Annotated in this window: 52 protein-coding genes, 1 other RNA gene and 1 pseudogene (1 of these 54 running past the window's edge); 38 read left to right on the forward strand and 16 right to left on the reverse strand. The window is 42.6% G+C overall.

Annotated features, from left to right (window positions below; genetic code table 11):
* Window positions 1-369 precede the first annotated feature (369 nt).
* Window positions 370-2,460 (reverse strand): winged helix-turn-helix domain-containing protein, encoded by a 2,091-nt coding sequence (locus NO992_RS13335; RefSeq protein WP_371377856.1) that lies wholly within the window; start codon window positions 2,458-2,460, stop codon window positions 370-372.
* A 115-nt stretch (window positions 2,461-2,575) separates the two neighbouring features.
* On the opposite strand from NO992_RS13335, the gene NO992_RS13340 reads away from it, so the two are divergent.
* Window positions 2,576-3,787 (forward strand): alpha/beta hydrolase-fold protein, encoded by a 1,212-nt coding sequence (locus NO992_RS13340; RefSeq protein ID WP_371377859.1) that lies wholly within the window; start codon window positions 2,576-2,578, stop codon window positions 3,785-3,787.
* A gap of 252 nt (window positions 3,788-4,039) precedes the next feature.
* Here the strand turns inward: NO992_RS13340 and NO992_RS13345 are convergent, their stop codons facing one another.
* The 3 genes from NO992_RS13345 to NO992_RS13355 are packed head-to-tail and all read right to left on the reverse strand — an operon-like array spanning window position 4,040 to window position 6,976.
* Window positions 4,040-4,621, reverse strand: coding sequence for a GNAT family N-acetyltransferase (locus NO992_RS13345; RefSeq protein WP_253103269.1), 582 nt, complete (start codon window positions 4,619-4,621; stop codon window positions 4,040-4,042).
* Window positions 4,622-4,627: 6 nt separating this feature from the next.
* The gene (locus NO992_RS13350; protein WP_371377862.1) at window positions 4,628-5,806 is read right to left on the reverse strand and encodes a beta-propeller fold lactonase family protein; all 1,179 of its coding nucleotides are present in this window, start codon (window positions 5,804-5,806) and stop codon (window positions 4,628-4,630) included.
* Between the two features lie 30 nt (window positions 5,807-5,836).
* Window positions 5,837-6,976, reverse strand: coding sequence for a patatin-like phospholipase family protein (locus tag NO992_RS13355; protein WP_371377865.1), 1,140 nt, complete (start codon window positions 6,974-6,976; stop codon window positions 5,837-5,839).
* Between the two features lie 554 nt (window positions 6,977-7,530).
* Here NO992_RS13355 and NO992_RS13360 point away from each other — a divergent pair.
* From NO992_RS13360 to NO992_RS13390, 7 genes are all read left to right on the forward strand, one after another.
* Entirely contained in the window at window positions 7,531-8,409 is an 879-nt protein-coding gene (locus NO992_RS13360; protein WP_010371393.1) for a DUF3014 domain-containing protein, read from the forward strand.
* A gap of 146 nt (window positions 8,410-8,555) precedes the next feature.
* An RNA gene (gene ffs / locus NO992_RS13365) (signal recognition particle sRNA small type) lies at window positions 8,556-8,652 on the forward strand.
* Between the two features lie 183 nt (window positions 8,653-8,835).
* Complete coding sequence (gene gmtY, locus NO992_RS13370) at window positions 8,836-10,305, forward strand: gamma-mobile-trio recombinase GmtY (protein ID WP_371377869.1); 1,470 nt, start codon at window positions 8,836-8,838, stop codon at window positions 10,303-10,305.
* Window positions 10,302-12,890 (forward strand): VPA1269 family protein, encoded by a 2,589-nt coding sequence (locus tag NO992_RS13375; protein ID WP_371377872.1) that lies wholly within the window; start codon window positions 10,302-10,304, stop codon window positions 12,888-12,890. The genes gmtY and NO992_RS13375 overlap by 4 nt, the downstream gene beginning before the upstream one ends.
* Window positions 12,883-13,521 carry a gamma-mobile-trio protein GmtX gene (gmtX, locus tag NO992_RS13380; protein ID WP_371377875.1) on the forward strand — a complete coding sequence of 213 codons (639 nt, stop codon included), beginning with the start codon at window positions 12,883-12,885 and terminating at the stop codon, window positions 13,519-13,521. The genes NO992_RS13375 and gmtX overlap by 8 nt, the downstream gene beginning before the upstream one ends.
* A 142-nt stretch (window positions 13,522-13,663) precedes the next feature.
* Window positions 13,664-14,563: a nucleotidyltransferase gene (locus NO992_RS13385; protein ID WP_371377878.1), complete on the forward strand. Its 900-nt coding sequence runs from the start codon at window positions 13,664-13,666 to the stop codon at window positions 14,561-14,563.
* Entirely contained in the window at window positions 14,563-15,195 is a 633-nt protein-coding gene (locus NO992_RS13390; protein WP_371377881.1) for a hypothetical protein, read from the forward strand. Before NO992_RS13385 ends, NO992_RS13390 begins: the two co-directional genes overlap by 1 nt.
* Window positions 15,196-15,428: 233 nt before the next feature.
* Here NO992_RS13390 and NO992_RS13395 read toward each other — a convergent pair whose 3' ends face one another.
* From NO992_RS13395 to NO992_RS13405, 3 genes are all read right to left on the reverse strand, one after another.
* Window positions 15,429-16,382, reverse strand: coding sequence for a hypothetical protein (locus tag NO992_RS13395; protein ID WP_371377883.1), 954 nt, complete (start codon window positions 16,380-16,382; stop codon window positions 15,429-15,431).
* A gap of 110 nt (window positions 16,383-16,492) precedes the next feature.
* A complete protein-coding gene (locus NO992_RS13400) occupies window positions 16,493-17,368 on the reverse strand; it encodes an FRG domain-containing protein (RefSeq protein WP_371377886.1) in 876 nt (291 codons plus the stop codon).
* Window positions 17,369-17,401: 33 nt separating this feature from the next.
* Window positions 17,402-17,953, reverse strand: a complete 552-nt coding sequence (locus NO992_RS13405; RefSeq protein ID WP_371377889.1) for a recombinase family protein — start codon at window positions 17,951-17,953, stop codon at window positions 17,402-17,404.
* Between the two features lie 159 nt (window positions 17,954-18,112).
* Between NO992_RS13405 and NO992_RS13410 the strand changes: the two genes are divergently transcribed.
* The 5 genes from NO992_RS13410 to NO992_RS13430 all read left to right on the forward strand — a co-directional run bounded on the left by NO992_RS13410 (window position 18,113) and on the right by NO992_RS13430 (window position 24,860).
* Window positions 18,113-18,826 carry a hypothetical protein gene (locus NO992_RS13410; RefSeq protein WP_371377892.1) on the forward strand — a complete coding sequence of 238 codons (714 nt, stop codon included), beginning with the start codon at window positions 18,113-18,115 and terminating at the stop codon, window positions 18,824-18,826.
* A gap of 79 nt (window positions 18,827-18,905) precedes the next feature.
* Complete coding sequence (locus tag NO992_RS13415; protein WP_371377895.1) at window positions 18,906-22,730, forward strand: hypothetical protein; 3,825 nt, start codon at window positions 18,906-18,908, stop codon at window positions 22,728-22,730.
* A 420-nt stretch (window positions 22,731-23,150) separates the two neighbouring features.
* Window positions 23,151-23,336, forward strand: coding sequence for a hypothetical protein (locus tag NO992_RS13420; RefSeq protein ID WP_371377897.1), 186 nt, complete (start codon window positions 23,151-23,153; stop codon window positions 23,334-23,336).
* 206 nt (window positions 23,337-23,542) lie between these two features.
* Window positions 23,543-23,914, forward strand: a complete 372-nt coding sequence (locus NO992_RS13425; RefSeq protein ID WP_371377900.1) for a hypothetical protein — start codon at window positions 23,543-23,545, stop codon at window positions 23,912-23,914.
* Window positions 23,915-24,173: 259 nt separating this feature from the next.
* Window positions 24,174-24,860, forward strand: coding sequence for a hypothetical protein (locus NO992_RS13430; RefSeq protein WP_371377902.1), 687 nt, complete (start codon window positions 24,174-24,176; stop codon window positions 24,858-24,860).
* A gap of 70 nt (window positions 24,861-24,930) precedes the next feature.
* On the opposite strand, the gene NO992_RS13435 is transcribed toward NO992_RS13430, so the two are convergent.
* Window positions 24,931-25,137 (reverse strand): helix-turn-helix domain-containing protein, encoded by a 207-nt coding sequence (locus NO992_RS13435; RefSeq protein WP_371378081.1) that lies wholly within the window; start codon window positions 25,135-25,137, stop codon window positions 24,931-24,933.
* Window positions 25,138-25,249: 112 nt separating this feature from the next.
* Between NO992_RS13435 and NO992_RS13440 the strand changes: the two genes are divergently transcribed.
* Window positions 25,250-26,725: a serine hydrolase domain-containing protein gene (locus NO992_RS13440; protein ID WP_371377905.1), complete on the forward strand. Its 1,476-nt coding sequence runs from the start codon at window positions 25,250-25,252 to the stop codon at window positions 26,723-26,725.
* 142 nt (window positions 26,726-26,867) lie between these two features.
* On the opposite strand, the gene NO992_RS13445 is transcribed toward NO992_RS13440, so the two are convergent.
* Window positions 26,868-27,491: a DsbA family protein gene (locus tag NO992_RS13445; protein ID WP_371377908.1), complete on the reverse strand. Its 624-nt coding sequence runs from the start codon at window positions 27,489-27,491 to the stop codon at window positions 26,868-26,870.
* The gene (locus NO992_RS13450; protein WP_371377911.1) at window positions 27,485-28,351 is read right to left on the reverse strand and encodes an MBL fold metallo-hydrolase; all 867 of its coding nucleotides are present in this window, start codon (window positions 28,349-28,351) and stop codon (window positions 27,485-27,487) included. Before NO992_RS13450 ends, NO992_RS13445 begins: the two co-directional genes overlap by 7 nt.
* A 105-nt stretch (window positions 28,352-28,456) precedes the next feature.
* On the opposite strand from NO992_RS13450, the gene NO992_RS13455 reads away from it, so the two are divergent.
* The gene (locus NO992_RS13455; RefSeq protein ID WP_371377915.1) at window positions 28,457-29,344 is read left to right on the forward strand and encodes a LysR family transcriptional regulator; all 888 of its coding nucleotides are present in this window, start codon (window positions 28,457-28,459) and stop codon (window positions 29,342-29,344) included.
* A 357-nt stretch (window positions 29,345-29,701) separates the two neighbouring features.
* On the opposite strand, the gene NO992_RS13460 is transcribed toward NO992_RS13455, so the two are convergent.
* A complete protein-coding gene (locus NO992_RS13460) occupies window positions 29,702-29,860 on the reverse strand; it encodes a hypothetical protein (RefSeq protein WP_157782784.1) in 159 nt (52 codons plus the stop codon).
* A gap of 359 nt (window positions 29,861-30,219) precedes the next feature.
* On the opposite strand from NO992_RS13460, the gene NO992_RS13465 reads away from it, so the two are divergent.
* The gene (locus NO992_RS13465) at window positions 30,220-30,732 is read left to right on the forward strand and encodes a GNAT family N-acetyltransferase (RefSeq protein WP_371377919.1); all 513 of its coding nucleotides are present in this window, start codon (window positions 30,220-30,222) and stop codon (window positions 30,730-30,732) included.
* Between the two features lie 349 nt (window positions 30,733-31,081).
* Window positions 31,082-35,524 carry a di-heme oxidoredictase family protein gene (locus NO992_RS13470; protein ID WP_371377922.1) on the forward strand — a complete coding sequence of 1,481 codons (4,443 nt, stop codon included), beginning with the start codon at window positions 31,082-31,084 and terminating at the stop codon, window positions 35,522-35,524.
* 70 nt (window positions 35,525-35,594) lie between these two features.
* Here NO992_RS13470 and NO992_RS13475 read toward each other — a convergent pair whose 3' ends face one another.
* Window positions 35,595-36,803, reverse strand: coding sequence for a porin (locus NO992_RS13475; RefSeq protein WP_253103173.1), 1,209 nt, complete (start codon window positions 36,801-36,803; stop codon window positions 35,595-35,597).
* A gap of 364 nt (window positions 36,804-37,167) precedes the next feature.
* Here NO992_RS13475 and NO992_RS13480 point away from each other — a divergent pair, with 364 nt between their 5' ends.
* The 8 genes from NO992_RS13480 to NO992_RS13515 all read left to right on the forward strand — a co-directional run bounded on the left by NO992_RS13480 (window position 37,168) and on the right by NO992_RS13515 (window position 42,866).
* Window positions 37,168-38,118 (forward strand): DUF5050 domain-containing protein, encoded by a 951-nt coding sequence (locus tag NO992_RS13480; RefSeq protein WP_010377457.1) that lies wholly within the window; start codon window positions 37,168-37,170, stop codon window positions 38,116-38,118.
* Window positions 38,119-38,202: 84 nt separating this feature from the next.
* Entirely contained in the window at window positions 38,203-38,430 is a 228-nt protein-coding gene (locus tag NO992_RS13485; protein ID WP_371377927.1) for a hypothetical protein, read from the forward strand.
* Between the two features lie 140 nt (window positions 38,431-38,570).
* Window positions 38,571-39,689, forward strand: coding sequence for a serine hydrolase domain-containing protein (locus NO992_RS13490; RefSeq protein WP_371377930.1), 1,119 nt, complete (start codon window positions 38,571-38,573; stop codon window positions 39,687-39,689).
* Between the two features lie 86 nt (window positions 39,690-39,775).
* Window positions 39,776-40,081, forward strand: coding sequence for a hypothetical protein (locus NO992_RS13495; protein WP_253103167.1), 306 nt, complete (start codon window positions 39,776-39,778; stop codon window positions 40,079-40,081).
* An 83-nt stretch (window positions 40,082-40,164) separates the two neighbouring features.
* Window positions 40,165-40,404: a hypothetical protein gene (locus tag NO992_RS13500; RefSeq protein WP_017216044.1), complete on the forward strand. Its 240-nt coding sequence runs from the start codon at window positions 40,165-40,167 to the stop codon at window positions 40,402-40,404.
* A 261-nt stretch (window positions 40,405-40,665) separates the two neighbouring features.
* Entirely contained in the window at window positions 40,666-41,493 is an 828-nt protein-coding gene (locus NO992_RS13505; RefSeq protein WP_371377933.1) for a hypothetical protein, read from the forward strand.
* A 177-nt stretch (window positions 41,494-41,670) separates the two neighbouring features.
* Window positions 41,671-42,225 carry a GNAT family N-acetyltransferase gene (locus NO992_RS13510; RefSeq protein WP_069018646.1) on the forward strand — a complete coding sequence of 185 codons (555 nt, stop codon included), beginning with the start codon at window positions 41,671-41,673 and terminating at the stop codon, window positions 42,223-42,225.
* Between the two features lie 26 nt (window positions 42,226-42,251).
* A complete protein-coding gene (locus tag NO992_RS13515) occupies window positions 42,252-42,866 on the forward strand; it encodes a LysE family translocator (protein ID WP_371377937.1) in 615 nt (204 codons plus the stop codon).
* On the opposite strand, the pseudogene NO992_RS13520 reads toward NO992_RS13515, so the two are convergent.
* Window positions 42,846-43,063 (reverse strand): annotated as a pseudogene (locus tag NO992_RS13520) (hypothetical protein). The gene NO992_RS13515 and the pseudogene NO992_RS13520 sit on opposite strands and share 21 nt — an antisense overlap.
* Window positions 43,064-43,383: 320 nt before the next feature.
* On the opposite strand from NO992_RS13520, the gene NO992_RS13525 reads away from it, so the two are divergent.
* The 10 genes from NO992_RS13525 (at window position 43,384) to NO992_RS13570 (ending at window position 52,251) form a co-directional block, all read left to right on the forward strand.
* A complete protein-coding gene (locus NO992_RS13525; protein WP_371377940.1) occupies window positions 43,384-43,899 on the forward strand; it encodes an adenylate kinase in 516 nt (171 codons plus the stop codon).
* A gap of 218 nt (window positions 43,900-44,117) precedes the next feature.
* On the forward strand, window positions 44,118-44,249 hold the full coding sequence (locus tag NO992_RS13530) for a hypothetical protein (protein ID WP_371377943.1): 132 nt from the start codon (window positions 44,118-44,120) through the stop codon (window positions 44,247-44,249).
* 73 nt (window positions 44,250-44,322) lie between these two features.
* Complete coding sequence (locus NO992_RS13535; protein WP_017216036.1) at window positions 44,323-44,643, forward strand: multidrug efflux SMR transporter; 321 nt, start codon at window positions 44,323-44,325, stop codon at window positions 44,641-44,643.
* Window positions 44,644-44,707: 64 nt separating this feature from the next.
* On the forward strand, window positions 44,708-46,966 hold the full coding sequence (locus tag NO992_RS13540; RefSeq protein WP_371377946.1) for a hypothetical protein: 2,259 nt from the start codon (window positions 44,708-44,710) through the stop codon (window positions 46,964-46,966).
* 216 nt (window positions 46,967-47,182) lie between these two features.
* The gene (locus tag NO992_RS13545; RefSeq protein ID WP_371377949.1) at window positions 47,183-47,650 is read left to right on the forward strand and encodes a DUF4265 domain-containing protein; all 468 of its coding nucleotides are present in this window, start codon (window positions 47,183-47,185) and stop codon (window positions 47,648-47,650) included.
* Window positions 47,651-47,789: 139 nt separating this feature from the next.
* Window positions 47,790-48,170 carry a GFA family protein gene (locus tag NO992_RS13550; protein ID WP_371377952.1) on the forward strand — a complete coding sequence of 127 codons (381 nt, stop codon included), beginning with the start codon at window positions 47,790-47,792 and terminating at the stop codon, window positions 48,168-48,170.
* A gap of 25 nt (window positions 48,171-48,195) precedes the next feature.
* Complete coding sequence (locus NO992_RS13555) at window positions 48,196-48,672, forward strand: GNAT family N-acetyltransferase (RefSeq protein ID WP_371377955.1); 477 nt, start codon at window positions 48,196-48,198, stop codon at window positions 48,670-48,672.
* A 52-nt stretch (window positions 48,673-48,724) separates the two neighbouring features.
* Window positions 48,725-49,144 (forward strand): hypothetical protein, encoded by a 420-nt coding sequence (locus NO992_RS13560; protein WP_010605173.1) that lies wholly within the window; start codon window positions 48,725-48,727, stop codon window positions 49,142-49,144.
* 230 nt (window positions 49,145-49,374) lie between these two features.
* Window positions 49,375-50,757 carry a Na+/H+ antiporter NhaC family protein gene (locus tag NO992_RS13565; RefSeq protein ID WP_045964166.1) on the forward strand — a complete coding sequence of 461 codons (1,383 nt, stop codon included), beginning with the start codon at window positions 49,375-49,377 and terminating at the stop codon, window positions 50,755-50,757.
* A 147-nt stretch (window positions 50,758-50,904) separates the two neighbouring features.
* A complete protein-coding gene (locus NO992_RS13570; RefSeq protein ID WP_371377959.1) occupies window positions 50,905-52,251 on the forward strand; it encodes a DUF2254 domain-containing protein in 1,347 nt (448 codons plus the stop codon).
* 12 nt (window positions 52,252-52,263) lie between these two features.
* Here NO992_RS13570 and NO992_RS13575 read toward each other — a convergent pair whose 3' ends face one another.
* The gene (locus tag NO992_RS13575; protein WP_010377496.1) at window positions 52,264-52,965 is read right to left on the reverse strand and encodes a hypothetical protein; all 702 of its coding nucleotides are present in this window, start codon (window positions 52,963-52,965) and stop codon (window positions 52,264-52,266) included.
* Between the two features lie 169 nt (window positions 52,966-53,134).
* Here NO992_RS13575 and NO992_RS13580 point away from each other — a divergent pair, with 169 nt between their 5' ends.
* From NO992_RS13580 to NO992_RS13590, 3 genes are all read left to right on the forward strand, one after another.
* Entirely contained in the window at window positions 53,135-53,605 is a 471-nt protein-coding gene (locus NO992_RS13580; RefSeq protein WP_010377500.1) for an N-acetyltransferase, read from the forward strand.
* 129 nt (window positions 53,606-53,734) lie between these two features.
* Entirely contained in the window at window positions 53,735-54,322 is a 588-nt protein-coding gene (locus NO992_RS13585) for a helix-turn-helix transcriptional regulator (RefSeq protein ID WP_371377963.1), read from the forward strand.
* Window positions 54,323-54,486: 164 nt separating this feature from the next.
* Window positions 54,487-55,377, forward strand: coding sequence for a DUF1015 family protein (locus NO992_RS13590; protein WP_253050095.1), 891 nt, complete (start codon window positions 54,487-54,489; stop codon window positions 55,375-55,377).
* Between the two features lie 22 nt (window positions 55,378-55,399).
* Here NO992_RS13590 and hisC read toward each other — a convergent pair whose 3' ends face one another.
* Together hisC and NO992_RS13600 are read right to left on the reverse strand one after the other, a co-directional pair.
* Window positions 55,400-56,512, reverse strand: coding sequence for a histidinol-phosphate transaminase (hisC, locus tag NO992_RS13595; RefSeq protein WP_371377966.1), 1,113 nt, complete (start codon window positions 56,510-56,512; stop codon window positions 55,400-55,402).
* Window positions 56,509-57,671, reverse strand: the 3' portion of a protein-coding gene (locus NO992_RS13600; RefSeq protein WP_222240847.1) for an MATE family efflux transporter. The gene runs 214 nt beyond the window's last position; 1,163 of the gene's 1,377 nt are visible here — the last part of the coding sequence; its start codon lies beyond the right edge, outside the window; it ends in the stop codon at window positions 56,509-56,511. Before NO992_RS13600 ends, hisC begins: the two co-directional genes overlap by 4 nt.

Raw genomic sequence — 57,671 nt, forward strand, 5'->3', positions numbered from 1 at the left:
TCCTTATTTGGTAAAAGTGTTTTGCAATATCTTTATACCGTACTCTCCCGTTAAGGGGGAGGAGTCCATACATCTCCTACAACACGGAGCAGGAGCAGGTTTACCCTGCGATCTTGAGTGCAGTTTTTGTTGTCAGAGCTCGCCGCGTAAAGCGTTTCCTACAACACAAAGTAGGAGCAGGTTCACCCTGCGATCTTGCGTATTGTTTTTTGTTGTCACAGCTCGCCGCGTAAAGCGTCTTCTACGGCACGGAGTAGGAGCAGGTTCACCCTGCGATCTTGTGTATTGTTTTTGTTGTCACAGCTCGCCGCGTAAAGCGTCTCCAACAACACTGAGTAGGAGCAGGTTCATCCTGCGATCTTGCTCTATCTATGTTCCTCGATCATCAGGTGTATTAAATGACACGATATGCTTTTGCATCAAATGCATTTGAGTAAACAAAAAGGTTTCACCGTTAAAATCTGCCAAGTAACGGCTGTTACTGGGTACCTCTGCAAGGTGTTGATATATCCCTGCACTGAGATGATAAGACCATAGTTGGTTGTCGTTGTTTACGCCGTACAATATACCGTCTTTATAAACGGCAAATGGCTGCGCTAACTGAGCGCGTAACGCATGTATCTCAGTCGGTACAGGAGCTGTGTTTGTGTTAACAAGCCAAAAACGCTGACTCATATCTTGATAAAGAAAATGCTCACTATCTACTTGCACGGCCCAAACTACATTTTCAGAAACAATGAGCGAGGCTTCTTTGGTATCTTTATTAATAATGTAAAGTCCAGCATTTCCATTCTCCCTTGCTGTGACCAATAACGTCGTTGGCGTTAGCCACTGCAGGACAGAATCAATGGCAAGCGAATTAGCAATGAGGGTTTTATCACCATTTAAAGACCACAACGTGAGTCCTTTTTGCGTTGTGCCTGCTATCGCATTACCCGTAGGAGACCACACAATTCGTTTGCTGATATTGTCATGCTGTGAATCGGTGAGCTGTGAAACACCTTGATCATTGTAAAGCCATATTTGCCTTGAACCAGTACGTGTAGATGTAAAAGCAATATGATCACCATGAGGTTGAAACTGTGGGTTGTCCTCCTTCATTGTTGTTCTGGCTATCTTTGCTGCCGAAGCGGTTTGGTGATTTCGTATTTGAGCAAGACTTAAGGTAAAAATATCGGTATCGGCATTTATCTGTGTCGCTAAAATCTGTTTTCCATCAGCTGAAAAAGAAGCCTCTCTTAGATTCTTTCTGCCCCCAGTATCAAGAGCAATCATTCTCCCGTTGGTTTGCAGTTTATAAAGTCCGTTGGTCGTCGATGCGAGCAAATACTCGCCGCTAGGGTGGTAACTGACTTCAATTGGCTGCAATGGTGACAATTCGTGCGGTAGTACTATCTTTGCCGTGATCGTTGGCGTCTTATCGGGATTGTAAATATTCAGGTGATGAGAGTTGTGCTCATCAATGCTTACCATGGCGAAAACATTTTGATTTGCAAGGTAGTCAAGAGTGTAGTTTTCAAAGTTTGGCAAATACTCGGTAGTGCGGCTTTTTCTTGTTTTTAAATCAAAAAGGTAGGGCACTGCTTGTTTAGGACGCAAATGAGATAAGTAACTTATCTCGCCATTTTTCATCCAATTTGCACGCCACATGGGCTTTTCTTGGCAAGCGATAACGGCATGTGGATTTTGTGGTGAGTTGATTGCGGTATCGACATCTAGTGTGTTTAAAGACCAGCAAAAGGGAGACGTCTCTTGAGCCTTGCAATGACTCCGTTCGGTAAAAGTTAGTTGCTTTGCGTCGTGTGACCAACTTGGCTTTCCGTACACGCCTTGGCGAGCGGTTAAGCGAGAGGTGTTGTGCGAGGCTAGATTTTTTACCCAAAGCTGACTATGGCAATTATCGCTAAAGCGCTGAAAAACAATCCATTGGCCATCAGGTGAGTAGCTGGCATTTGCATCCCATGCGTCACTTGTGGTCATTAGAGTAAAAGTAGGTTGAATAGGTACTCTGGGGTTGGTCTCTGGTTGAATTATAACCGTAAAGAGATAAGCCGTGATAACTATGGCTAGGGCCGCTACACCAAGTTTTGCAGCGCGTGGGCGAGATTTTTGAGTCGCTTTATGCGCGCTCGGCTTATCGTTTATCGACGTAACGGGTGCCTCTAAACTATAGCCTTTTTTACTGTGCGTTTTTATAAACTCTAACTCACTATCAGCATATTTGAATACTTGGCGAATTTGGAAAATGCAGCGCTGCAATGTATTGGGAGAAACAACTCTGTCGTGCCAAACGGTGTTAAGTAGTTGCTCAAAGCTCACCACTTCTCCTGGTTGTTTTGCCAATTCACAAAGCACCGCTATTGCTTTAGGGGGGAGCGCATAAGTCTGTTGGTCGATAACAATATGATTGCGATTTACATCTACAAGGTGATCTGCAATCAAAAACTGCTTTAATTCCATTTTAAAATTCTTTTTTCAGCGAATTATCAGCGAAAAATCAGCAAACTTTGCTGTTTTATCGCCCTGTTTTTTCCTAATGTAACACACTGATAAAAATAAACTAAAAAGGAAAGTCATGCGTTTTATTATTTTGCTAGTGTTAATGCTACTTGCTGCATTGAGCAAGGTGTATGGGCAAACATTAGAACAACAAGCCATCACGATTGGGTCTAAAATAACCTTTGCATCTAAGATATTAAGTGAGAATAGGGAGGTCATGGTTTATACGCCAAATGATTATGACCCTAAGAAACAATATCAAGTGTTGTACTTACTCGATGCTGAATTCTTTTTTACCCAAACCGTGGGTATTGTGGAGTCTTTGGTTAGCACTGGAAAAATACCTGCTACCATCGTTGTTGGGTTGAAAACCACGGTGAGAACTAGAGACTACTTACCGCCAATTAACGGTGAGCCCCAAAGTGATAGACAGCGTTGGATTAAAGAGAAGTTTCCTCAATTTGGCAAGACAGCCGAATTTACAGCCTTCTTAACTCGGGAGTTATTTCCTTTCATTGAGTCGCAATATTCACTCAAACCTAATCGTACGTTAGTAGGGTATTCCAATGGTGGGATCTACGGACTACACACCTTTTTAAATAAGCCAGAGATATTTACCAATTATCTGCTCGTTAGTCCGCCAGGTTGGTGGGGTGAGGAAGAGCTGGATCAGCAGTTTAAAGTACTTAGCAACTCAACGCATGATTTACGTCGCAATCTGTATATTAGTATCGCAGGGGAAGGTGGCGACTTTTACACCAACGGTATGCGAGTTGCGTCAAACCTGAAAGCACTCAGATCAAAAGAGGTAAATTGGCAATTTAGCCTTAAAGAATTGGAAACGCATCAAACTACGTTTTATCCAAGTCTCTATGAAGGATTAACGAAACTTTTTGACGATTTCTACTTTGAGCTCAATGAAGAAGCCGGAAAATATGCGCATATCTCTGATATTGAAGATTATTATCTAAAGCTTTCTAAGCGCTATGAGTTTGATGTGTTAGTGCCAGAGTCTATATACAGAGCACTTGCTGACGCGCAAACCAGCCATAAACGCCTAGACGCTGCGCTCGCGACTTTAAATGCATTTGTCACGCGTTATCCCGACTCGTCTTATGCCCATGCCAGCCTAGGCCATGGATATTTAGAGAACAAAGCGTATAACAAGGCGCTGAAAAGCTTTAATCACGCCTTGCAACTTGCGAAAGCACAGCAAGTCGACGATCCGTCAGTATATGATTATTTCGAAAGCATGATAGCTCAAGCAAAAAGCAAAATCGTGCAGTAAGCTATACAGATCGCCGCGTAAAGCGGCTCCTACAACACGGAGTAGGAGCAGGTTCACCCTGCGATCTTGTGTGCTGTTTTTGTTGTTACTGCTCGCTGCGTAAAGCATCTCCTACAACACAAAGTAGGAGCAGGTTTACCCTGCGAGGTTGTGCTATGTTCTGTTTTTGTTGTTACAGATCGCCGCGTAAAGTGTCTCCTACAACACGGAGTAGGAGCAGATTTACCCTGCGATCTTTTATGCTTTTACTACCTATCTGTCGAGCTTGCTCAATAAATGCTGCTTAACGGTGGGCCATTCTGAGGCGATAATCGAATACACAACGGTGTCTCTTAGCTCGCCGTTTCTACCGAACTGGTGGCTGCGCAAGATACCATCGAGCTTGGCGCCAAGTCGCTCAATGGCATTGCGAGAGGCATGATTAAAAAAGTGGGTTCTAAACTCTACGGCAATGGCGTCAAAATCTTCAAAAAGTTGCTGTAACAGCAAAAACTTACACTCCGTGTTAACCGCTGTTCGACGCACTTTATCGCTGTACCAAGTATAGCCTAGCATGGCACGGCGATTGGCTATATCTGCATTGTAATAGCGGGTGGTTCCCACGATTTCGTTACTGCTATTTAGCCTTACCGCATACGCAAGGTTGCCTTCAGATGCTTGGCTTATCGCAGTGTTAACATAGCGCTCCATATCGTCTGGGGTGGGGACATTGGCATACCAAAGCTTCCATGCTTCACCATCTTTTACTGCCTGTTGCAGGGCATTAATATGGGTTGTTGATAATGGTTCAAGGGTAACATGGTGTCCTATCAGTGGTTTATCAGTTGGCCACATGCGTTACTACTTCCTTATTTTGAGTATTTTGATGGTATCTTGTTTTGCAAGAGATACGGCTAAATGATTTGCGTCAGTCACAAAAGCCAAGGCCGATATATTGGCTAAGGGATTGGTCAAATCATCAAAAGTTGCGATATGTGTGAGCTTGCCCGTTGCGGTAACGCTAAACTCTGCAATACCAGAGCTACTCTCAGAGGCTGCGAACAACCTTTTGCCATCAGCAGCAAGTAACAAGGTGGAGACACCGTTAAGTGGCTTGCCAACTTGGTTTGCATCAATGGTCTGAAGCAAATGATATTGGCCGTTTTGTTGACGCTCAAAGGCTAAAATGCTGTTACTGCCCGCCGCTGCAACATAAAAAACAGTGAAATCTGAGCTTGCAACCAAGGCTTGTGGTTTACTGAGTGCGAGCAGGTTAGTGTCGTTTTTAACGATGCGCTGCTTAACAGTATAAGTACCTTGTTCCTGTTGCCACAGCGTAATGACATCGCCTTCATAACCTGCGACGATAAGCGCGTTAGCCTCTTTATTTACTAGCACATCCACAGGCCCACCCATATCAGTTTGCTCAGCGCTATCAATTGGGCCGAGCCACGTCACGCTGTTTGTAGGAGTGATCCTAAAAGCAGTGACGGTATTGCTTTTATAACTTGGGATAAATACATAGCGCTTGTCGCCACTTAAACTAATTTTCCAAGGTGCAAACAAGCTAAGGGTGTCATGAGTAGAGGCATTTTTGGTTGGATCAAACACCAATTTGTAAGACACTTCGTCAGAAAAGGTTTGCACAAGGTTAAACTTACCCGTTTTATCTTTTGCAAACACATTTAATGCACCATCGTAAAAGCTAGTGTTAAGAATGAGATTGCTATTGACGAATACCGCATCGGATGCGCCAGTAAGTAAAAGCGGATGCGCATCGCTCGATTGAAAGAGTTGATCTTGGACTAGCTGCTTATTTGCATCAAGCGCAAATGTAACCACTGCGTTATCGTCGCCACTTACTGCAACGGCCTGCGTACCTTGGTGATTAAAACGCAGCTGCCTTGGATTATCTAAGCCGCTAAAACCAGCTGTGTTATTTTGGATGATTTGAACAACGTCGAACGTTTGGCTTTGTGCGCAAAATGAAATTGACCCAAGTGCGATAAGCATAAGTGCGCTTATAGTAGGTTTATACATCTTTACTACCTATTTTTATTATTGTAAATCTTACTTGAGCTCCAAAAACTCTCTCATTTCGTCCAAGCGGTTCATGCCGTCTTCAAATCCAAGCTCAATGAGTTTTTGTGTATAAGTACGCTCAAACAGCAGGTAACTCGTTAAACTCGACGGCGAATGCTTTTTAACCCCCATGGTTCTGAGCAACAGCTTTATTGCCAACGGCATATCTTCGTAATAATGATCTGCGACTTCATTAAAGTTAACTGTGGGGTTGATGAGCATATGGTCTACTCGTCTGAGCTCTTTGTGCTTTTCTCTGGCCGGTAGCAAACTTACCGTACGGTTGACGCGGTCGAGCCGTTCGATGTCTGAATTTAAGGTATCGCTAAACACACTGTCTAGCAGGTGACCGGCGACCACAGACATTCCTGGAAAATGCGGTTCATAACCGAGCGGCTGTGGTAGTTTAGGCTGCTCAACACCGATCACAAAGATTTTATCCGCACCTAAGTGAATGGCAGGGCTAAGCGGGGAGAGCTGGTGGATAGAGCCATCACCATAGTAATGATGCTTAACGCGCACGCTTGGAAACACCATTGGTATAGCCGAACTTGCCATGAGTAAGTCGAGCGAAATCGTGCCCGGAACGCCTTCGCGCTTTGAGCGCTGCCAAGGTTCAGCATTGTTCGCCTGATAAAACGCCACAGATTTACCAGTAGAATAGCTTGAAACCGTAATAGCTATGGCATCAAGATAATGGCGGTGTAGATTGTGATCGATGCGATTTAAATCAAGCACATTGGCCAGCAGCTTTCGAAGCGGCGAGTTATTTAACAAGCTGGCTGGTGGCTGATTAAGGTATTGCGCTTGAAAGCTGCGCATCATATTGGCAAATAAATGGCCGTATGCACCCGTAAACGAGCTTTTGTACACCATGTCGGTGCTAAAGTTCTTCCAAATATATTCAACTTTTTTCACCGCAAGGTGAAAGCAAGATGCGTAACAGGCAATCCCCGCCGAGTTAATTGCGCCGGCAGAGGTGCCAGTAATGATTTCAAAAGGGAGGGGAGAAGTACGAGGCATACTCTGCGCAAGCGCCTTTAATACCCCGACTTGATAAGCGGCCCTTGCACCACCTCCAGTCAGTAGTAAGGCAATTTTTTTATCACTCGTTCTGTGCTTTCTCAAAAGAGGCCATCCTGCTGTTAAATTTTATTAATTTAAATTTGGTCTTTTTATGCGTTATTTATCTTTATTGATGTTGCAATGCTTTAGGTGCAAAGAGTTGATAACTCCAGTAAATGCGTTATTTTTAGTAGTAAAGTGCCACTTTGTCCTTAAGCCGCTTTTAGGTTGTATTATTTATTCTAGTTGAACCTAGCTAAAACCCAAGTTGTCTGAGTGCACATACCCGCGCAACATATTAGGCTATTATTTTGAAATTTAAGCACTAAAGCGCTATGGTGGCACAAACAAATTTTAACAAACTAGCGGTTTAATTTAGTCGCTAATTGACACGATTTTGTATTTAATAAAGTGGTAATTTAGCTTAACTTCAATGTACTGAACTTAAGTTCTGTGCTCAAGTATTTTTATTAAGATCAAATGTTTGAACAAGGTGTAGCCAGAGTTTGCACCACAACGCATTTTTTTAGGGTTTCAGCGCGCATTAAGTTATTAGTCAAGTATTTGGTGATAGTTTTACATTAACGCGTATCAACAATGACGAAGAGGGAGTCCCCATGTCAGAGAATCATCAAGAAGGTAATAAAAGACCTTCTAACAGCCAGTTGTTATTTGCCGCGGTAGTTGTACTAGCGTTGATTATTGTGGCTGTGTTTGTGCTAGCACAAAAAGACACCCCATCGACGGAAAACCAAAAGGTAAAACAAGATATTGTTGTGCCTGAACAAACCGAAACGCCACTGGTCAATACCGCAAGAGAAACACCACCTGAGCAAGTGGTTGAACCTGAAGTAACCTTGCCACCGCAACGAGAGCAAATCGAGCCAGAGCAAGTAGAACCGGTTGAACCTGAAGTAACACTACCGCCGCTTTCACAAAGTGATACAGAAATTAAAGAAGCGGTATCGAATTATCTCTCTAATCAAGCGGTAAAATTACTGGCAGATGACGACGTGATCCGCCGCACGGTAGTTTATGTAGATAACCTAGCAAAGGGTAAAGTGGCAGAAAACCATGCACCAGTGGTGAAGCCGCAAGATGGCTTTAGCGTAATTGATGACGACATTATTATTACCGACCCTAACAGTTACGAGCGTTACACACCTTATGTCGCCATGTTCGACACCATGAGCACCGCACAAGTGGTTAGACTATATGACCAATACAAACCATTATTTGAAGAAGCTTACGAAGAAATAGGCTATGAAGGAGATGCATTCAACGGCACGTTAACGGATGCAATAGACGAGTTGTTGGCAACACCCATTCCAGACACCGCACTGCCTCTGGTAAAAGACTCAGTTACCTATAAATATGCTTATGCAGAATGGGAGCAACTTTCTCCGGCGCAAAAACAGTTTTTAAGAATGGGCCCTGAAAACATGAAGAAAGTGAAAAAGCGCCTAGAAGAAATCAAAATTGCGTTGAACAAATAAGCACATAGCCTCATAAAATCCACAAAAGCTTGGCAAACTGTTTAAACATCACTCAGTTAGCCAAGCTTTTTGACTTTTCCCTTGCATCCCCCTGCAATCTTCGAGATAATTCTTCCCGCGCCAAACAAGGCCCTCAATGGTAGTCTTATTGGTCCTCTCGCAACAATAGTACGTGAATCTGGTCAGGTCGGGAACGAAGCAGCCACAGCGTATGACTTGTGTGCCGGGATGTGGCTGGTAAGACTGCCACCCAAACCTCCATATTTGTTGTTTGAAGTGTAAGTCTTATTAATAGCACTTAAAACTATACTAAAACATACTAATTCCCTTATAGATCCAATTAAAAACTAGATCTCAGTTCATTAGATCAATAGTACTTCTTATACTAATCTACTAAAACTCCTCAGCACTAATTGGTTTAGTTACGTGTTAGTCAAAGTTCTTGCGCAAGTTAAAACAGATAATTCAGGCTTATTGATTGAAGTACCTGTGTTGCTTAGCGAATTTGGTGTATTCGATCCCTTACTTGATTACGTTATAAGCCAGTCGCACATTAAAAGTTTGCCATGGATGAATCGCATTACGTTTGCTTGCCAACTGTTACTCGAGTACATGGAAGCCAACACAGGGTTATTTTCAGACTCTAGTAAATTATTTCAATCATTTGTAATGCGTTTATCGTTGGGTACCATTAGCCCAGAAGGGAATGATCCATCGGGTTTATATTGGCTACCTCGCTCTACTGCAAACGTAAATCAACTTTTATCTGCGCTAAATGGCCTAACTGATTGGCTAGCCAATAACAGAAATACAACCAGCTTAAACCCATTTGAACAAGCCAACTCTCATCAAGAACGCCTTAACTATGCTGCATGGTACAAACGCAATCAGTACAACTTTTTAGGCCATATCAAAAGTAACCCTTTACCCAATGTACTTAAAACCGTGCGTAAGGTACGCGGTAAAAAGGATGTGCTAAAGGTTGATGGTGATGCCATTTCATTTCCAGAAAAGCTCTTTAAACCCTTTTTTATTCAAGGCTTGGGCAAAGCCAGAGATAAGCGCGTGGCACTGCGTGATCAGCTTATTGTGCTGCTGATGCATGGCACCGGTGTACGGGAAAGTGATGCTTTGCACCTTTGGGTAGATGATGTGTTTTACGACCCAGAAAACCCAAGCGGTGTAATAGTACGCTTATATCATCCTGAAGATGGCAGAGCACCAAATAATTGGACTGGCCGCAAACGACAAAAAACACGCGCAGCGTATTTGTCTGAGAACTTTAACTTAATTCCTCGTAACCGCATGACGGGTACCGCCCGAATTGGATGGAAAACCAAAGTGGTTGATGATGACGAAAACTACATTCAACTGCACTGGTTTCCTGCCTTTTACGGTGAGCTATTTGCCAAGTTGTGGCAGCAATACTTACTTTACCTATTACCGTTGCCAAGAATGCACCCTTACGCATTTGTGTCTTTTTCACAAGCGCATGAAGGTCAATCACTCACCCTAAACGCGTTTAACCAAAGTTATAAAGCGGCCATGGCCCGTATCAACCTTGTCGTGTCAAAACCCGAAGGGCGAACTCCACATGCTCATCGTCATGCTTATGGTAGACGTATGTCGAGCGCTGGCATTGATCCTCGACTGATCAAAAAGGCACTCCACCATGCTTCGTTGTTATCACAAGCCGTTTATACCCAACCCAGTATTAGAGATGTGACGTTGGCATGTGAAAGAGCATCAAAAAACCTTGATGGCCAACACTATGCCGAGTTTAAAGAAGACGTCAGCGTGAGCTGGCAAAACGTGATGGAATCGGGTTTTGAAGATATTGACCCAGATGGGCTATTTAGCGGTAAGTACCCTAAATTAAGGAGATATAAACCATGAAAACACAGGATTATGAGTTCAATTGGTTTATCAAGAAAAACGGCTCAGGCTGGGAAACATGGCGGGAGTTAGCCTCTGCTTGGCTTGAACAAAAGCAATACGGGATTGACCATTCACGCGCAGCTATTTCACGCTTTTTAGATGAATACTTGGTACCACGATTTATTACCGACCCCATTGAGCTATTTACACTGGCAGATCAAGATTACAACAAATTCCTTATGCCGTTTGAGCTGAATGAAGGCTACCGTGTTAGGCAAAACAACGATGTATGCCGCTTTATTGATTGGATAATTGATACCTACTACTCAGAACCAGATGACAATGGCGATCCTGTGCCGCTATTTCAAAACCCCTTTGATAAAGAGCAAAACCCTGTAAGACGACAGGAGACAGTCTACAACGCTTTACCCTACGCCTATATTAAGCAACTGCGCAGCATATTATGCCCCGCGCCTCGGGGTCACTTTAAGCAATGGCAGTGGGCCATCGACTACAGTGAGATCTTCTTCACCAATGCTCGTTTTTTAAAAGACTGGATTTTGGTTGATGAGTCGGTGATAGACAAAGCAGACCCCGATTGTGTTTGGCAAAAACACACGCTAGATAAACAGCGGCAAATAAGAATAGATGGTGCACTTAGAACCTTAGAAAAGGGTGACAGCATTTACTTAATTTGGTCACCTGTTCGTGCCATGGCTTTATACCTTAAATTGCAGCTACCTTTGCGAACTTTTCAAGTGCGAATGTTGGACTCGGGCGAGGCTGATACATGGCGTTACAGCAATGGCGAGTGGCAAATGAATGAGCAACATCATTTTGCTGAAGGCAGCGATAAGCGCCCATGGCAAAAAGGGGTATTCCACCGCATTATTACGCCAGATATTGGTGATGTGATGACGGGTATGTACATAAACACCAATAAAACCGCAGATAGAAACAAAGATGAAATAACTCGGGGATACGTGATCCCATGGCAACACGAAGAGGTGTTGTATTGGTTAGAAAAGCTCAGAAACTGGCAAGAAAAGTACAATCCAATCAACAAGCCAACTTCTATTTATGACTTAGATTACAAACACTTTGGCAGCACGAAGACCAAAATTCAGCGCAGTGAAATTGGTGATATTTGCTTTTTGTTTCGCAATGCCGCTGCGTATCGTAAGCGCGAACGGCGCATGCCAATTACAGATGGTTATGTTAACGCGCTATGGGTGGCTTTGCTTGCCCAACTCGAGCAAGATGTGGCGAAAAAAGAGCATACTTTAAGAGATGGTGCCAAAGTGCATTTTGTTGACCCTAAAAATGCCAGAAGGCCGCTATTCCCGTTGCATGCATTACGCGTTTCTTTGATCACTTGCTACGCCATTGAGGGGGAAATACCCACACCGATATTATCAAAGCTGTTGGTTGGCCACAGTCGTTTGATCATGACTTTGCACTATACCAAGCTCACGCCTGTGATGATGGCCAAGAAAATGCGCGAGGCTGAAGGCAAAATAATCGACAAAGAAGATGATAGTTTACAGTCATTCCTAGCCAATAAATCCATTGAAGAAATCGGCTTGCAAGCCGCGTTTAAAGACATTGAATCGCTACAAACCGCATTGAGAGTGCGCAATCCTGCTGGGTGGCAAGAAAAGTCGATAGGCATTTGTTTAGCAGGAGGCAACACCTCGCCCTTGGTTGAACATGCCTCTATTGCTGGGTGCTGGAATGGCGGCGATAAACTAAAAAAAGCGAATCGAAACCAAGCCGATCTACACGCGCCAGTACCCCATGGCATTGAAAACTGTATTCGCTGCCGCTGGTTTATTACCAGCATTCGCTATATTCAATCGCTTACGGCTCACTTTAACAACCTAAGTTATCACGCCACAGAAGCGGCTAAAATTGCTGCGGAACTTGAGGGCGAGCAAGCTAGTTTGTTGGATGAAGAATATTTTTGCGAGGTAAACAGCACTCTATTTAGCAAGCGCGACCAACTAAGCAGCATAGACAGGCGTATTGAGCGACACAAAACCGAAGCCGATGAATACTGCAAAGACTTAGTAGCATGTTTTCAGGTGATCCGTAAGGTACTAAGCATTGAGCAAAACCGTGAAGAGCACGACCACAAAGACAAAGTAATTGCGCTTGGCTCGGCACAAGACATATCACCATTCTTTAGCTTTTTAGACACGAAATCTGAGTTTAGGCAGCTGATCCAAATCTGCGATGACGCAGAGGTATTTGCAGACTTAAAAGATGACTTAAAGAAAACCACGGCCATTAATCACAGATCAAACATGCTAAACACCATGCTGATACGCATGGGCTACCAACCAATCCTGATGCAGCTCGACGACGAAGCGCAGCTTAAGCTTGGTAATGTGATGGTCAATGCCATGCTAAATGCCACTAAAGAACCAGACAAAAGCAAAGCCATGACAATGCTTTCAACTTACCTTGATACTGAAGCTTACTTGAAAGACGCAGGCGTACTCGAGCAAGGTGTACAAGCGATTGAAAGTAACACAGGCATTAGCATCAGAACATTAGCAAGCATGGCAACAGCCACTTTAGGAGTGAAGAAAAATGGCTAATCCAGTTGACCCAACCCTAGTGCTGCAAGAGCTATGCGCAAGCGCCACCACAAGAACCGCCAATGCTTTAACGGTCTTGAATGCGGTACTTGAGCAACAAAGTAAAATAACGCCTCTCGACTTTTCCATGGCAACGATTGGGCGGTTGTCAAAAGAGCAAGGGGGTCCATCAACACAAACCATCCGTAATCGCACAGGAAAGCATTTTCAGCAATTAATTGAGGCTTGGGCAGCCTATGCAGGCGCGACGTGTAAAAAGCCACTCTCAGTGCGCCAAAAGCAGTTATTGAACAGCAACGACCAACATATTCTGGATGCCATCGACGACCCTGTGATTAGAGCCGTTGTAGGCTCACTGATTGCCGAACGGAACAAATACCGTGACCAACTCAATACGCTCAAAGCCAACTCAGACTTGTTTATTGACCGAACCAAAGGCGATAAAACCAACACCACACTTGAAAACAAACAACTGGTACCGCTGGAAGTTGAAGCCATTAAATACGCAATTTCTGATGCGTTTTTCAATAAACATGGCTGGGAAGTTATGCCAACTGGACAAGTCAAAGATGCTGAGGGAAACGAGATCTATAAGCGCGGGTATGTGAATGGGTTAAGGAAGTTGCTTTGAGGTGAGCGAATTCTAACTTGGCATTAGTTAACTAGTTTGTTAAAAATAAACCAATAAGAAAAACGAGCTATGCTGTAGTAGAAAAACGCGCGATTAGCTCGCTATAAAATGTTAGTTGCCTTAATAAAGTATGGAGTAATTCGTGAGTAGGGATTGGGAATCAGTATTTACAACTTGGTCGCAAGGGCCAAGTAAAACGGAGCAAGAGAGAGCTGAAAATGCTGAGAGGCAAATAAGGCAAGCAATTCAAGCGAGCGATAAGTTAAAAAATAGAAATATCAGAGTGTTTACTCAAGGCTCATACAGAAACAGGGTCAATGTAAGGCAGGATAGCGATGTAGATGTTGGAGTTCTCTGTTTTGATACCTATTTCCCCGAATACCCTGATGACAACGTTAAAATGGAGCTTGCAAAAAGTTTCGTTCCAGCCACTTATGAATATGCGACATTTAAAAGTGAGCTAGAAGAAGCCCTTGTAGCAAGATTTGGAAGAACTGCCGTTACACGCGGTAGTAAAGCATTTGATATAAAGGCAAACACTTATCGCGTAGAGTCAGACGTGGCTGCATTTTTCGAGCATCGTAGATACGTTACCGCAAATTATCATCATTCTGGGGTCGAAATGATACCGGATGATCTCGACCCGCCAAGAGTGAAAAATTGGCCAGAGCAACACTATCAAAATGGCGTTTCAAAAAATGACGCTACATCAAGAAGATACAAAAGGGTCGTTCGAATATTAAAGAAGTTATCTAACGAAATGTCGTCAAATGGAATCCAGTCGGCAAAAGATGCACCGAGCTTTCTCATAGAATGCTTAGTATTTAATGCGCCAAATTCATGTTTTGAGTATCAGTCTTTCAAGCCAATGGTAAGGCATGTGCTTGCAGAGCTTTTCAATAATACTTTGTCATATGAAAAATGCTCTGAGTGGGGTGAAGTAAATGAACTTAAATATCTTTTCAGAGGATCACAGCCATGGACGCGCGAGAGTGCTCACCAATTCATAAGTGACGCCTGGGACTACATAGGTTACGAATAATGCTAACTAGACTTCATATTTCATCATTTATTGGTCTCACGATTACGGTTTGGTTACTTGCTCTCTGGTTTCAAGGCATGCCTGTGCTCAGTGCGGACTTTGTAAAGCCATTTGGTACAGTTGTCGGCGTCATAACTCTATTTGTCACCTTGTTTAATAAATACATGTGGTCATGGAAAATATTTAAAGGCTGGTATGTGAAAAGGCCGGACTTAAGAGGTACGTGGAAAGTTGAGTTGAAGAGTAGCTGGGTAAATCCTGAAACGGGTGAAGAAATCGCGCCAATCTATGGGTATGCAGTAATTAGGCAATCTTTAACATTTCTTAGCCTGAGATTGATGACAAAGGAATCCAGATCTGTGTTAGTGGCTCATAGTATAGAGCAGCAAGAAGATGAAGATCTGTTTAAGCTCGTTGGTGTTTACCGAAATGAACCAAAAATAGAATTACAAGGTGTTAGAAGCGAAATTCATCATGGTTCTTTCGCTCTAGAAATACACGGTTCTCCAGTCGAAGAACTTGAAGGACATTATTGGACTGACAGGGCAACCAAAGGTGGTATGAAATTGGTTGAGCGTGTTGAAAAATTGTATAGTACATATGAGCAGGCAGAGCGTGAGATCGGCAATTAACAAGCGCATGTTGCGGGACTGGTTTTCCGCTTCGCTCCAAACCAGCACAAATGCGGGCGTTACTGAGTAAATACTATAACTCATTTTTGTCCAAAAACGAGTTTACTGGCTGTCTACTTCTCGCTCTTAACTGCCTGTCAGGTGGAGCCTTAACCAATCTACCAGAAATGTATTTTTAGATATGCTATTAGTTACTAGATTTGAGGTTATCTTCATTAAAGTCATAAACACCATCACTTTGCACAGGCACTAAAGATAATAGTTCCTAAAGCATAGCCAAAGCTGTTTGCTGCATCTATGTTAGGGAGCCTATATCGCCTCATATGCCCTCCTTTATCATGCGGACGAGGAGGAGCAATAGAATTTAAAATTTCAGATGATGCAGCCAATTGCGTTAAGACTAGTATATCGGGTTCTCTCTTACCTAGCTCAATCCGACCAACTCGTTTCGATGATCCAGCCCCTGACTGATCAAAGAATGATACCCTTGATGAGCGAAATTCAAATCTACAATGAGAGGGTATTTCACCATGAGCCCTAGCTATCGAGTCTATTAATGCAACTAGAAACTCAATTTCAGCCTCCTTAGGGCCATCTAATTCTTTTAATGCTGCTCGAAACTCTTTTATACTTTTGGCTTTTGTAACCTCGTTCGATATTCGTTTAGCTTTACTTGTTTTTGGTTGCTTATTTATCTTAACGCCAGGTACAACATATGCCTGACTGAATTTTGACCAGCTTGCTGAGTCATCAATTTTTCCCCTAAGAAAATCGATGACGCTTCTAAGTGAACATAAACTAACCTCTTTTACTTTAGCGTCCCAAATTGTTACAACAATATGGCGACCATCAATGCACAAAATCCAATCTGAGCCATTGGTGACCGCCCCTCGAACTCCTTTATGTAGATACTTATCTATCTGCTCTGGCGCAATTCTCCTGTTAGCACGCTTCGCTTCGACCATTACCTGCGGCTTTCTATTGTCTTCTAATAAAGCTATATCGACGGATTGATTGGTACCGTGAGAACTGGTCTGGTTGAACTCAAAGTATGGATCTAGGTTCATTGAAGTGTTCGCGAAATCTACTATGGGAATGATGAGACGATACATCGACCAGCGCTCTGATTTTTGTGGCTCGGAAAAATGTTGCTGGAGTGAGGAGGCTAGTGTATCCAAGTTTTCCAATTGGTAATCCTTTTGAATGAACGAAATGCAATATGCATTGTGAACATAATATCTCTAGTCGAACAGGCTGAACCTTACCGCTATTAGTCGTCATGTGAAGCTTAATTTCATTAGAATTTGTTAGTTTGTAGCATTTCGTCTTTAATTTTCTTACACAATGAATCCAGATCGCGGTATATGCTTTCATGGTGAACTCCCGCTCGATGAAGCTGCTTAAGTAATTTTTGAGTTTGACTAGGTTCAATTTCGATAAATCTAAGAATATCGTTGCTACCTTTAAATAACGTATCAAGTGGTAGTGAAGACTCGTCGTGAATGGTAAAAGCACTATGTTGAGAGTCCATTCTACCAACCGATGAGGTGGCCTCTATGGCCAGTGGACAAGTCCAACTAACCTCTTTAATAGTATTTTTGGGATCAAGAACGTATAAGGGATAAGGCAAATATTCATCTAATGGTTTGAACGGTACGCTATTTTCTGTAATTTTAGCAGATTGCAGATTTTCCCATACCTTTCCATTTCCCTTTGCAGTGTAAGGGGAATTCTCCATTTTGCTGAGGTTGTATACTCGTCGCTGCCCCATTTGAGATGGGCAATAAACTAAATCAGTACCGATAAAATACTCATTCATTAAATGGGGATCTAAGGCCCAAACACCTTTTTTTGAATTATTGGTTGAGCAAGTGTCTTGTGTAAGTGCGAAATACAGGGCGACTAGAGGAGAGCGAGACCAGTCTAATAACCGTGTAGGAAGTCCGTGATGTTGCATCAAAGCGTATACTTTCCATGGGTTTGATTCTGGTTCGACATACTTACCATAATCCCTTAAAAATCGGTAAGCTATAGTACCTTCGGTCTCTGCATCTAATTGCATCCACCGCGCTTGCGGAGTTAATTTAAAATCTGTACTTCCTACACCTCTAAACCAAAGGTCATGGTTGAGCTCAGAAACAGCCTCTACATATTGTCCTAGACTTAAAATCACTAAATTTTCCTTATGATAAACCTGTGAGTACAACTAATTATTAGTCTTGATGGTTTTATAAACCGTATTTCTAGAGATATTTAGCTCTCTAGCGATTGCTGCAATCGGTTGATTTTGCTTGTGTAAGCGGTGGATATCAAGTTTTACGTCGTCTGATATTGGCTTGCGGCCTTTGTATTTACCCGCTTTTTTAGCGGCTGCAATGCCCTCGAGCTGGCGCTCTTTTCTTATATTGAGTTCAAACTCTGCAAATACTGCGAGCATATCTAAAAAGGCTTTGCCTGAGGCTGAGTCGGTTGAGATGGGTTGTTCTAGCGCTTGTAGCTGAATATCGTTGGATTTTAGGTGGTTTACCAAGTTTTGTAAGTCGAGTACGGAACGAGCGATGCGGTCGACTCGAGTCACGATTAACGTGTCACCAGCACGAAGGTAGCTAAGTAGAGCTTGAAACCCATCGCGTTTGGTATTCGACGCTGAAGCCATGTCGGTAAACACCTTGTCACAACCAGTTTCCTCAAGTTTGGCTACTTGTAAATCTAAAGACTGATCCGTGGTCGAAACTCGCGCATATCCAATCTTACTCATGGCAATTGTTCATTTAGCATCTAGACTAAATAAACATAGTGCGTACTAACGCCTTAAACCACCCTAAATGAACACTTTTAGTCTGTTTTGGTGATGTTCAATTAGGGTATACGCTATTTGAACTTGTGCTTTGCCGTCGTTTTAGGAAACGCCACCACAATGGACTTGCAAAATCCCGACCTAATTTTAGTAAAACGCCTATCAGAACACTCATGCTCTTACTTCGTGGTTGAAAGCATTGCGGGTACTGATGTGGTGTTGACGGATATTGAAAGCGGTGGGCGGTTTAACTTTGAAAAGCCAAGGCTTGAGCAACTTGTTTCAAACGGCCAGCTCAGAACCATTGCGCGGCGTGAGCTACCAACCAAGTTAACCTTTAAACCACTCAGTAACGTTAAAAAGCCTAAAGCGGAGACAGTTGAAGACCTTGCAGCCAAACAAGAAATGGCGCGACGCTATAAGTATGTGCAAGGCGCAATTGAGCAGAGCGTACCTGCCTATACAGAGAAATGGTTAGCCCCATTTATTGCCCAGAAGGCGGCGGAGATAAACGACAGCAGCCCACCGTCATGGCGCACGCTAGCCCATTGGAACAAAGCTTTTGTGGAAAGCAGCTGGGATAAACACGCACTGACGCCAAGGCATAAAGCCAAAGGTAATCGCACAAAGCAACTGCCTCAAGAAGTGCATGACCTAATCGATGAAGTGATCAACGAATACCTTCGTACACATACGGTGGTGAGGTATCAAAAGGTTTATGACCTGCTTCTTGAGCAGCTTGATACGCTGAATGCTGAAAGGCGTAAGGCTGATTTAGTTGAGCTAAGACCGTGCAGTTATAGGTGGATAGTGAATAGGCTTCAAAATGGATAAATATAACGTGGAAGCGAAAAGTAGATGTTTTTGCATAGTTGTTTCTCCAGTGCGTTAAACAGTATAAGGAATTGTAAAATTGATATTTTTTGAGCTTGAACCATCTGATATTTCTAATCTTAGTGATGCGGATCTAAGAGAAATGGTTGCTAGATTGTGTGAAGCGGAATTAATTAGCCAGGAGCTCCAGCCTTCTTGTGTTTTGTGGGGGGGGGCGCAAGAAGCGGCTGATGGTGGTCTTGATGTTCGGGTTGTTGATGCAATCCCGTTATCAAATTCAGGCTTTGTAAGCCGTGATAATACTGGTTATCAAGTAAAGAAAAACAGTATGAGTAAAGCTGCCTGTAAAAAGGAAATGCTTGATAAAGGGAAAGTAAAAGCTGTTATAGGTGATTTGTTAGCTAAAAAAGGCGCTTATATAATTGTTAGTGGAAGGGACGATTGCTCGGATAAAATGCTGTCTGAACGCATTCTTGGTATGAAGTCAGCACTCGAAGACTTACCAAATAGTGATGCGCTTCTTCTCGATTTTTATGGAAGAGATCGACTATGCGCATGGCTGAGACAGTTTCCTGGCGTAGCCTTATGGGTGCGCTCTAGACTAGGGAAGCCTCTAGCAGGATGGCTTCCTTTTGGGACGTGGACCACTACCCCGCCAAATCAAGATGATGAATTTTTGTTGGACGAGCATCCTTGCATTATCGATGTAAATACTCCCCAAAAGACACCTGTAGCTATTTCTGATGGAATCAGGCTTGTACGTGAAAGATTACTGAAAGCAGGTTCAGTAGTTCGAATAACCGGTCTTTCTGGAGTTGGAAAAACACGCTTTGCTCAAGCACTTTTTGAAGATGGTGTATGCGAAAAACCTTTGCCGGAAGCAAATGTAATTTATGCAGATCTTGGTGATGATTTATCCCCAACTGCATCTGAGCTTGTTTCATATTTAATAGCTAATGATTTTTCATGCTATGTAGTTCTTGATAATTGCCCACCAGATGTTCATAGGAGACTGCAAAAACAAGTATCGTCAAATCAAGCGAAATTAAGCCTTCTTACTATTGAATATGACATTTCGGATGATCGCCCAGAAGAAACGGAAGTAATACATATTGAGCCCTCAAGTGAGCGGACTGTTTCCAAACTTGTTCAAAAAAGGTTTTCGTCTCTAGGGCGTGTGAATGCTGATAAAATTGCAGAGTTTTCTGGGGGGAATGCACGTGTTGCTATTGCATTGGCAAGTCGAGTTGATTCAGATGAGACGTTAGCAAAGTTTTCTGATGAAGAGTTGTTTCAAAGGCTATTTAATCAAAGAAAAGGCGCTGCCGATAATTTACTTGAAAGTGCAGAGGTATTATCGCTAGTTTATTCCTTTAACGTAAGCATGAAAGAGTTCAATAATGAATTATGCACTCTTTCTAAAATTGGAGGGTTAGAACGCAACAAGTTAAATCGTGACCATGCAGAGTTACTGCGGAGACAGCTTTCACAGCAGCGAGGAAATTGGAGAGCAGTTTTACCGCATGCGTTAGCTAATCGTCTTGCAAGAAGAGCACTGCAAAACATAGATCCTGACCAAATTAATGCCGAGTTGTTAAAGGGTGATAATTTACGTCTATTCAAATCATGCGCTCACCGATTAGGGTATCTACATGATTTTGAACCAGCTCGAAAACTCGCTTACACGTGGACGAAGGTTGATGGGCCATTTCACAACATTGCAGTGTGTGATGCTGAGTTACTTACGGCTCTAAGCCACATCGCGCCTGTTTTTCCAGATACAATTTTAGAAGCTATCGACAATGCATCGGAAATTCAAGAATTTTGCTCGCGAAACAATCAAAATTTCTCTGTTATTGTTCGACTACTTAGAAAGATTGCATATGATGATCAGCACTTTGATCGCGCAGCTGAGCTAATTCTTCGCTTTGCTGAAACAGAAAAAGCTGGAGAGAATAACAATAGTATCGTCAGCCAATTGTCGAGCCTTTTTTCATTGTATCTCTCAGGTACACAGGCTACGCCTACACGAAGACATTCTTTTGTCAAAAGAATGTTGGATTCAGGTGATACGAAACAACTAGAGATTGCACAGAATATTCTTCGATCTGCTTTTGAGGCTTCTCACTGGACCTCATTTGGAGGGTTTGATTTTGGTGCCCGAAGCAGGGACTATGGATGGGAGCCGAAAACAAATAAAGAAAAATTGGATTGGTACGTAGGTTTTGCTGAATTATTAGTACCCCTATTAGATTCGAAAAAAGAGTCCAGAGTTAACTGGGCAAAGGAACTACTGGCAAACTATTTTAATGGTTTATGGACATACGCAGGTTGTTTTGACTTTCTTGAAGGTATTGTACGCAAATATGCTATTGATGGTCAGTGGCCAGATATGTGGCTATCTATTAAAAAAACAATTCATTACAACGGGAAGAAGCACACCCCCGAATTATTGAAAAAAATTGAGGAGCTAGAAAGTTTAGCTGCACCGAGTGATCCCTATTCTGAAATCGAAGCGTATGCATTGACTAACACATGGGATCACATAGAGGTGATAAATGGGGATTTCACAAAAAATTCAGAAGAAATTAACCGTAAAATAGAAAAGTTAGGGGAGTTAGCGGTATCCGAACCTGAGTATCTTGAAAAATTGGCACCAAGGCTTTGGAAGCAACATATCGATGCGCTTTGGCCGTTCGGCAAGGGGTTGGCTAAAGGTTCATCCGATCAAAGAGCAACCTTTGATACTCTGGTTCGATTGATGCAAAGGCAAGAATTGCAATTAGTTCAAACTATCCTCTTTCGCGGATTTATTGCTGGCGTTCATGCAGATAATCCGAGTTTGTCACGGATACTCCAAGAGTCAGTCTTGGTTGTACCTGAGTTAAAACCTTATTTTGTTGATCTTCTGTCTGCAACGCCAATAGCGCCTTGGGGTACAAAAAGACTCATAGGTTTAGCGAAGAATGCAGAATTGGAAGCTTGGCGCTTCCAGCATATAAGGTCTGGTCGGATTCATGAACCTATATGTGATGATGATTTATCAAAACTTCTTGGTGCAATTAATGATTTAGATGGTGGAATATTTGTAACCATTGCAATACTGAGTATGCGATTCTTTACTGAAAAGAATAGCAACTATAGTCCTAGCAATGGCCTAAAATCAGTTGGTCGGCTAGCCATCTCGAAGCTTCTTTCAATGCACAGGGATGAAATAAACAGGCAACAGTCTCATGGAATGGACAGAGTAATGGAAGAGTGTTTCTCGGAACCTGCAACGGAGAAAGAAATTCGCGATATTGTTAACTTGCTTTGCGACGGCCTAGAAACATATCGGCTATATGGCTTCGAATTAGAAAATATCATAGCCCATCTGGTAAAAACCTATCCTGAATTTGTATTGGATAGAGTATACATCGACAGCGAGAACAGCGTACTACTTATGCATTTGCTTTTCGAAGACAGGGGCAATCGTAGTAGCTCTCCTTTTAATTTAGCTCCGATTGAGCGAGTGTTAGGTTGGTGTAATGGCAATCAAGATAAGATCCAGAAAGTAGCTGGTGCTGTTTCAGCATATACGTCCTTAGACAAGGAATCACAGACTCTAGACAATCCAAAGAAAGTAGCCCTTAGTAAACATATCACTTCACTTTTAGATGCCGCAGAGGACAAAGTAGCTTTAGTTGAAACTATTTTCTCTAGGTCTCGCCCTTCTAGTTATTCTGGATCGCTTGCCGACATTCTTGAAGTTAGAAAAAAGGCGTTCGCAGAGCTTTTAAATCATGACTCTCCTGGGGTGCAAAAAATTGCCAAGGTTAAGCTTTCTCTTTTAGATAGGTCAATAAGAGAGAATAGAAACCACGAGTCCGATGAATACAATCAGCGAGAACAGCGATTTGAATAACTAGTCTAATTGTAGCATGGCTCTGCTGTTTAGCTGATTTCCCGTTGCGATCCAAATTTGCAGCTGCGGGCGATGTTGAAGATTAGATTCAGGCACATAGCGCGTCAAAATGCCCGATATAATTGAACGGCCATGTTTTTGACTTTTCTGTTAGTTTACTAATTTATTACTACTATATCTTATTGTTTTAATTATTTTTTGTGTGTTTAGTATACTTTCCGCTATAAATTTAACTTACACTACAAACTCCATATATGTTGTTGTTTGAAGTGTAAGTCTTATTAATAGTACTTAAAACTATACTAAAACATACTAATTCCTATCTTTTTAAAGTAAAAAACTAGATCTCAGTTCATTAGCTCAATAGCATTTCTTATACTAATCTACTAAAACTCTTCAGCACTAATTGGTTTAGTTACCGTGTTAGTCAAAGTTCTTGCGCAAGTTAAAACGGATAATTCAGGCTTATTGATTGAAGTACCTGTGTTGCTTAGCGAATATGGTGTATTCGATCCCTTACTTGATTACGTTATAAGTCAGTCGCACATTAAAAGATTGCCATGGATGAATCGCATTACGTTTGCTTGGCAGCTTTTGCTCGAGTAAATGGAAGCCAACACAGGGTTATTTTCAGACGCCAGTAAGTTGTTTCAATCATTTGTTATGTGTTTATCACTGGGTAAAAATATGGCAAATACCATCAGTACTTTTTGTAATGCGCTGTAATGTCCTTACTCATTTTTCGTTTCTATACTTTGTGCGCAGCTTGAGGGAAGGCCTTCAAGCACAAGTTCGAAAGAAGGAGTTTGTTTATGTCCAGTCCAGCGAATGTCACAATTAAGAATAGAACAAATCAATCAATTACTACGAAAGTCACTCGAGACTCTTGGGTTGAGGGTGATGGCAGTTCAATTGATGGTAAAGTCATCCCTCGAGGTGAACATGGCGTCTTTCAGGTGGTCGCCAAAACAGGCCATCATGGTGAGTTAGATATTGATTTTATTGGCGGAGACAGCGGTAACGTACTCGGTACTTTGGAAATATTGAGTATTAAAGATCCTCAGGAAGGCGTAAAGAGCCTTGCAGTAAATGCTAACCAAAGCGAAATAGATGTGTCAGCAATGGGATATAGAAGTTCGCCCAATAATGACGAATTACGAAGAATTAATTTCTTAATTGTCTAGTCGTTAATATTGAAAAGAGTAAGGCAGTTTTTTGTCACTAAAATCTGGTTTGTGTAGTGAAGATATCATAACTGACCTATACTTTAACTGCCTCATTAAAGTGGCATAGAGTTAACTTTCTCTATGCCAGCATGTCTTATACAGTATTTTAGTCTTTTAAAAGCGGTCATAAATGTTGTTTTCTTTTCTCCTTGAGAAAATCAGCAAAAATGTTAATGTTTTCTAAATTAGACATTTACCACTATCAAGGACTGAAACAGTGAACATCAATTCACCACTAGTTAATTCGCAGGTCAATTTAGCCAGTAACTTAACCGCTAAAAAGGAGGCTAAGGCGCATAACATCGAACCTCAAGCACCTGAGAAGGAGATGAACGCTGCGGCATTGTCAGCCGAAAATACGCCAGTACTAACTGAAGAAGAAATCCAAAAGCTAAAACAAGAAACTTTTGAGATTAGCAAACAAAATTATAAAGTGATGGGAGAGACGCAAGAGGCGTTTGCAACCACCTTAAGCGAGTTTGAAAAATTTAAAAAAGAACAAAGTAGCTTAAATCCAGGAATTGATTTGAGTTCTTTAGATTTATCGCAAGAGGAAGATGGCACACTAAAACTCGTTGGTGGAAGTGTAAACGGTAAATTGCGTGAGGATCTTGAGTCTATAATTAACGAAAACAATAAGCTAAAAAATGCCTATGAACAGGTACATGAAGGACTTGCACAAATTGTTCGATTCTCTGGTGCAGATCGGCAAGGCATAGAAGCAAAGGACCTTTATGGCAATATTAGGTTGAATGAGTTAAGTAAAAGCTTCGAAAACCAATTCCATGATACGGGCTTTGGTCAGGATTATCATACACTTGAGGACAAAGTGAATAGCCACCCAATGCTGTTTGCAATGAAAATGAACGAGGCAATATATCCTAGAATTAACATAAATGTGTAATTGAGTATCGATAGCTAAGGTAAGTCTCACATTTTGCATGACGTTCAGTGTTAAGCATGAATGTCAGGCCTTACCTAGAGTAATTCGAATTCTGCAGGTCGCTCGAATCAAGTAACATTGTGTACTCTATGCCAATACCCTGCGCTAACTTCCACAATAATTTAATCGTTGGGCTCAGCTCAAACCTTTCAATTTGTCCTAACATCGCCTTGGAGATGCCGGTCGTGTTGGCCAATTTATCATGGCTTAGACTCTCTCTTTTCTGATGGTCTTTAATCTAACCGTCCGGATTTTTGTTTAACTTTCATTATGTTGTGCCTTATATGGCTCAGTGATATTGTGTACTACAGAGTACTATGCGGCACTTATCTATTCGGAAGGGAAATTACATGCCTAGTAAAACTTTTGTTTGCTTCGTTTATTTACTTTGTTTCATCAGCTCTGTCAGTGTAGCGTCAGAATATACGCCTTTAGACAACTTTATCGTTAAAGCTAAATCCTTGACTAAGTCGGCTTCAGGCACATCCGTTGTATTGATTAAAGATGGTCAAATTACTCACGAAGTTCACGTTGGTATGGCGAATGTTGAAAAGCAGATCCCTGTCGATACAAATTCGGTTTACTATTTCGCCTCGACAACTAAAGCGATAATGGGGCTGGCGACATTACAGGCTGAAAAAGAAGGTTTGCTTTCTAAGGACTCTACTTTGAGGCAGTTATTTCCAAACGTTAAGTTTTCTTTTATCAATCCTGACAACTACTCAGTCAGAGATTTATTGTCTCATCGCTCTGGGTTAACAAATGACGCGATGACATGGACTTTTTCTTACACCGGAAACCATGACAAAAAGCAACGGCTTCATTTTGTTTCCTCGCTAAAACAGCACCCGAAAATTAAAAAAGGTGAGTTTGGTTACACAAACCTTGGATACAATCTTTTAGCAATATGGTTTGATAAGAACTATGAAGGAGGATGGCCCAACGCGATTAAAGAGCTAGTGCTTTCACCAGCAGGAATGAAAAATTCAACAGCAGATGTTGACCAAGCAAGATTGCAAAATTGGCCTATTCCAAGCCCATATTCATATAAATTCCGAAGTGGTCAATCTGAGATTTATATGAATAAAAACAATGCGACTTTGTATTCAGTGGGTATTTTTGCCAGACCAAATGATTGGGGTAAGCTGATAACCCACTTGTTACCAATAAATGCAGAGCGCTCAGCGTTTCCCAAGTCGGTTGTAAGAGCGTCTCAACAACTACTAGTCAGTGATATCGATAGCTATTTTTCCGGCTATGGATGGGGGTGGATGCACTCAAAAGTCGCTGGTGAAAGTGTGTTAATGCACACAGGGGGATTTGATGGCGCTTCTGTTCAAGTATCTTACGCTCCCGAAAAAAACCTTGGTGTCGTTGTTGTTCATAACGAAAGTGGACTCATTGCAAATGAGTTAAATGGCAGAATAACTGAAATCGCTTATAAAATGTTAACTAATCAAGATGTGAGTAAGCTTATTGAATTCCATCAAGAGGAGATGACTGATCTTGCTGTTTATGTCGAGAAAGCAAAGGCAGCAATTGCCGCTAAAAGAGAAGACTTGTCAAAACGCCGGAGCATATCACCTTCGCTTAAGTCATTACTTGAAGGTGTATACGAAAACACGGATGTTGGACGGTTGACTATTAAACAGAGAGACAGCGATTTACATCTTGCTTGGGGGGATTTACAGAGCAAGATTTACAGTGGACAAGCAGATAATGAATTTATAGTAGAACTTAGACCGGGTAAGTTCTACGAACTAACCGCTGATAAAAGCATGTCCGTTATCGAATTAAAGGATTGGCAATTCCAAAAAGTTAGGTAATTCAGAGGCAAGGTTAGTGGCAATCTCGATGCAAACTAGTGTGACAACGTCAAAGTTGTGTAGCGGATATGCCGACAGCCCCTTTTGGAGCTCACATTAGCGTAACAGCAGCTCCAATTCCAACCCCAAAGCTTGTATAGAACTAGTGTATATAGTCATCAATTAGCTTGCGCCAAGCATCGGGCTTACCGTAATAGGCAGTATGCGGAAGCTTTACGAACGTCTCATGCTTTTCAAGGATAAGGGTTGGGTAGCCAGTAACTTGAAGCTTTTGCATTAATTGGCGGCTTTGCGCGATTTTTGTTTGCTCAGCACCTTGATTTGCCAGCATAGCTCGTTGCCAGTGGTTTTTATCTAGCCCAAGCTCAACGGCTAGCTCCTCTATAGCCTCAGCTCGGTTAACCTGTTTGCCCTCTACATAGTGTGCGTGCTGAATAGTTTTAAGCATGTTAAGTGGCGCTATGCCCAATTGCTCAGCGGTTATGATGGCACGAGCGGTGATGTATGAGTCAAGTATCATCGGATCGTTACTCTTCACCCTTTGGATGTAACCTTTGCCAAACTGCGCGCCTGTTATGCTGGCTATACGCGCATCGCTTGTGAGAATGTGGTTGCGGAACGCTTTCTCTATAGATTGGTTGGCAATCATACCTCCAGGATGCAGTTCAAGCTTGAGGTCACTGTTGGCTGCAATCGCATCCAACAGTGAAGTCGCACCGTAACACCAGCCACACATGGGGTCGAAGAAGTAGTGCACTTTTACCATTTCATCTCTCCCATATGTACCTTAGCACCAATACCCAACGCCATCGGTAATCCTGCATCAGGGTAGCGTGCAGACATGCTATCAATCAGTTCAGCGCTATTTTTGCTGCTGCTTTTTGCCTGACTAAAGTCGCTTAAATACTGCTGCGAGTAGCTTATGGTACTTGCATCAAGTTTGGTGCCTGCTTTCATGTGGCCAGGTATTACAATCTCTGGTTTCAGTGCTTTTAACTCTTTTAATTGGCGGCTCCACGCTTGTTGACTGTGTTGGGATTGTGCATCGGCCATCCATAAGTGCACATTACCGTAGACTGCAACATTGCCCAGAACCGCTTTACTTGACGGGATCCATAAGTAGGGACGGTGCGCTAGCTCAAATTGCGTGCCGTGGATCTCTATTTTGTGCCCATCTACAAAGAGTGTATTTCCCTCTACAACTGTTGGGATGTATGGCTTAACAGGTGCATTTTCCCCCATTTTTGGTGTCCAAAATGCTAGTTTACCCGCGAGCTTTTCTTCAATCACTGCTTTTACGGCAGCTGTGGTTAGGATCTTAGCTTCTGGAAACAAAGCGTGTAGCACTTCCACGCCAAAATAATAGTCCGGATCGGCTTGGCTGATAAAAATCGTTTTTAGGGTTTTGCCGCTGTCGAGCACTTTGGCAGCTATGCGTAGTGCATCCGCTTTGGTAAAACCCGTATCTACGACCATCACTTCACTCTCACCAATCACCAGTGTTGAGTTAACGTGGAAGCTGTTTTTGTCAGCGTTATAAACATCCAGTGTAAGTGGGGCGGTGTTTGCTGCCATCGCATTGCTTGCTAATAAAGTCGATGCTGCTATCAACGTTAGGTGTTTCATATCTTTTGCCTCAATAGGTTTAGTACGGAGCAGATGATATGAAATTGATAGGCTCAGAAAAACATGCCAAACTAAACATCATTGTTTCATAAATCGAACAAATAAATGGATAGACTCATCGCTGCTAAGGTCTTTGCCGACGTTGCAATCACGGGTAGCTTTACCGCGACGGCTGACAGGCTAGATATGTCTCGCCCTATGGTAACTCGGTACATTGAAGCGATGGAAAGCTGGCTAAACATTCGTTTATTACATCGCACCACGAGAAGAGTGTCCTTAACGACAGCAGGGGAGTCCTGCTTGGAAGAAGTGAGACAGTGGCTGAGGCAAGCCGACACCATAACTGGCTTGGCGAATACCAGCGGCAAACTGTCTGGTTCGGTTCGACTAGCAACCAGTATGTCTTTTGGCTTCTCTCAACTTGTGCCCGCTATTCAACAGTTTATGTCAGCACAGCCTGATGTGAATATTGACATTGATTTGCAAGATTCTGTGGCCGATCTCACTGAAAGTCAGATAGATCTTGCTATTCGTATTGCCTCAGCACCGGATCCATCTTTGATTGCGAAATCAATTGCAGTATGTGACTCAGTTATCGTGGCGTCGCCGCAGTACCTTACGAGTACAAATGAAATCACAAAACCTGATGACCTAGCTGAGCACTTGTGCCTTGGGTATAAGAATTTTCAGCAACATATTTGGCATTTGCGCAAAGGTAACTCACAACAGTCAGTAGCGGTAAACTGCCGTTTAACTGCGAACGAAGCGACCGCCTTATTGCACGCAGCATTAAATGGCGCCGGTCTGGCAATTCAACCCACTTATTTGGTTAACCGCTACATCAAATCTGGTGAGCTTAAGCAGGTACTACCTGATTGGAAGCCAAACGATATGAATATATACGTGCTCTATTCTTCGAGAAAGTATATGTCTCCAACCGTGAGGGCATTGATAGACTATTTGTCTCACTATTTTGCCAGCACGCCATGGTGAAACTGCAAGTATCTTAAGAGTTACATCTTAATGTTGTTACGTTACTAGCTCGTTTGCTCAGATGAGTGGCTAACACGACGAGTGTTTTATTATCGCTATATTTCTCAATTACTTTTTACTTAAAACTAAGCCCTGCTAGTTGCTGGGCTTGACATACTTAACCTGAGGTTTGGATAAGGAATGTTCCAACTCATTGTTTCTAAAGAACAGCTTAGTTTTTTCCTTTTCTAGCCAGAGAGTTTTAGGGAAAACAAGGCGAATTTACGCACCAATAGCTGGCTATTGGAAGTGAATTCAACGCAGTTAGCGCTAAAACTGGCTGCTAGAAAGGCATTAATTATCCGCAGCTCAGGTTACTTAGCAGATGTAAACTGTTGGGCAAAATTCAGGAGCGGTATAGCATGCGCCGTAGTCTTTACTGTAAGCGCCGGTTCCGCCTGCTATTTCTTTCGTTTGTTTAGCATCTAGCGCTTTGTTTGCGTTAAGGTTTTTTAATTTTACTTTTTTCAGTTTCATGTTGTATCCAGTTATTTTGTTATCTTTGATTATTCGGTAATGTAGATAAATACCTATTTCTAAGTACTTATCTGTTAAATAATGTGTTTAATTTTTCAACATATTTCAAGCAGGGATGGCAAATAACTTCAGTAGATCTTTTAGTTGTTTGTCTTTTAAGTTGTTTATTATATTGAATTTTTATCAAGTAAATAAAAATGACAGCGTTGGACTTTTGTGCATGTCAATCTTGTTGATTGTACAACCTATATCCAACCAATTGTTGCAGCAAATAGCTGCGTGCGCCTTACACATTAAAAGAAGCAATTATAGTATCCTTGTTAGGATAACAATCGAGTTGATAAAAAGTAGGGGAGCTAATGGCATTATCATTTCAGACCTTAAGGTTGCATGTTATAGAGGTTAACGACGATCTTCCGGCACTCGAGCGTGAACGGCTAATAGAGCAAATTCCCCATATCCTGAGTTCTAATGTGGTTGAAAACCTTCCCCCTTATTTTCATGGTATTGATTCAACAAAACAGGCCGAAAACTGGTTTCAGCGTATGTGTTCAGAGAGCCGCTTACTGCAAGTTAAGCTTGGGCAGCATGAGACAATTGGCTTTTTGTTTGTTTACGTTGACAACGAAAGTGATGCGCATATCGGTTACTTATTGGCTGAAAAACACTGGGGTAAAGGTTACGCCAGTGAATTGCTGCAAGGGTTTATCCATGCAGTTACCAGTATAGAGTGTTGGAGTACCCTAATTGCGGGAGTGGAGCAATCCAACCATGCTTCCATTCGGTTGCTCAAAAAGCTGGGGTTTTCACAGCAAGCGCATGATGAAAACAGTCCACTTTTCTTTGAATATGAGATCCATCGCGTCTGTTGACCTCAGCGGTTTGACTTTTATTTCCCTGAATGTGCTTTGGTCACAACGCTCGATTTGTCGTTAGTCCATCAATTGATAAAAGTAAAAAATATAACAATTGTTGTTATTTTCTTGTTAATGTAAGCGCTTACATGTTAGGTTTAACATTCAACATACGATTACACCGCGCTGAAAGGTGTGTAGTAAAGCTCGTGTGTTTGAAAAGCGCTATATTTTTCAATTGTTCGGGGTTGTTATGGATTGAAATGTAAGCGCTTTCATTTCTGCGGTTTATGAAGTGATTAAAAGGATCCGTGTTTTAGTGGTTGATCGCTAAAGCAGTTTTATACATTACATTTGGAGACATAAAGTGAAAACGAGTAGCAAGTTAATCGCTAAACTCGCAAACATTAGCGTTATCAGTCTGATTGTTTGTGCGTCTTCGCAAAGTAACGCGGCTGTGGGGAATTTACTTTGGGAAGATAATTTTAATAATTTAGATACCAACACATGGAACATAGATGTCGGGGATGGTTGTGACCAAGGAATATGTGGTTGGGGTAATCAAGAATTACAATGGTACAGTGAAAATAATGTCTATATTAGCGACATTGTAGGCGAGGCGGGAAACAAAGGCCTTGTTCTTGAAGCAAAAAATCAGGCGATAGGGGGCAAGGCATTTACCTCAGGTAAGATCCAGAGTAAGAATAAGCTTGCAGTGCAATATGGCATGATAGAGATCAGAATGAAGGTATCTGATGTCGACACGGGGCTTTGGCCTGCACTTTGGATGCTAGGGACGAGTACAGCTAGCTGGCCGGCAAAAGGCGAAATCGACATCATGGAGATGGGCCAATCTCAAGCCGCTCGCAATGATGCAGGCTTTCCCGGTGCGCCAAGCAATAACTATACAGGCTCAAACTTAATTTTTTATGCAGATGCCGCCTGTAATGAAGGTAATCCAACCTGTGCAGCAAGTGTGGCATACAAAACCGATAATGCACATTTGTCCTCAACCCCCTTAACCAATCGCTTTGTTATCTATCGTACTTATTGGACCGAAGAAACGATCCGTTTCACAGTTGAGGATAATGGGGTCGAATATGATATGTTCGATAGCCCGTTTGCCATCAGTGAAGAGTCAAATGAATTCAACGCGCCATTTTATCTATTGATGAATTTGGCTGTCGGCGGGTTATTTACGGGCGCGCTTAGCAATGAACAGGTGAGCGCGCCACTTCCTGGGAAAATGGTGGTGGATTATGTGCGTATTTATGAGCTAGATGGTCAAGGTGAAGTGTTCAGCGGCAATGTCATTGCGCCCGAAGTTGGCACCTTTGGTGTTTTTAGTGAGGGGCCAAGCGATAATCAGTTAGTGCCGGGAAGCAACGCGGATATTTATGTGTGGAACCAAAACTCACTCACTCAGGGTAATACCCCTGCCTATGAAGGCAACGAGGTGATTGCATGGCAGTATTCGCCAGCGCAGTGGTTTGGAGCCGGTATTCAAAGCCGTCAAGCGCGAGACATGAGCAACTTTAGGGATGGTTATTTAAATTTTAAGATTAAAATTCCTGCGGATGTGAGTTTCAGAATTGGCATCGCTGACACTTATACTAATGAGAATTGGATCACATTCCCCGCGAACACCAATCAGTATGGCCTTGTTCGTGATGGTCAATGGGGTGAAGTCCGTATTCCAATCACTGAGTTAGCGGGTAGCTTAGTGGCATTACAATCAATCAAAAATCACTTCAATATTGTCTCTGTCGCTGGGCAAGAACCTAACTATTCTTTTCAAATGGCAATTGACGATATTACCTGGACAGGGGGCGGTAGCGCGCCTGTTGATAGCGATCAAGATGGTGTTGAGGATAGCGTCGACCAGTGTCCAAATACTCAGCCAAATGAAGAAGTTGATGCGAATGGCTGCCCACTGAGTAATTTACCCGATGGATTGGAGCAGGTCTCTCTGGATACCTTAACTTTCTATGTTAACACTACCGGCTGGGCGGATGTTCATTATCGAGTCAACGGCGGTGTGCAGCAAAATGTCCGCATGCAAGTGATTAATGGTCGCAATGAGCTCACAATATCTGGGCTAGAAGTGGGGGATGTGGTTAGTTTTTGGTTCACTTACCTACAGGAGGACGGAACTGTCGTAGATACCGCAGAGCAGGCCTATATACTTTCAGAATCCTCAGCTGGTAATGATAGCGATGGTGATGGCGTGAATGATGGTATCGATCAGTGTCCAGATACGCCTGTGGGGGATGTGGTAAACACCGATGGATGTAGCATTTTAATCACTGAACAACTTCGTATCGAAGCGGAAGACTACAGCAACTATTTTGATAACGATGCAGGAAATACAGGTGGCGAATATCGCAATGATGATGTTGATATTGAGCTGACCAGCGACAACGGCGGTGGTTACAACGTGGGTTGGACGTCGGCGGGAGAGTGGCTTGAATATCAGGCTAATTTAGGCGCGGGAAGCTATAACTTGACCGCGCGCGTTGCCTCCCAAGTTGGTAACGGAGCGTATAACGTTCTTGTGAATGGTAATCTAGTTGCCAGTACCGTTGTGCCTGCTACGGGTGGCTGGCAAACCTTTATTAGTCAAAATATTGCGTCGATTACGTTAAATGAGGGCGTACATACCGTTCGTGTTGAAATGGCGGGTGGCGAGTTAAATCTAAACTGGCTTGAGTTCAATATCGCTGGTTCATCTAATAATGATAGCGATAACGATGGTGTGCCAGATAATCTAGACCAATGTCCCAATACACCAACGGGGCGCCAAGTCGATAGCCAAGGTTGTGAGATCAGCTTTGGCACTATTGTGCCACTTTATGATTCAACAACACCTTTAGAGCAAGCAGTGAGTTATGACCGTGGAGATGCGCTAATTACGCGTTTTGCTGATCGCGGTCGAGACCGCCATGCAAAAGAAGACCAGTTTCAAATCTATGACCATTATTTATCGCATTACTGGACGCATCGTACCGCGCAATTTGAAATCGCTGATTTTGTTGCAAAAGGCGGCTCACGTATTGAAGTGACCTTTATTACAGAATGGAAACTCGGTGCGCGCGAATTTCGTGCTTGGTATCGTGGATTAGGCACAGTTGCTGAGTACCACGGTAATTACTTTGGTGGCGGTGCGGTCGTTGAGCTTGATAATGGCAGTTATGATACGAACTTTAATAAGATAAGTGATTCAGGTGATCAATATCGTTACAGAGTGATCATTGATGACTACAGACCGCTAAATTGGGACCCTGCGGCAGGCTTTTTGCCTCTTGAAGTTGGTCAGCGCATGGAGTTTGAAGTTAGCCAATTTCTTGATGCGCCACCAGAAGGACGAGAAAATTATTATGGTACAACGTATTTATACATGGTAGGTGAAGGGCTTGTCCCATGGAAAACCGTTGGCGACTTTGCTGATCCATCATCACAACGCGAAGATTCTTACCCGATTGCAGAAGCAGGGTGGTTAGGAGGCAAAACCACATTGCCATACAATTACACTAATGAGCCTGATAATCACTTTATGCAAATGGCGACCAATTTATCGAGCCAAAATGGACAAGCATTTGTTCAGGGGCGACGTGTTCACCACAGTAGTTTTGTTAATGGTGAGCACGATGAACGCAACGGAGAAAATGGCGTGTTTAGTGCGGTGGTTGGAAAGTCAGGCCCACACTATATCAACGACAGTTGCGCAGCTTGCCATGTTCGCAATGGTCGTGCGGCTCCACCAGCTATTGGCGGCTCATTGGCAAAATGGGTGTTTAAAGTGGCCGATATTAATGGCAACACCCATCCCTTATTGGGGAATGTGTTACAGCCTAAAAACACAGGCATAGATACTGAGACGCAAGGCGAGGGAGATGTAACGATTGCCTCGTGGACTGAAAATAATGGTTTGCGTTCGCCCAATTACCAATTTAGTAAAACCACTCCAGCACGTTATTCAGCGCGTATCGCGCCTCAGCTGGTGGGCTTGGGCTTACTTGAAGCGATACCAGAGAGTGCGGTGTTAGCCTTGGCGGATGAAAACGACAGTAACGGCGACGGCATCTCGGGCAAAGCGCAGCGCGTGAACGACCCTATTACTGGTCAAATACGGTTAGGACGCTTTGGCTACAAAGCTGCGGCGGCATCAATTAAACACCAAGTCGCTAGTGCATTTAATACGGATATGGGAGTAACCAACTCGGTATTTCCAAATCCTGACTGTGGGACATCACAATCAAGCTGCGGAGCTGGCGGTGTAGAAGTGTCTGATCAACATCTTACTGAGTTAAGCAAATATATCGCTTTATTGGGTGTGAGAGCGCAGCGTGGGCTTGACGACCCTGAGGTACAATTAGGAAAGGCACGCTTTACTTCAATTGGCTGTGAAGGTTGCCATACAGCAACATTTGAAACCAGTGAGTATCATCCATTTGTGGAGTTACGTGCGCAAACGATCCATCCGTATACCGATTTATTACTACATGATATGGGCCCAGGCCTTGCGGATAACTTAGGTGAAGGCATCGCGAGCGGTGCTGAGTGGCGAACAGCGCCATTATGGGGGATTGGATTGTCTGCTTGTGTGACAGGTGGTGTTGATAATGTGTTAGGTGGGCAAGGCAATGAGTTTTGTACCGCTGAGCCAAGCTATCTGCACGATGGTCGTGCGCGAACGATTGAAGAAGCTATTTTATGGCATGATGGTGAAGCGCAAGCAGCGAGGGTGGCTTACGAAAGTTTGTCAGCAAATGATAAATCAGCCGTGTTGGCATTTTTAAACTCATTGTAAGTTTGTGCATCAAAGATCACGAAAGTTATGAGCTTTGATGCACTTGAAGTTGTTATTACAGTGCTTAGTCTTACAGCGTGTAATGGAAACCGATGGCGATACCGTCGTCTTCGGTTTGTGACATTTGTGCTTCTTGCGCGGCATCGGCGCTTGAGAAGTCACTAAAGTCCTTACGCGCTTCAATGTACAAAATTGTGTCTTCAGACATAAAGTAGTGTGCGCCTATCACGGCAAACTGACGCTTAAAAACATCATTAGGATCAGCATTAAAGTTTGGTTGGATCACATAGTCATCGCCCGCATCAAATACGTTGTAAGCGATAAATGTACGCACGTCATTATCAAAACGGTAGCTAACAAGCGACTCTAATCCAACGGCATCCTTGATTAAGCGCCCTAAGTTATCTGTATCGTGGTTTTCGTTTTTATTGATGTTTGCAGCTGCATACCAACCTGGTTTATAGAAATCGCCATAGGTAATGCCGACACCATAAATTAAATCTTTAACCGATTGATTTCGACCAGCAGCATACACAATATCAAACTCGCCGCGGTTAACACCGGCTGTGAGGGTTAAGTTTTCTGTTGCTGCATAGGTAAGTGACGCGCCGTAGGTTGAATTAAACTCTACCATTTGTGCTGCGCTATCCCCTTGATTAAATAGGGTTTCACATGAGCTGCTGGAAATATCAACGACATCACAAGTATAAAAATCATCAGATTTTAGCTGAGCTTGTACAGCAAAGCTCAATTTGCCAAATTGATTACGGTATTGCAGTACTTTATCACCACGACCGGTGCCATTAATCGCACCATCATCTTTGTTATAGGTATAAACACCTGCGGCATTACCATCCCAAACTAGGCTGTAGTTGGTGCTGTATACCACGTCGTACCAAGCGCCCCATTGTTTTCCTAGGGTAACTTGGCCGTATTCATCGTGCTTAATCCCAACATAACCTAATCGGTTATATAAAAACTCATCTTGTATTGATTCGAAGCGGTTGCTGTAAACAATATCACTACTACCAACAGGGTTGACACCCCATTCAAGTAGTGCGAAAGCCTGCCAGTTGTTTTTCAATTGGCGTTTAAAGTCAAAGTTAATACGCGATGCGCCGTTTACCAACTCAGTCTCGCCTTGAGTGTTAATAACTCGAGCATCGATAAAGCCGCCAATCGTGACACTATTCTTTTCATCTTTGAATATCTCGATAGCGTTTACTGATGGAATAGTAGTCACGCTAGCGATAAGAGTGGCAGCAAGTGTTCTTTTCATGAATTACCTTGTTTCAATGTTGTTGCTAAATAGGGTTAAATTAGCTAAAAAATGGAGATTATCAAAGCTAAAATACAGGCAAAAGTGAAAAAATATCAAGAAAATAACGTGGTTTTTGGTAAATTTATTCATTTTCTGTTCATTGAGTCTAAATATCAATGAGTTAGGGGAGTATGCGTTCTAAGGTTATTGATTTATTTTACGCAATAAATGTAAGGGTTTATAGCAATATCTGCGTTTTGTGACAGCTAAATAGCACGAAAAAGTGTAATTCAGCGAAAAATCAATAAAACATCATGTTTTTGGTAGATAGACTTCTGTAGTCTTCCAATTAGATACACAACTACAAAAGGGAGATTGAGTAATGCTTGTTAAAAAAATTGGTATCTCAAAACTGGCTTGTTTTTCCACCATTATGTTGTTTTTTATTCATGAAGTTCAATCATATAGCGAACCATCAACAGAGTCATATGGTATTATATATGGCTTTAAAGACGGTAATAGCAAAGCGATTTACTTAAGTGACCAAGATGGTAAATCGCCAGTAAAAATCGTGAAAGCCACATCAAGTGATGGCTATCCAGCTGTCTCACCATCAGGAGACAAAGTAACCTTTTACGGCAAATACGATAACTTTAAAACATGGTCAATTCATACCGTTGATATTACTGGCCGCAATCTGAAAAGATTAACAAGTAAAAAATACGTTTGGGATAGTGCACCTGCTTGGTCTTTGGATGGAATGACGATAGCGTTTGCTAGAGAATATGAAAATAAGGAAGGTGTTTGGCAGGAAGAAATTTGGTTAATGAATGCTGATGGTAGCGAACAGCGCCAAATTAAAAATCTCGACGGTCGTGCTCCAGAATTTATGCCAGATGGTCGATTACTATACCAATCTAAAGCGAGCCCAAGCCAAATTAGCATTGCCAATTTGGATGGCAGCGAGGTTATTCAACTCACTCAAGACGACACTGATAACATGTCTCCTCAAATTTCCCCAGATGGCACAAAAATAGCCTATCTATCTAATAGAGATGGGAATCAGGAAGTATATGTTATGGGTATTGATGGAACCAATAACAAGCGATTGACTCGTAATAACATTCAAGAGTGGGATCCATCTTGGTCTCCAGACGGCACAAAGGTGTATTTCGCTTCAGAGAATGTATATGGCTTTTATGATGTCTTTTCTGTAAATGTGGATGGCACATCTATCAAAAAAATACTTCAAAACAGCTCGCAAGCGACTGTTGTGTTGGGTCTTGACCAAGAGATGCTACAAAAGTTAAAGAAAAAAAGTGAGCGCCAGTAGGTCTGTGCGCTGACCGCAGCTTAGGTTATTTATTTTGCTGTTGTTGGAGACGACCTAAAAAAGGAAAAGAAGCATCGCGATATTGTGACTAAACCTGGTAATGCTCTACAAAATATTGATAACTACTACGACGAATTAAGTGAGCGTTATAATTTTACTATATTGCCAAGATCAACGCGTTGGAATAGTGTTAATAGGCTCGGCTTCATTAGTACGTATTTGATTAGACAAGGCCGAGTCATAGAAGCGATAGAAGTCGCAGAACATTACACCGAATATCAACCTAAGTCTTGGCAAGCTTATGAGTCATAAGCAAAGGCATTTGAGGCGAATGAGGAAAACTTGCAAGCGCTGCAAAACGCCAAAATAGCCGTGCGACTGGCTGATAATGAAGTAAATAAAAACCTTCTTTTGGCATACATTAATCAATTAACCGAGGCGACAGAGTAAATATGCTGCTACGTTCAGTGAAATCATTAACCCTACTTTGTTTGATGCTCTTTTTGATGGTTTTAACCGCCTGCAACAACGATAGCAAACTAGACTTTGACGCATTTGTTGAGAAAAAACTAACAGATTTTCTGATTGAGGAAAATGCACAAGTTGCCTCCATCGCCATTGTGAATGACAAGCTTAACTATCAAAAACAGTTTGGCGAGTTTCCTGATGGTACAAAGCCACACCATGACACCGTGTATGAAATTGCATCCATCACTAAAACTTATACCGGGTTGTTGCTTGCCAAGGCGGTAGTAGATAAAAAAGTACAACTAGATGAAGATATTAGGGTGTACTTGCAGGATAGTGATTATCAAAACCTGCAGCATCTAGGCAAACCTATCACTTTGCGTCACCTCGCGACTCACAGAAGTGGGTTACCGCAAGATTTTGCATATACAAGCGCAGATATAAAGTCTGGCAAGGCTTTTGAGCTGTTCTCTAACTATTCAAAAGCGAAGTTTTTTGAAGATTTAGCTCAGTACCAACTTACCTCAATGCCTGGTGAGACATTTCAATACTCCAATGTTGGCGCAAACCTGACCGGGTATATTTTGGAAAACGTGTATAACCAACCATTATCTACACTTGTTGCGCAATTGATCACGGAACAATCGGGTGAAGAACACACAAGGTTTCGTTTAGAGCCCAGTGAGATAAGTAAAATAACGAGAGGGGTAGATAGAAACGGCAAAATTGCACCGTTACTCAGTCCACACTCGTTCGCTGAAGGCGGACTAACATCCACTGCAGCTTCGATTGCCGATTATATGCAGTATTTACTCAGCACCCAAGCAGAAGAAGTGCTGTTGTCGCGCACCTTATTAACAGAAACCAGCAGTGAACATGGCCATGCATTTTTTTGGAATACATACGAGTATCACTCAGCTAATCCTATGTTCTATCACAGTGGAGGCTCTATAGGTACTTCCACTTGGCTTGCGCTTTATCCAAAGCAGAAGTTAGGAATATTTATTGCCACAAATGTTTCAGCGAACAACACGCAAGGGAAATTAAATGATATTGCCAATGCGATTGTTGAAAAGTATGAGCAAGTTGGACAGTCGAAATAACAAGCGAATAGTTTCAAAGTATGGCAGACCATATTGAATATGTTGAGCGTCGCCTTTGCAGACTTAAGCATATACTAGGAGGTATCATGAGTTGGAAATGCAAAAATTGTAGTACTGAGATTGAAGAAACAAGTTTTGAAGTTTGTTGGAACTGTGGTTGTGAGAAAGGAAAAGAGAGCTTACCAGAATTAAAAAGTCCGTCATTACAATGCCTTCGTTGTGACTCCTCTATGGTGAAATTGGGCTCCAAAGAGTTCCATGAAGGATCACGATGGGGGGCTTTAGGTAATTTGGGTGAGTTACTTGTTAGTAGACAAGCACTTGATATGTTTGCCTGTAAAGCTTGTGGTAAAGTTGAGTTTTTCATCCCGAGTGAGAAAGAAAACAAATAACCAAAATTACTATTGGTAGCTTTCGCAGTGGGTTGTGCGCTAAGTTACTGATTTTGGGCTCAGGGTTAGTAGTTGGATAAGATATGAGTTTATTTGCATGGATACTCTCTCATGTCACGCTGGCGGCATTTTGGCTTTGGATTTTAAATTTTGGTGGAGCTGAAAAAATAGAGGGATGGAAGTCGTTCTTTATCATAGGGTGGTTTGCTGCGCTATGGACTGCTGAGCAATTGCGTTTGTATGCACTGTGTATTCTCGTACTACAAGTTCCTTGGTTTATTGCAGGCCTTTTGATACCACAATGGCGCGGCTTTGCAGTGTAACATCAATTTGCTTAATTAAGTGCTCTACTTTGAGGCGAGAAAATCTTGTCGATAACAAGACAAAGATTTTGCTATTTAGTTATTCTAAATAAGAAACCTTTAACGCAGTTAGCGTCAGATTTACTCCTTCAAATTGAGCAAGTATTAAGACAAACTGGTGTCATTGTCAGGCTTTGTAAAGGTGCTTGGATTATGCTGTTACTTAGTGCAATTATATTTAATTGAAAACTACACCGGCTCTAATAAATAAAAGGACAGTTTATGAAGCAGATGAGCATTCCAATTGTTTTATTTTGCGGCTTAATAATTTGCGATAAAAGTTATGCCCAAAACAATTACGGTTTAGGACAAAAGCCACCGGGATTAACACCCGAATTATTTGCTCCAGGTGTCGTTTCTACGGATGAGCACCGTGAGACTGAAGTGTTGTTTTTGCCTGATATGTCAGAGCTTTCTTTTACTCGCTCTGGTGGAGAATATCAAAAACCAACATGGATTGTGATGCAATATAAAAACAATCAATGGATTGAAAAATCAATACCTGAAGCAGGTAAAAAAGCATATCAGGAGCAATTTAGCCCACCGGTTTCACACATACAAAACATCGAGCCTTTTAAAGATATTCCAATCAGAGGTTATACTACCTCAGCAAAAGGGACACACTACTTTTATGTCTTAGATTTGAAAGACGGCAGTGGGCATTTGAGTTATTCACGGCTTGTTGATGGCAAATATGAAACACCGCACAAAATGAGTAAAGCAATTAATCAAGGAAAGTACATTGCTCACCCCTACATCGCGCCAGATGAGTCTTATATTATGTGGGATGCTGAAAAGGAAGGTGAAAACACGCCTGATATCTACATTAGTTTTCGTAACCAAGATGGCACGTGGACGAACGCAATAAATATGGGAGATTCGATTAATACGGCTGCGTACGAGCAACGACCAAAAGTATCACCAGACGGAAAGTATTTATTTTTTTGGCGAGGTGACAAAAAAGTCAAAAAAGATGGCACGAGTTACTGGGAAGGTAATCCATATTGGATGGATGCGAAGGTGATTGAAACGCTGAGACCAACACGCTAGTGCTCAATTATTCTTGGTTATACCACCACTAAAAACCTAGACTAAACAACCGCAATCCGGCCATTTTTTAGATGCAGTCAAAGTGCTATTTCGCGCAGTATAAATAACTTTCACCGTGCTATTTATCGCAGTTTGAAGTTATCTCAGTGTTGCGCTTTGAATGTTAAGGAGATCAATATGCAATTTCCAGAATTTGAAACACCACGCTTGAAGTTGACGGCGCTATCCGAATGCGACAGTAATGCTATTTTTGAACTATTTTCAAACCCAGAGGTAGTGAAATACTACGATTTAGAGGCGTTTAGTGAGCGATTACAAGCTGAAAAACTCATAGATTTCTTTCATTCTCGATTTGATAGCGGTGTTGGGATCCGTTGGGCTATCCGATTAAAAGACACTGAGCAGCTTATAGGTACGTGTGGTTTTAACTCATGGAACTCAGCGATGAAAAATGCAGTTATCGGTTATGATTTGATGCCGAAATTTTGGGGAAAGGGTTATACCACTGAAGCATTACACCAAATTATCTCCGCCGCGTTTGGTGGTTTACTAGCATGTGGCGCACTGAATCGAATTCAAGGAGATACGGTGCCGGGGAATCATGCATCAGAGGCTGTGCTAGAAAAGTTAGGTTTTAAAGCTGAGGGGGTTAGACGACAAAGTGGATATTGGAAAGAACAATTTCACGACCTAACGTGCTTTGGGTTATTAAAGTCAGAATTTAATCGCTGAGCCAATATTTTTTAAAAGGAAAGACTATGGACATCTGGACACTACTTTTATTTATCCCAGCGTGCTTTGCCTTGAATATGGCACCAGGGCCAAATAATCTTTTAGCGCTAAATAACGCTCGTCGTTATGGTTTTCGTATAGCTCTACTTGCAGGGTTTGGAAGGCTCGCCGCATTTTGTGTGATGATAGCGCTTGCCGCTTCAGGCCTTGCTGTTGTGCTGTATACATCGGAAATATTGTTTCTAGCCATTAAGATTTGTGGCGCGCTCTATTTATTATGGATTGCTTATAATTTATGGCGCTCAGACGTTAGTCCAGTTTCAGATGATGTCCGCAATCTGAGTATTACCGGACTTATGAAGCAAGAGTTCGCCCTTGCTGCGGGTAATCCAAAAGCCATTTTGATATTTACCGCTTTTCTCCCTCAGTTTGTCGATGTTGCAAAAAATGTGACAGAGCAACTTTCACTATTGGGGGCTACTTTTCTCGTTTTGGAAATAGTGGCTATCGCTATGTTCGCTGTTATTGGGCTGTATCTAAGGCAGTGGTTTAGTAAACCTAAACTGGTTAAACGTTTTAATCGTGCATGTGCTTCATTTTTGGCGCTATCTGGCGGCAACTTACTGTTGAGTAGACAGTAGCGATGCCAAAGTTAGTGACTCGCCAGCCCACAAAGTGATGCTACTTCTCAATTCACTCATCTGGTCTTGCGCGTGCTTGACAATAATTAGGGCCTGTTGACCTTTGCTGTTTGACTTTGTTCTCCTGAGTGTGTTTTGGTCGCGACGCTCGACTTGCCGCCTAGTAATCTAGGCAAAAGTTGAGCAACAATGAACAAAGCTCACTCAGGTGAACCCGAAGGGCAGCGCTTGATTGGCATTTCTACTGTGTTATCGCCTGACTCACATAGAATGACTATGCTACGCCGGCTCTGCCTTGTATAAATACCAATCAAACTGCTGCAAAAACAAACTTGAAAGATAAACAGGCCCTAATCATTGCGTGAAAGTATCGGTATGAATATAAAACTATTTCTAACAAGTACACGAATTATTACCATTCCTTAGGAGTGGTGGTTTTGTGTGCTTTTTTAATGAACCCACCAAAATAAGGTGGTTTTTTTGTATCTGCCTTGTGGGGCCACAGCAAGGAGGTTACATGAAGAAAGTAGCAGTTTTTGGTAAACCGGGAAGCGGCAAGTCTACGGTGAGTAAAAGACTGGCCGCGGCAATACACATCCCGTTATATCAATTAGACTCGATGCTTTACCAAGCAAATGGCGAGTTTGTTGACAGAGCCGCTTTTGATAAAGCACATCAAAACATATTGAATACTGATGCGTGGATCATTGACGGCTTTGGTCCGTTAGATGCATTTAAACAGCGCTTAGATGCAGCAGATACCTTAGTCTACATCGACTTACCATATCGAGTGAGTTATTGGTTTGTGATAAAACGTCTTTTAAAAAGCATAGTTACCAAGCCTGAAGGCTGGCCAGATGGTAGCTCAGTGTTTAAAGGGACGATTGCCAGTATTAAAACGTTAAGGCGCTGCCCGCAATTTTGGAATGAAGCATTTTTATCGCAGTTAGAGCAAAGCGCGCAAACCAAAGCACTCTATGTGATTAAGTCGGTTGCGGCGCTTGATAGCTTTGTACCCCAACATGTGAAGTAATACCACAAAGGGTACATGTGAGTAATGTATTGATTTGATTTGCAGCCTTTGGTGTTACGTCTTTTTAGCTGGACATGATGAATAATAAAACTTGTAGCAGTCTTACCCACACTAAAACAGTAATAAATCATCATATAATCGCAGCCATTATTTACCTTTGTACCTTTTTTGTTGTCCTGTATACTTAGCCAGTTTGATAATTGCGCATGGAGAGGTGCATGAGAAGAGTTGTAATATTTAATAAGAAAAAGCATTTTTTTTGGCCACGACCAGACGTTAACTCACTCAACCAAGAGATTGAGCAGATAGAGCAAGATGGTTGGAAGGTGTTGTCTGTTACGGCGTGCTAATTTTCTCTCGCTCTGGTGGACGACCTTCAGAGCTTTCTTTTACTGGCGGGGACGACCCCATTTTGGAGTTGTCATGAGCTGGTTGCTACTTGTTTTTGCAGGTTTATTGGAAGTCGTTTGGGCTATTGGTTTGAAATTTACCAACGGTTTTACGAAGCCTGTTCCCTCAATTATTACTTTAGTGGCGATGGCCGCAAGTTTCTACTTTCTTAGTGTTGCACTACGAACTTTACCGCTTAGCGTTGCTTATTCCGTCTGGGTTGGCATTGGTATGCTAGGGTCGATTATTGTTGGCTTTGTCTATTTTAAAGAGCCGTTGTCATCACTTAAGCTACTCAGTTTACTGTTGATAGTGATTGGGATTATTGGTCTAAAATTATCCTCTCAGGGTTAAATTACAGCTATAGTTAATCGGAGCTTAGTTTAGATAATTCCACTTCAGATGAAAAGGAAATTCAATGACGATTGAACTGAATATGGCGGGCTTACATACGCTTGTTGAGACTACCCTCACACCACTTAAAGACTATCATGGTGATTTGTTACCTTGGCGCGGGGAAATAGCAGAAAGCCATAGCTTTGCATTGGAGGGTATAACCGCAAGTGTTACTGGTGACACTAAGGTTGAGCTTATCAACGCGAGCACTGCCATAGATGAAGACGGTATTATTGGTGAGCAAAATGAGGTTAATGCAGATCTCGAACTTACCACAACACTTACCTATAGTGATGAGGTGTGCTGGATAAAATACAGCACACACATTGACTTTGATCTCACCTGTGCCTCCAAAGCGGAGCTGCTTGGTATCAAGACAGATGGGCAGGCACAATGTAAACTAGCAGCCTACCTTTGCCATCAACCACATGAAGCTGTGGGTCTTGCCTTAGGCCGCGACCTTGCAGCTATGCCGGTTATTTTCGATGTTGAGGATGTTAAGTCACTTGCACCTAACAATGCATTGATGATGGAAACGGCAGGGGCGTTAACGGTGAGCGCCAATTTTAGGTGGTCAGATATAATCGCGCAAAATCTCGATATGTTTAGCCGTTGGTTGGATCAAGGAGAATTACTTGATATTAACCTTGATTCGGCTTTGAATGTGGACCTTAATATCGAGATCCGTGGTGGCTTTCGTGTTGTCTTTTCTAAACGCTTAGATAAACCACACCATACTTTCCTCGCAATTAAAAAATCAACATTGTCGAATACCGCTTTAACAATCACTGGGGGAGTGAACGCCAAATTTGCCGACCAAACCGGATTTAAGCAAGCTTATTCGAGTATTTTGACAGGGATATTCAACGCACCTCTGGATAAGGTTGAAGAAATCCTCTCACTCGTCGCAACAGAATCACCCGATGAAGCGCAAAACGACCTGATCTTAAGATTAAAAGATCGCTTACAGCTTGATCCACTAACGGACAGTTTAGAACGACTTCAAAGCGAGCTGCTGACCATTAAAAAAACGGTGTTAGCAAATATTGAAACAGCTGCAAAGCTAAAAGCCGAGTTAAGTGTTAAGTTTGAATATACACGTTTATCCAGTCATCAATCGCTGCTTGAGGCGAAATTAACTACCAAAGGCCTAGAGCAGGTGCATCTTGATGCGCTATTTGGGCGGGTTGGTACTATCACTCAGCCTAGTTACCAAGATGAAATTGAGATAGAGCGCTTCTTCTTTCAAACCAGTACTGAAATCAAGCAAGCCTATGGGTTCAATTTAGGCTTTGGTGCTTGGTCGGCCATGAGCCGTAACAGCTATTCATTTAAAACCATTGAAACGAGAGACAAGCTAAATAGAGTGCAACTTGCTACGCTTGGAATGCGTGGTTATCAAGATGATATTAATGGCGATAAACGTCATTACTATCTCAGCTTTGATGCTCAGATGGTGGCCTTTTCAACATCAACGCCGCCTAAGCTACGCGAGTTTACGTTGGGTCTGACGCTCGTACATGAACAGCAAGAGGCGAGTGTGACCAGTAACGAGCTGGACCAGTTGGTCGATGATTTATCGGTATGGGGTATGATCCCAGAGTTTGAATATGAGGATACAAAACACCGGTTGAGCGAGATACTCAAAGATGCCGATAATGTGCGAGTCGTTAAGTCCTTACATCTTGACCATGACGCGTTTGTTCAGTTACTGCCTTTATTAGGTCAGTTTGATAGTCGAAGACTGGCCACCTCGCTTGCCGCTGCATTACCCATTAATCATAAAATACTTCCTGAGCGTGCAACTATAGAAAATCGAGTGAAATTATATGATGCGATTTTTGAGGCATTGTTAAATTCGCAACTTAACTCTCATAACGAAGTGGCTCTGGCGACATCTCAATATCTCAAAGCAAAGGGATGTCGAAAACTTGCATGTAAAGAGCGGGATTGGCGCAGGCTAGGTGCGAGCAAATTCCAAACCCTAGCAGGAATAGTCGAGTTGCATCCGCGGATTTTGCAGGATATTAAAAACCTATGCGATGGCTTTGCGCAACTTAACCTCGCTTATCACCAAGAAGGGAATTATTCTGTGCTTGAAAAAGCATTTAATCTTTTTGATGATATGGGCGAACATGGATTCTATAACCGCTTTTTCGCCCATTATGTGTTGCAATGTACGCGCACTTTTCCTCAGGCACAAAATGGCACCAAAGTGACGGTGAAGCTAGAGTTTGTTAAAGACGGTAAAGAAATTGATGTGCTTTGGGGCAAACGCTAAGGGGTTATTGCGCTAGCTTCGCTCTGAACTTGAACAGCCATCACTCTTCTTTAAGATCATTGCTTAATTTTCTCTTCAGTTTCGATACTGCATCATGTTGGCAATCTAAGCCCATATACAAGTAACACATTGTAATTGTGGGTGACTTTTATTTGTTGGACTTAAGGTCGGTTAGATAAAACGAGATCAGTCCATGTAAAGGCGGTTTGTATCCATATGAATGATGTAGTTACTGACAAAGTACGGTTTACTTTTAAAAACCATCCCCAAGGATGTGCTGAAGAATTTATTGTTGCTATGGCAGTAGGCGATAATATTTATCAGATAAAAGGTGCCCCGCTTTTTGCTTTTGGTGTTAACTATGACGACCACGTTTTGGTTGCACCAGATACCAAAGGTGCTTTAGAAGTTATCGATATAGTGGCTCGAAGTGAGTATCATTCTTTGCGGATCCGCTTTACAAACGAGTTAGAAAATGCCAAAAACATAGAGCTACTTCAAGAGCTTACTCTATCTGGCGTGGAGAGCGAGCAATTTGATGATGGGTGCTTTGCGTTGACGGTTTCACCGCAAAGAGAATATGAATCTTTTATCGATATCTTGCATTATTATCAGGAGCTTGGCGTATTGAAGTATGAACTTACCGGCGAGCCCCACGATAGCTTCGATGGTAAAAGTGCATAGCTAAGGAAAATTACCTAATTCTTCACAAATTCAGTGGCTTAGTGTTCAGTTTTGTGTTTCACTTGGAACCCTAATAAGCACGATAGTTTACTTTCGTACTTAATTTATAAAAACTGTTAAATGCTAAGGAAACACAAGGATGGCTGTCAATTTTGTTGGAGGGTGTTTATGTGGACATATCCGTTTTACTGCAACCGGAGTACCTCATAACCCCCATACTTGCTCCTGTAAAATGTGCCAACGGCACAGTGGTGCGTTAACTGTCGCTTGGGTAGAGTTCGCAAGTGAAGAGGTAAGCTGGGATGGACCTGGCGGTGCGCCTAAGGTGTGGCGTTCATCGGATTATTCATCGCGTGCATTTTGCCCTGAGTGTGGCAGCACATTAGGCGCAATAGATGACGCACCTGTCATTGCATTAGTGCTCGGCGTTTTTGATGGCAATAGTCGTAAAGCCCTAGAACCCAAATCTCATTCTTATATTTCAAGAAGGCCAAAATGGTGGCGTATAGGATGCAATTAGTCTCTGTGCTGTATGTGAGTAAATTATGACTTATTACGCTATCGAAGATGCGTCGTGGCCTGAGATCCTAACGCTACAAAATCAGGCGTATCATGATGTTGCGCCGGAAACTGTGGATATCCTAAAAAGTAAATGGATGCGCTCGCCTAAGAGTTGTTTTGTTTTTAAACAGCATCGAGCCGTGAATGCCTATTTACTGGCGCACCCTTGGTACGATGAAAAGCCGCCGAGTCTGTTTACATTACTTCCTGAACAACCGCCTAGTTCGTCGTTGTTTCTACACGACCTAGTTGTTTCACAAGCCGTATCTGGGCAGGGAATAGGTGCCTTGATGATTAAACGCTTAGTTGAGTTGGCGATCCAAATGGGGTACTGTCGCATTCGGCTCGTGGCTGTGCAAAATAGCGTCGGGTTTTGGTTGAAACTAGGCTTTGTTTCAAAGCCAATAAAGGTATGCAAAAGTTATGGTGAAGATGCGCAACTGATGGAAATGAAAGTGTAAGGTGCGCCAGCTAAGCTTGGAAGTCATGAAAGTAGCCATACGGTAATTTACGATGATTAAAAAAATAGTAATTATATTCTCGCTGCTGTTTGCATCTAGCCACGGCAGTGCTGATGAATTAAAGCCATTCACAAGCGATGGTTGTAGTGCATTTCCTGATGGTACTTTGGCGCAAAATGAACTGTGGTTGAGCTGTTGCACGGCACATGACCTTGCCTACTGGAAAGGTGGTACCGCTATAGAGCGCGAAAATGCCGACATTGCCTTGCAAAAATGTGTTGCTGCGGTAGGTCAAGAAGAAGTGGCAACCTTGATGTTAGCGGGTGTACGACTTGGTGGGTTGCCTTATTTACCTACGCCATTTCGTTGGGGGTACGGGTGGTCTTATCCTAGACGTTACGCCGAATTGACCGCTGAAGAGATAGAGCAAGTAAATAAGCACATGGCAAAACTAGCATTAGACAAAAAATAAATTGACGCAAAGTCAAATTCTGTATATTTTCTCCGCGATGTTTCAATGAGGGCCATACAGTCAACTCGTCAACCCAATATTAGGCAGATCCTCACACGCATTAAGTGCCTGTGATTTTAACCTTTTGTTCTGAATTTGGGAAACGGATAAGACTGCATCAACCGCTGTTTATAGCCGATGTTGCGTCCCTTTTTTCCGCTGCTCAAATTCCTTTGATTTGGGAAATTCGCATGGCTGAGCCAAGTGCAATTAGCATCATTCCCCCAGTCGTCGTATTGACGCTTGCAATTATCTTACGTCGTCCTATCTTGTCCCTTGTTTTAGGGGCGCTTGTAGGACTCGCATTGTTAGACCCAGCCACCGTATTGGCAAATTTTGCTGATGCTTCGCTAAAAGTGATGGGCGATGAAACCATCGGCTGGCTTATTCTGGTATGTGGTACGTTTGGTGCCTTGATAGCGCTGCTAGTGCACACCGGCGGTGCCTTAGCATTTGGCCGCAATGCACTGAAAATGGCAAAAGGGCCAAAGTCGTCTTTGCTTATGACTTATTTTTTGGGTGTGATCATTTTTATTGATGACTACCTCAATGCGCTGACGGTTGGTGAGACGATGCGTCGCGTTACCGATAAGTTTAAGATTTCTAGGGAAATGCTTGCTTATGTAGTGGATTCAACCGCTGCACCTATCTGTGTTTTAGTACCACTTTCGACTTGGGCAGTGTTCTTTGGCGGTTTGCTGGTTGATAACGGTGTCGCGGGAGAAGGACAGGGGATCAGTACGTATATTCAGGCCATTCCTTACATGCTGTATGCTTGGGTGGCCGTAATTATGGTACCACTGGTGATATTTGGTATTGTGCCTCTGTTTGGCCCAATGAAAAAAGCAGAGCTTGCAGCTAAACAAGGACAACCCGCGCTTGAGCAGATAGATTTGGAAGAAGTACATACACCGGATCACTATGCTGCAAAAGCCATTGAGCAAGAGTTCGAACAAGCCGACACTCAAGGCAAACTGGTTAACTTTTTGGTGCCTATTGGTTTGCTGGTGGCGTTTACGGTGTACTTTGATATTGATGTATGGAAAGGTTTGTTAGCGACTTTGGCAGTGACTATCCCATTTTATATGGTGCAAAGGTTGATGCCGCTTGCAGACATGCTTGAGCAAATGATCAATGGTTTTAAATGCATGCTACCTGCGATAGGAACGGTAATCGCCGCATTTATCTTTAAGGATGTGTGCGATCAACTGCTATTGCCACAATATGTAATAAATGCACTGAGTCCTTATATGACAGCTGGTTTACTGCCTGCGATGGTGTTTTTATCTATGGCTATTTTGGCCTTTGCAACTGGCTCTAGTTGGGGGATCTTCGCCGTGACTATTCCTATCGTGATGCCTTTGGCCATTGCTGTTGATGCTAATATTCCTCTGGTCATAGGCGCGTTGTTGTCGGCATCATCATTTGGTAGTCAGGCGTGTTTCTACTCGGATTCTACGGTATTGGCAGCTCAAGGCTCAGATTGTAACTTAGTCAGTCACGCCATCACTCAGCTACCTTACGCGTTGATTGCGGCTGCAATTGCCTTTGTTGGCTTCTTGATTATTGCATAGTCGCGGGCAAGTTTTAGGGTTAGTTCTGCTAACCCTTCAAAGCTAACCCTTCAAAGCTAACCTCTCAAAACTCTTGTAGTTTTATTTACTCTATTGCTCAAGTCTTGCTAGGCTATATAACCAGATCCTAAAAGTGTAAGGATAGCTATGTTCACACCTCGCAAGTTGGCCGAAAATTATCGCGAACTGATAAGCAGTATCGGTTTCTATCCCTCTTTACTTGCAGTTGCATTTTTTATTTTTGCGCTCATAACCACGGCACTTGAATATGCAGCTCCTATCAGCAACTTTAAAGAGCTTATAGCGATTGTACTGGTCGACAGTGAAGAGAACGCACGAACCATTTTAAGCACGCTTGTGGGTAGTATCATCTCATTGACGGTATTTAGTTTTTCAATGGTGATGATTGTACTGAATAATGCCAGTGCAGGGTTATCACCTAGAGTACTGCCGGGTCTTATCACCAGAAAGTCGCACCAGCTGGTATTGGGGTTTTATCTCGGCAGTATCATTTACGCCATCATTATGCTGATAAACATTCGTGGCGTGGGCGATGGTGAAACTGGGATCCCGGCGTTAGGGGTTTTATTTTCGCTAGTGTTTGGATTGATCTCATTAGGTTTTTTTGTGTTTTTTATCCATTCAATCTCCCGTGCCATACAGGTTGATAATGTGCTAAATGATCTGTTTAACAACACCAAAAATGAGATGAAGAATATTATCACCAAACAGCAAGAGCAGCCTTTTGATAACTTTCCTGACTTCTCGAGTTGGCATAATTTACCCAGCACAGAAGAGGGGTATTTTAAGGGAGTACACAGTGACAAACTGTGCGCGTTGTGCGAGCAACATGACTTAAAAATATATATTGCTGTTAAACAAGGGTTTTTTACCGTTAAAGGCTACCCGTTTCTTAAGTGTAATAAGGATCTCAGTGAAGATGAGGCGCTACATGATGCGTTACTCAGCTGTTTTATTTTTTATGTTGAAGAGTACATCAGCGACCATTATCGCTATGGTTTAACACAAATCTCGGAGATTGCAGTGAAGGCCATGAGCCCAGGGATTAATGATCCCGGTACTGCGGTAAAGGCGATTGATATGCTGAGTATTTTACTTATCCAACGTTTGGATATTTGCGATGTGAACTACTCCTTTAAACACGCTAAAAATGAGCCGCTTTTATATATCCACGAAGCGTCTTTTGATGAATTACTGCATGATAATTTTACTCCGATAAGAAACTATGCCAAGACCGATGGCTATGTCATGGTCAATGTGTTGGAAGCGTTTAAAAATATACTGTTTCGCTCGAGTGCGGATCAACACGCGACGGAAAGTTTATTTAATTACTTAGAGGCCATCATCGACGATGTGCGTAATACCATCACTAACCCGTTTGACCGTCAACGGATCATTGAAATGCTTGAGGCTATTGAGAAAATTAATGACGACAAAGGAGAAGCGCTTATTACACAATTTAAACGAGAATAAGCGCGAACTTTTTTAATTCAGCGCAAGCTTAGCAAGACCGGCGGCAATGGCAGAAAGTGAGAGTAGTCTCAGTAAAATGATAGCAATATCAGAGCTGCCGCCTGCAGACGTATTTCGATAAACTAAGGGATAGTCAAAAAATATAAGCAAGTAGAGTAAGTCAAAAAAGCCGATCCGGGCACCATTGAGTTCTACTTTTGTACCACCTTTTAATAAGATTTCAGCAAAGCATAAATTGGCTGTGGTTTTTATTCTTCCGCCTTTGCGGTCTTTTAATAGTAAGTAATGAAAGGTGATTTCAGTAATGTCTTCTCTAGCAATTTTTTGCGTACCAGTTACCTTTGTTTTTATTGCTTTGGGCGAAATGGTTAATTGGTTTTTCGACACGTCCATCACCCATTGAGAGCCAAAGCCAAATTTTTTGTACAGCATGACTCTTTTAGTGAAAAAGATAATTAAAAATGCGATTAAACAAGCAGGAAAAGCAATAGAGCGAGGGTAATCACCATCAATAAAGGATGCAGTGATAGCCAAGGCGAAGACGAGTAATGCAAATAAAAACTCAGCGCCACCAGAAAGCATGCCCAGCGCAGCGATAGATTTGAGTGACACCCGCGACTTATCGTTCAATTCATTTTTGTTTTTTAGAGTCACATATTTGAACCACACTTTATCCGTGAGTGATAAATCGAGTGTGTGTTTAGCCAACGACATAGGGCACCTCCTTGGTATTAATAAAAGCAATGATCCTGGTCCATTTATATCGCATTTCCATGAAACTTGGAAATCTTTCAACTGGTTGCGTTGTGTTTTGACTAATAGATTGGTACTTTTTTTGATTACCAGTTGGTACAATTATGGGAATGTTTGGGAAGCGGAATATATGATCCAAAAATTAAACAATCGCGATGTGTCGATGGCGAGAGAAATTTTCAATGTATTTCAACGCTCATACAAAGTAGAAGCTGAGTTTATTGGGGCGAGTTATTTTCCGCCTTTATCTCGAACGATAGAAGATATATGCGGTGCGACGAGTCACTTTTATGGATATTTTGAAAATCAAAATCTTGCCGCAGTCATTGAAATTGTCATTTTTGAGAAAACGCTAGAAATAGATAGCCTGACCGTTGATCCCAGTTATTTTCGCAAAGGAATTGCGGGTGAACTCCTAAGTTTTGCGATGTCGGAGTTTGATGTCGAAAAGGTGATTGTAGAAACTGCAACGGCAAACGCGCCCGCTATTACACTCTACCAAAAATACGGTTTTGTTGAATACAAACGCTGGTTGCCCGGACATGGCATTGAGAAAGTAGCACTGGCGGTGGATGTTTGTAGCCAGCACTCAAAATATTAGTAAGTTTGTTCTACCCAATAAATTTATCTATGTATGTCATAGTGTTGGCATATCAATGACGCCTAGATGACGCAATAATAAGGAAGATCTCCAGTTATAGTTTTATCAACAATATAGAGGAGATCAATTATGGAAATGCAAATAAACAAACAACTAATAAAATTGAAAAGAGTAGAACGGGCATGGAGTCAATCTGAATTGGCACAGGTTTCTGGGTTAAGCCTGCGAACGATACAACGCATCGAAAAGTCAGGAGCAGCATCGCTCGAGTCGATAAAAGCACTTGCTGCGGTTTATGAAGTTAACGTGATGGAAATTCAACTTAAGCCTGAGTCAAAAGGCACCAAATTAAAACGCAAAGCTGCCGCATTTCTTGCAGGCACTGCAGTGATGGCAGCCAGTATTTTTACCTTAACGGCTTCAGCTAAACCCGTGATGGTTGACCTTATGCTAACCTCTCAAGGACAAACGCTGGCTGATGTTCAGGTTTTGAATGAAGAAGGCGCATTCAGCGAGTTTGTTTTTTCAGATAAGCTAAAAATTCGTCTTACTTCAACCGTTGAACAAGAAAACCAAGTGAAAATAGTGACCGAGATTTACAGTTTATCTACCGAGGGTCAAGTACTTGTCGCTTCCCCTAGTGTTACGGTTCAACATCAAAAACAGGCTGAAGTACACTTTGATGATTATCAGCTCTCGTTGTCACCACATCTGTGATGCAAAAAGCTCAGTAAGTTAAAGCAAACTTATTGAATTTTTTCTGATTATTGAGGCAAAGAAATAACCACACTAAACAAGTCGGTATAAATTGTCATGTAAACTTGATGTTACTCAATTTATGGTGTGTTATATTGTATCTAAAATGGTGCAAGGTTTATTTTATGATCACAATAACGGATGGGCCACTTCATCTTTACCAAGTGGAGCAAGGTGGTATTTTGGTTACAGGCATTTTGGCCGAGCTTGACGTTTCAGTGTTACCTGAGCAAGCGATTCTGCCTCACGAGTCGGTTTCGGTTACCCATGCTATGGCGCTGAAAAAGCGTGTTCAGCTCGAGAAGTTGCTGTTACCCCCGTGTCTTTTGGTCGGAAAACTTAATTTGGACAAGGTGCGATGGCAAGCGGAATGTGTTGAAACTGCGCAGTGGCACAGTGATTGCGGTGAGTGTACTCATCGCCTCTATGCTGTTGAAAATCGTCACGTGCTACATGAATTCAGACAGCAGATCGCAATGCACCAACAATGGCTAATTGCTGATGGACATCACAGGATGTTTGCTGCCAGCCAACGTCATGCGCCTCAATCTCGGATGATGGCATGGTTAGTTCCACAGCAAGATGCGGTGATAACGAGTTTCGCGGTGCAGGCATCTTACACACAAGCTGTAGATGTTACTAAATTCAAACAGCACCTTAGCGATTTTGATATCTGTGAATCCTTGGAGACTGAGGCCGATTATACTATTTGGTTGGGGAAAGCGGCTTTATGTTTTGCTCTCCAACGCGCGACAAGCGATTCTTATCTTATTCAGACCCAGTTGCGTAGAGCACTGCAGGCAATACCAGCGTTTGAGGAGCTGTGGTCTAAAAATAAAGTTGAGCTAAGTGATGACGCTCATATTGTAACCGCCATCTGTCGCGCCCCCATAATTGAAGACATCTTTGCTGCTGCCAAAGCAGGTAAGTACTTTCCAGAAAAGTCGACCTTGTTTACGCATAAGGCCGACAGCCAAGTGCTTTACCATTTAAATCAGCAGGCAGCTTGTGCTTAAAAGCCCTCAAAGAGGGCGATACTTACAACTGTTTAAAGGCTTCAAGCACCCTAAGGTTTTGCTCAGGAAGTCCAATACTTACTCTCACAAAATGATCAAAACCTGATTCTAGCCAAGGTTTTATCATTATTCCTTGTTGCAGCAGCAAAGATGCGACATGCGCAGACGGCTGCTTGACATCAATAAATAAAAAGTTAGCTAGACTTGGCGCGACAAAATAACCCAGCTCAGTGAGGGCGGCGCTGAGTTTTCCCCTCTCGCGATTCGTTTGCGTGACCGTGTCTGCCAAATAGGAGGGATCTTGTAGTACCGCAATCGCTGCAAGTTGTGCTAGTCGATTTACATTGTAAGGAGTACGTACGCGGTGCAGATAATCCGCCAATTGTGCATTTGCCATCACGCCGTAGCCCACTCTAAGCCCTGCAAGGCCATAGGCTTTGGAAAAAGTCCGTAATACCGCGTAGGGGCGGGGCTGTGTTTGAAGTAGCGTTAAGCTGTCAACAAACTGTTTGTGGCCTTGGGCGTACTCGCAGTACGCTTCATCAATGACGATAACCGTATTGAGCGGACAGGCATCAATGAGGCGCTGCAAATTATTGGCATCAAACGTACAACCTACAGGATTGGACGGGTTGGCAAGCATAAGCATTTTTAAGTCTGGATAGCATGCGATAGCATCGAGCCAATCATCAATTCGATAGGACAAATCGCTTTGCATCGGCACCTCCAGTACCTTTGCCCCCATCATATTGGCGTAAATCCCATGAAGCGCAAAGGTAGGCTTGGCCACTAACACTTTATCGCCTTGACTGAGAAAGGCTTTGCAGAGCATTGAGAGTACATCCTCGGAGCCATTGCCGAGTACAATTTGTTCTCTGGTAACGTTAAGCTTAGTGGACAGGCGCTCGCTCAGCTCTGTGCATTGACTGTCTGGATAGCAGCTAGCGGTATGCAGCTGTGTTTTAAAAGCATCAAGCGCTGCAGGACTTGGCCCTAAAGGGTTTTCATTCACCGAGAGGTTTATCATATTGGGGTGGAGATTACGCGCCGTTGCTTGCTCAATGGTTTGTCCTGCACCATAGGGCGGCAGTGCAATGACTTCTTTGCGGGCTGGGTTTGGCATTGTCGTTGTCATGCGTTTTGCTCCTTGAGTGATGTGGGCTCAAGCAAACGGTTAGCCCTATGATTAAAAAGCCAAATCTCAGATAGCGCTGTGACCGCAAGCCCTAACATTAAAGCGTACCAAACGCCCAAAATTCCCAAAGAGAAAAACTCTTGAAATAACCACGCACCGGGAAGACCAATACACCAATAGCCAATTAACGACAGCATTAGGGTGCTTTTCACATCGCCAAGTCCACGCAATATACCGAGCCCGATATTTTGCCATGCGTCAAAAAACTGCAAAAAAGCGGCAATAACGAGTAGTTCTATGGCGATAACAACGACGTCGGAATTTTGTAATTCTTCTGCACTTAAAAATGGCCGCAGCACAAATTCAGGTACGAATAAATAGATTAACGCGAAAACAGACATGACCGCGGCGCCGCAAATAATACCCAAATTACCGATACGTTTTGCATGATGAAAGTCTCCAGCAGCGTTGGCTTCACTGATGTAAATAGAACAAGCAGATGAAATGCCTGCAGATACCATAAATACGATGTACACCATTTGGCTTACCACGTTGTGGGCGGCTAGGACATTCACACCGAGTGTTGCCACAAATAGCGCAAGCACGGTGAAAAACCCAGCTTCAAGTCCGTAAGTTGCGCCAATTGGTACGCCCATTTTCCATGTTTTGGTAAGTGCTTCGCGGTCGGTTTGCCAAAACTTTATAGTGAGGTAGGGGCTGAGTACGTCATCGCGCTTGGCAAATAGTACAAACAGTAAAAACGATAAATACAGCACGATACACGTGGCGGCTGCCACCCCCACAAAGCCGAGTTGTGGTAGGCCAAACTGACCAAAAATGAGACCATAATTGAGTACGATAGTGAGGACTACAGACACACTCGTAATTAACATCAATGGCCCTGGCCTTTTCAATCCAACACTAAAATGCCGTACGCTTTGAAACCAAAAACAGGGTAATAAGCCCAAAGCGACAACGGTTAAATATTGGGTCGTCAAATTGGCAATCGCCTCGGATGTACCGATAAATCTTAAAAATGGCTCTATGGCAAACATCGCGGCGGCAAACAGTAGACCCAAAAATGTTCCGATAAGCATGCTGGCGTTAAAAAGAGGAGTGATCTGATCTAGTTTTGCCTTGCCGATTGCATCAGACACCA

The organism is Pseudoalteromonas sp. DY56-GL79, from assembly GCF_041414765.1.
Lineage (GTDB): Bacteria > Pseudomonadota > Gammaproteobacteria > Enterobacterales > Alteromonadaceae > Pseudoalteromonas > Pseudoalteromonas piscicida.

Bases quoted from the DNA above. Each gene is read 5' to 3' on its own strand.
- NO992_RS13335 (WP_371377856.1), bottom strand. From the start codon at position 2,460: ATGGAATTAAAGCAGTTTTTGATTGCAGATCACCTTGTAGATGTAAAT.
- NO992_RS13340 (WP_371377859.1), top strand. From the start codon at position 2,576: ATGCGTTTTATTATTTTGCTAGTGTTAATGCTACTTGCTGCATTGAGC.
- NO992_RS13345 (WP_253103269.1), bottom strand. From the start codon at position 4,621: ATGTGGCCAACTGATAAACCACTGATAGGACACCATGTTACCCTTGAA.
- NO992_RS13350 (WP_371377862.1), bottom strand. From the start codon at position 5,806: ATGTATAAACCTACTATAAGCGCACTTATGCTTATCGCACTTGGGTCA.
- NO992_RS13360 (WP_010371393.1), top strand. From the start codon at position 7,531: ATGTCAGAGAATCATCAAGAAGGTAATAAAAGACCTTCTAACAGCCAG.
- NO992_RS13375 (WP_371377872.1), top strand. From the start codon at position 10,302: ATGAAAACACAGGATTATGAGTTCAATTGGTTTATCAAGAAAAACGGC.
- gmtX (WP_371377875.1), top strand. From the start codon at position 12,883: ATGGCTAATCCAGTTGACCCAACCCTAGTGCTGCAAGAGCTATGCGCA.
- NO992_RS13390 (WP_371377881.1), top strand. From the start codon at position 14,563: ATGCTAACTAGACTTCATATTTCATCATTTATTGGTCTCACGATTACG.
- NO992_RS13405 (WP_371377889.1), bottom strand. From the start codon at position 17,953: ATGAGTAAGATTGGATATGCGCGAGTTTCGACCACGGATCAGTCTTTA.
- NO992_RS13410 (WP_371377892.1), top strand. From the start codon at position 18,113: ATGGACTTGCAAAATCCCGACCTAATTTTAGTAAAACGCCTATCAGAA.
- NO992_RS13425 (WP_371377900.1), top strand. From the start codon at position 23,543: ATGTCCAGTCCAGCGAATGTCACAATTAAGAATAGAACAAATCAATCA.
- NO992_RS13440 (WP_371377905.1), top strand. From the start codon at position 25,250: ATGCCTAGTAAAACTTTTGTTTGCTTCGTTTATTTACTTTGTTTCATC.
- NO992_RS13445 (WP_371377908.1), bottom strand. From the start codon at position 27,491: ATGGTAAAAGTGCACTACTTCTTCGACCCCATGTGTGGCTGGTGTTAC.
- NO992_RS13450 (WP_371377911.1), bottom strand. From the start codon at position 28,351: ATGAAACACCTAACGTTGATAGCAGCATCGACTTTATTAGCAAGCAAT.
- NO992_RS13455 (WP_371377915.1), top strand. From the start codon at position 28,457: ATGGATAGACTCATCGCTGCTAAGGTCTTTGCCGACGTTGCAATCACG.
- NO992_RS13460 (WP_157782784.1), bottom strand. From the start codon at position 29,860: ATGAAACTGAAAAAAGTAAAATTAAAAAACCTTAACGCAAACAAAGCG.
- NO992_RS13465 (WP_371377919.1), top strand. From the start codon at position 30,220: ATGGCATTATCATTTCAGACCTTAAGGTTGCATGTTATAGAGGTTAAC.
- NO992_RS13475 (WP_253103173.1), bottom strand. From the start codon at position 36,803: ATGAAAAGAACACTTGCTGCCACTCTTATCGCTAGCGTGACTACTATT.
- NO992_RS13480 (WP_010377457.1), top strand. From the start codon at position 37,168: ATGCTTGTTAAAAAAATTGGTATCTCAAAACTGGCTTGTTTTTCCACC.
- NO992_RS13490 (WP_371377930.1), top strand. From the start codon at position 38,571: ATGCTGCTACGTTCAGTGAAATCATTAACCCTACTTTGTTTGATGCTC.
- NO992_RS13495 (WP_253103167.1), top strand. From the start codon at position 39,776: ATGAGTTGGAAATGCAAAAATTGTAGTACTGAGATTGAAGAAACAAGT.
- NO992_RS13500 (WP_017216044.1), top strand. From the start codon at position 40,165: ATGAGTTTATTTGCATGGATACTCTCTCATGTCACGCTGGCGGCATTT.
- NO992_RS13505 (WP_371377933.1), top strand. From the start codon at position 40,666: ATGAAGCAGATGAGCATTCCAATTGTTTTATTTTGCGGCTTAATAATT.
- NO992_RS13510 (WP_069018646.1), top strand. From the start codon at position 41,671: ATGCAATTTCCAGAATTTGAAACACCACGCTTGAAGTTGACGGCGCTA.
- NO992_RS13515 (WP_371377937.1), top strand. From the start codon at position 42,252: ATGGACATCTGGACACTACTTTTATTTATCCCAGCGTGCTTTGCCTTG.
- NO992_RS13525 (WP_371377940.1), top strand. From the start codon at position 43,384: ATGAAGAAAGTAGCAGTTTTTGGTAAACCGGGAAGCGGCAAGTCTACG.
- NO992_RS13530 (WP_371377943.1), top strand. From the start codon at position 44,118: ATGAGAAGAGTTGTAATATTTAATAAGAAAAAGCATTTTTTTTGGCCA.
- NO992_RS13535 (WP_017216036.1), top strand. From the start codon at position 44,323: ATGAGCTGGTTGCTACTTGTTTTTGCAGGTTTATTGGAAGTCGTTTGG.
- NO992_RS13540 (WP_371377946.1), top strand. From the start codon at position 44,708: ATGACGATTGAACTGAATATGGCGGGCTTACATACGCTTGTTGAGACT.
- NO992_RS13545 (WP_371377949.1), top strand. From the start codon at position 47,183: ATGAATGATGTAGTTACTGACAAAGTACGGTTTACTTTTAAAAACCAT.
- NO992_RS13550 (WP_371377952.1), top strand. From the start codon at position 47,790: ATGGCTGTCAATTTTGTTGGAGGGTGTTTATGTGGACATATCCGTTTT.
- NO992_RS13555 (WP_371377955.1), top strand. From the start codon at position 48,196: ATGACTTATTACGCTATCGAAGATGCGTCGTGGCCTGAGATCCTAACG.
- NO992_RS13560 (WP_010605173.1), top strand. From the start codon at position 48,725: ATGATTAAAAAAATAGTAATTATATTCTCGCTGCTGTTTGCATCTAGC.
- NO992_RS13565 (WP_045964166.1), top strand. From the start codon at position 49,375: ATGGCTGAGCCAAGTGCAATTAGCATCATTCCCCCAGTCGTCGTATTG.
- NO992_RS13570 (WP_371377959.1), top strand. From the start codon at position 50,905: ATGTTCACACCTCGCAAGTTGGCCGAAAATTATCGCGAACTGATAAGC.
- NO992_RS13575 (WP_010377496.1), bottom strand. From the start codon at position 52,965: ATGTCGTTGGCTAAACACACACTCGATTTATCACTCACGGATAAAGTG.
- NO992_RS13580 (WP_010377500.1), top strand. From the start codon at position 53,135: ATGATCCAAAAATTAAACAATCGCGATGTGTCGATGGCGAGAGAAATT.
- NO992_RS13585 (WP_371377963.1), top strand. From the start codon at position 53,735: ATGGAAATGCAAATAAACAAACAACTAATAAAATTGAAAAGAGTAGAA.
- NO992_RS13590 (WP_253050095.1), top strand. From the start codon at position 54,487: ATGATCACAATAACGGATGGGCCACTTCATCTTTACCAAGTGGAGCAA.
- hisC (WP_371377966.1), bottom strand. From the start codon at position 56,512: ATGACAACGACAATGCCAAACCCAGCCCGCAAAGAAGTCATTGCACTG.